A 57,671-nucleotide genomic window follows, 5' to 3' on the forward strand; every position below is an offset into this window, starting at 1 on the left:
GTCGAATACGATTTACTATGCGACAGTGGAAAGCTGCACTCAAATGGTACAGCTCCATAGTTGACGCAGCCTGGGCCGGAGGCATATGAAATTAAATTCGTGGGGATCCCTCAGACTCTGACCCCATATTTATGCTTACGGTAAGTGCTCGGTTGCTAGGTAGTCGTGTGACTGCATTTCCTTTAAGCGGCTAAGACAGCGTCTGAACTCAAAATTAAGTAGCCCCTCGGTGTACAAGCTTTCCAGCGCGACTTCTGCAGATATGATCAGCTTTACATTTCGCTCGTAAAATTCGTCCACCATCGCAATAAAACGACGCGCCACATCGTCATTATGCTGGCCCATTTCCCTAACATTGGCTAAAAGCACTGAGTGATAACAACGGCTTAACTCAATGTAGTCGCTCTGGCTTCTAGGCCCGCCACACAAGGCTTTAAAATCAATCATCAATACCCCGTCAGCGTTTCTAAGCGTCGGTATTTTTCGGTTGTTCACCTCAATATCTTCGCCTTTAGAGCCTTCTTCCGGAGCTAATTGAGAAAAGTAGCTATGCAAGTTTTCGGTGGCTTCGCCATCAAGTGGGTAGTGATAAATTTCGGCTTGCTCTAACGTTCTAAGACGATAATCAATACCGCTATCAACGTTTACTACGCGGGTATTCTGATTGAGTAGATCGATAGCAGGTAAGAACCGCGCACGCTGTAATCCGTTTTTATACAAATCGTCAGGGACTATGTTCGACGTCGCCACCAGCACAATTCCGTGACCAAACAGCTCTTCCATTAACGTGCCTAAAATCATGGCATCGGTTATATCAGACACGAAAAACTCGTCAAAGCATATTACCCGCGCTTCTTTTGCTAACTTAGCCGCTACCAGCTTTAGCGGGTCTTGTGCGTTTTTAAGCTGCTTTAGTTCATCGTGCACACGGTACATAAAGCGGTGAAAATGCACGCGCATTTTCTTTTCGAAAGGCAAACAGTCGTAGAATGTATCTACTAAATAGGTTTTGCCTCGCCCTACACCACCGTAAAAGTAGATGCCCTGGATACCAGGCTTCGCATGGCCTTTCCCAAACGCTGCTTTTAACTTTACCCGCCACGTCGTTTTCTTTTCAGGTTGGGTAAGTTCATCAAACAAACGTTGAAGTTCTTTTACTGCATTTTCTTGCGCCGCGTCGTAATGAAAGTCAGACGACTGAAGATCTAGCTGATATTTTTCCCATGGCGTCATCGCCGAAACCACTCCGTACAAAAGTCAATAGCGGCGCTTGCTGCACCGACCTGCTTGAATTTCTCAATTATGACCTTAATTTTAATGGAAATCACGGTAGAATCTCACATTGAAATTCGACATACACCGAATAAATGTCACGATGTATGCGCTTTTCGGGTTCGACCTTGCTATATTCAGCGTATGGTCGAAAGCAGCTTTTAGATCGTAGAAGTAAAGGTCGGCTGCAAGATGTAGATTGATTCGGAGAATATAATGGAATTGTTAGTATCTCTTGCTTTGTTAGTAGTTGGGTTAATTATTGGCTTTTTCGCAGGTCGCTTTTTTCAACAAAAGCAGGGCGCAGGCAATACTGCACAGACTGAGAAGCAAGTTAAAGAGATCCTCGCACAGCAGGCGCAACACCACATTCATCAAACTCGTCAAAGCTTAGAGAGCATTGAAAGCCAGTGCGAAACCTTAAAGCAACAAATTGAAGAGTATGAATTGCTGCTTGAGCAAGGCAGCGATGATGACAGCAAAGTTCCTTTTTATGGGGAACAAGCAACTACGTATTTACGTAACAACCTAAAAGGGTCTGACAAATCGAGAGTTCAGCGTGTATCTGACACACAGCCAAGAGACTTCGCTAACTCGGGTTCTGGGCTGTTCGTCGGCGGTTCTGATAAGAATACCGCAGAAAAACAGTAACATCGGGAACTTTATCACGACCTCGGACTCTTTTAGTGAAACCATGCTATGTCGCATATAACATGAAGGAGTGTAAGCGAACATGAAAATGTCTTTCCGCCATTGTCTATTGGCGTCTGCCGTTGTTGTAAGTTCATTGGGCTTTACTGCTAGCACACAGGCGGCGTTACCGTTCTTTTCTGATAAGAAAGATGAAGTTCCCTCTTTAGCCCCTATGCTAGAAGAAGCTACCCCAGCGGTAGTGAGCATTGCGGTAGAAGGAACACAAACCTCTACGCAGCGTGTACCCGAGATGTTTCGCTACTTCTTCGGCGCCCCGCAAGAGCAGGTTCAAGAACGTCCTTTCCGAGGTCTTGGTTCTGGTGTCATCATTGATGCCGATAAAGGTTATGTCGTTACCAACAACCACGTTGTTGATAATGCAGATGAAATCACCGTAAAGTTAACTGACGGTCGCGAGTTTAAGGCGAAAAAGCTAGGCTCCGACGAGCAAAGCGATATCGCGTTACTTAAAATAGAACCTGATGATTTAAAAGCGTTACCGCTTGCCGATTCTGACGCGCTGCGCGTAGGTGACTTTGTAGTAGCAATAGGTAATCCGTTTGGTCTTTCTCAAACAGTTACCTCTGGTATTGTGAGCGCTCTGGGCCGCTCTGGCTTGAACATTGGCGGTTATGAAGACTTTATTCAGACCGACGCAGCAATTAACCGAGGTAACTCAGGCGGTGCGTTAGTTAACCTTCACGGTGAACTGGTTGGTATCAACACCGCTATTTTTGGTCCTAACGGCGGCAACGTCGGTATTGGTTTTGCTATTCCTGCCAATATGATGAAAAGCCTAATTGATCAAATTGCAGAATTTGGTGAAGTTCGCCGTGGCCTTCTAGGCATTTTAGGTAGCGATATTGACGCGGGCCTTGCCGAAGCCATGAATGCGGAAGTGAACATTGGTGCGTTCGTGAGCGAAGTGCAGCCAGACTCTGCCGCTGAAAAAGGTGGTCTGCAAGCCGGTGATATTATTACTGCCATTAATGGTCGTAAACTTCATAGCTTCCAAGAACTGCGCGCAAAAATTGCGAGTATGGGCGCGGGCGCTGAAGTTGAGCTCACGGTAATGCGCAAAGGTAAGAAAATGAATGTAGACGTTGTATTAGATGACGCTACTGATACGACAGTGACGGCTGCTCAAATTCACCCAGCCCTAGAAGGAGCAACCCTGTCTAACGGCACTGACGATGCTGGGAATGCTGGTGTAGTGGTTTCTGATATCGAGCGTGGTGCGCCTGCGGCGCGAATTGGCCTTCAATCTGATGATGTGATAATTGGCGTTAACCGCGTACGTACGTCCACGGTTGCAGAGTTTAGAAATGCACTAGACGAAGCCAAAGGCGTTATCGCACTCAATGTAAAACGTGGAAACTCTACGCTTTATTTGGTAATCAGACAGTAGCAATGTAGCTCTTCAATTACATCCTCCGCTCAGACGCGTTGGTGTCCAAGCTGGAAATTAGCATAAAAACGGCGCTTTATAAGCGCCGTTTTTGTTTTCAAATGATAACCGTTGAAAACAGTGTGCTCCTAGCTTCCTAACGGGGCTTCTTTTCGGACTCCTCTGATAAGCCGCATTCTCGAGCTACACCTATGTCCACGTAAATAAGGCTGTATGAACAGCATGAAAGGTTTTGAAGTACATGCTAGTGCAAATTGAGTTGCACAAAATTTGCGTTTCATTACGGTAGTTTATTAAATAAAGTGATATCCTTTGCCGTAAGATGATAATTTAAGAATGTTGCGCTTTAAGATTGTGAAGTAGTGCTGAGTTAACGGCACGTATTAATTAAGTGCGACAGATAACAAAAAGTGTGATTTGTGACTGGCCGCTCAATTTTTAACTTCTTACTAAAATCTGTATTTCTTGGCGTAGCTGTTGCTGCATTACTGTTAGTTTTCCTACCCGATCTACGTCAAGGCAAAGGCCTTGCTCAAGGGTTCTTTAACTCCCCCTCAGTAAGCGCTAGTCGCGAAAGCTATTTTACTGCTCTAAGTCGCTCTGCGCCTGCAGTAGTCAATATCTACAGCGTCAGTATTGAGAACGGTTCAGGCCTATTCAGAAATCAATCTCGTGGGCGCACCAATTTGGGTTCTGGCGTTATCATGACAGAAAATGGCTATTTGCTTACCTGTCACCACGTAGTTGCAGATGCAGATAGCATTTACGTAGCGGTTCAAGATGGACGTATTTTGGAAGCGCAAATTGTGGGCACCGACCCACTGACCGACCTTGCCGTGTTAAAAGTCACCGCTGATAACCTGCACATTATTCCTCAGGTGTCAGAACCTGACACCCATGTGGGTGATGTGGTGATGGCGATTGGTAATCCTTTCGATTTGGGACAAACCATTACTCAAGGCATAGTAAGCAGAGCCGGACGAAATGGTCTATCTAATTATGTTGATTTCATTCAAACCGACGCAGTTTTGAACCAAGGTAATTCTGGTGGTGCGCTGGTAGATAGCAATGGTATTTTGCTGGGTATCACTAACGCCAACTTCCAGGTGCTAGATTCAAATAATCGCGCTCGCAATGTAGACGGCATTAACTTTGCCGTGCCTTACGAATTAGCTAAGCGAGTCATGGATGAAATTATCAGCAATGGACGTGTTGTTCGCGGGCAGCTTGGTTTTGTTGGCGGTGAAAACCGCAACCGACCAGGCATAGACGTTTCAGCAGTAGCTAAAGGCAGCCCTGCCGACATCGCGGGTATCCGCCCTGGCGACATCATAGTAGCCATAGACGGCGTACGTTTAGAAAGCGCATCAAAAACGTTGGATATGATTGCCGAAACCGAGCCCGGTACAGAACTTGAAATTGAGCTCAGCCGCGACGGGCGTTCGATTACTCTTACGGCAACGGTCGCAGAGCTTCGCGCTGGTCAATAAGTATTGTTGGAGCTGGCAGATTAGTTCGGCTTCCCGAGTTTTAAACGTGAAGATTTAATACCAGCCCGCGTAGATAATAGACACAAAAAAAGCGCCAGATAGATATGCTATCTGGCGCTTTTTCGTAGAAGTGCGAAACCTTGAGTTATTCTTTCACTCTTTCAATGATGGCACCCAAGCCACCCAGCTTCTCTTCAATGGCTTCATAACCACGGTCTAAGTGATAAATGCGATTCACGTGAGTCTCACCTTCTGCGATGAGCCCAGCTATCACCAAGCTTGCCGACGCGCGCAGGTCAGTAGCCATTACCGGAGCTCCTTTAAGGCTTGAGCTGCCTTTAGACACTGCTGAGTTCGCTTCTAACGCGATTTCTGCGCCCATACGTTGTAACTCTGGCACGTGCATGAAGCGGTTTTCAAAAATGGTTTCTGTAATTACGCCCGTGCCTTCGGCAACACAGTTCAAGGTAACAAACTGCGCCTGCATATCCGTAGGGAATGCTGGGTGTGGTGCGGTTTTAACTTGCACAGCCTGCGGTTTGCGCCCTTCCATGTCTAGCTCTATCCAGTCATCACCAGTGGTGATTTTAGCTCCGGCCTGCTCTAGCTTATCTAGCACCGCATCTAATGTATCTGGCGCCGCATGAGTACAGCGTATTTTCCCACCTGTCACAGCGGCCGCTACCAAGAAAGTACCGGTTTCTATACGGTCAGGCAGCACTGCATAATCACAACCGTTTAAGGTTTCCACGCCCTCAATGGTTATTTTATCGCTTCCTGCACCGCTAATTTTCGCGCCCATCTGAATAAGACAGTTTGCTAAATCAACGATTTCGGGCTCGCGTGCCGCGTTTTCAAGAATGGTTGTTCCGTCAGCCAGCGCCGCTGCCATCAGTAGGTTTTCAGTGGCACCCACGCTTACCATATCCATGAAAATACGCGCACCTTTCAGACGACCATCGACTTCGGCTCGAATGTAGCCTTCGTCTACTTCAATCTTCGCGCCCATCTTTTCAAGGCCAGTTAAATGAAGATTTACTGGACGCGCACCTATAGCACAGCCACCTGGCAAAGAGACATTCGCTTTACCTTGCTTAGCTAGCAATGGGCCAAGTACTAAGATAGACGCACGCATAGTACGTACTAACTCATAGGACGCTGTAACGCTTTGTAGCGTACTCGCATCGATAACGATATCGTTAGGTGCGGGTAGTGCGACTTCAACACCTAATTCACGCAAAAGTGCCGTCGTAGTATTGATGTCACGAAGACGAGGAACGTTGGTGTAACGACAAGGAGAGTCAGTCAGCAAGCTTGTCATCAACAATGGCAAGGCCGCGTTTTTAGCGCCAGAGATGCGCACGGTACCGTTGAGCGCAGGGCCCTTTTTAATTACGAGTTTATCCACGTGCTACGCCTATTATTGAGGAATATTAAACTGGCGCTCACGCTCCCAGTCTTTTACTGAAAACGTCTTGATGGTAATTGCATGCATGCTGCCGTCTGCAATTTTATCAGCCAAAGGCGCATATACCGCTTGCTGGCGCTTCACACGGCTCATTTCATTAAAAGCATCGCTTACCGCAATAATATTAAAATGCGAACCTTCGCCCTTTACATGGACTTCGTGAAGGTCTAACGCATCTTTCAAGATTTTTTCAATTTCAGACAATTCCATAACTTACTTCTTAATTCGCTAACGGGTGTTTATTCTACGGGTAAAAAGCTATCTGCGTCGCTTATTTTAGCAAGCTTACGTAGCTTCTCTGGCATTTTATATAGGCTCATGCTAACACCATTTTGCTTTGCATCCCTAACGGCATTAATAAGCCAAGCCAAACCTGCACTGTCTGCGCGCTCAACGTCACTTAAATCAACAAGACATCTTTTATTGTTAATCAAGGTACTACGCTCATTTCCGTTCAAACTATCCCAGAAATTCTTCGACAGCGTTTCACGGTCAAGATGACCGTGAACCACTACATTGCCTTTGTCGTTTACCTCGAATAGGCTCACTCAGCCTCTCCTTCGATTTCGATTGGCTCGCCTTGCTTAAGCTCAACTGGCTTACCAATTTTGTCGCGCATTAGTGCGATAACTGCATCGATACCGTCTTGACGAAGGATTGATTCAAATTCGCTACGCTTGCTGTTTAGCATGCTGATGCCTTCAGCAACCATATCGTAGGCTTTCCACTCGTTCGTTTTACTATCTTTACGAACTTTAAAAGCAATTTTGATTTCAGGGCGGTTTGGATCTTGAACCACTGCACGCACTGTTACTGATTTTTTATCATCAAAAGATGATTCAGGCTCAAAGATGACTTCTTGGTTGTCGTAGTAGCCCATTGCCACAGCGTAGGTTGTTACCAAATATTGACGAAATACGCTGATGTACTCGCCCATCTTCTCTTGAGGTACTGACTTAAAGTGTTTACCTAGTACCATAAAAGCAGCGAATTTGTAGTCGATATGAGGTACTAATTCTTCTTCCATAATAGTGCGTAGCATTTCAGGATCAGCTTTAATCGCTGCTTGGTTCGCTTTGATGCGCTCAAACGTGCGGTTTGCTACGTCTTGAACCAATTCATACGGGTTTTGTTCATTAACTTCTTGTGCATTCGCTATGCCCGCTACAGACATCATGAAGATGCCAAGTGCTACCATAAACTTTTTCAAAATTACTCTCCTAACTTAAAACTCTATTTAGCAGACCTGATGGCAATCTAATAAGTTTCATCACGCCGCTGGAATAATTTAACGACCTGGTAATATACGTCTGGCCGTAATACTGCGATTAGTCTTCGTCGCTTCCGCGATTAAATAAGAACTGACCAATGAGATCTTCAAGAACCAAAGCTGACTTAGTATCCTGAAGGTAATCGCCATTCTGTAAATTAGCGACACCGTCGAAAGAGAAGCCAGGTTGGAAACCAACATACTGTTCGCCTAGCAAACCCGAGGTCAAAATAGACACAGAGCTGGTTTCTGGAAAGCCGTTGTATTCATTTAAAATTGACAGCTCAACCACTGGCGTAAAATCTTCTTGGTCTAGCGTAATCGATGACACACGGCCAACCGTTACCCCACCAACCTTTACTGCCGATCTCGGCTTTAAGCCGCCAATATTGTCGAATTTTGCGTATAACGTGTAGGTATCGCCTTCGGTGGCTACCGTTTGGTTTGCTACTTTCAGTGCCAATAACAACAACGCACCGATTGTAAGCATGACAAACACACCAACCATTACTTCCGTTTTATACTTACTCATTCCGATCCCCTATTCGATACCAAACATAAGGGCGGTTAGCACGAAGTCCAGCCCTAATACTGCTAATGATGAATAGACCACCGTTTCGGTAGTCGCTTTGCTGATCCCTTCCGATGTTGGAATAGAATCGTAACCTTTAAATATGGCAATCCACGTCACAACCAAGGCAAACACGAGGCTTTTTATTACGCCGTTTATGACATCCTCGTTCCAATCTACTGTCGATTGCATAACTGACCAGTAGCTGCCTGCATCAACGCCTAACCAATCAACACCCACTAAGTGGCCGCCTAAAATACCAATGGCACTGAAAATAATGGCAAGCATAGGCATCGCTAACATTCCCGCCCAAAAACGCGGTGCGACAATACGTCGTAGCGGGTCTACCGCCATCATCTCTAAACTACTCAGCTGCTCAGTGGCTTTCATTAAGCCTATTTCAGCTGTTAAGGCTGAGCCAGCTCGCCCAGCAAAAAGCAATGCGGTAACTACCGGACCAAGCTCTCTTAACAATGAAAGTGCGACCATGGGGCCTAAGCTACCTTCTGCGCCATAATCAACCAAAATGGTGTAGCCTTGTAGCGCCATTACCATGCCGATGAATAACCCCGACACCATAATAATTAGCAGCGACTGAACGCCCACTACATACAATTGCTTAATCACCAGCGGTACATTTTTAAGCCGAGGAACAGCGATTAACGCACCGAATAACATAAGAGCTGCTCGACCAACCGCAGTGACCTTCCCTATCGTTTTAGCGCCTATTGATTGGAAGAACTTCATTTATCTGCCCCCAAGAAGCTTGCTTTCAAATCAGGTGCAGGATAATGAAATGGTACCGGACCATCTGCTTTTCCTTTCAAGAACTGTTGGACTAATTCAGAGTCACTTTCTTTGATTTGCTGCGCCGTTCCTTCCCCGATAACCCGCTTGTCAGCTAAGATATAAATATAATCGGCAATGGTCAGTACTTCAGTGACATCGTGAGTCACCACAATACTGGTTAGATTAAGTGCGTCGTTTAATTCACGAATAAGCTTAACCAGCACACCCATTGATATAGGATCTTGTCCGGCAAAGGGTTCGTCGTACATGATTAAATCTGGATCTAGTGCAATTGCCCTTGCCAAAGCAGCCCTGCGCGCCATACCACCAGACAATTCACTAGGCATTAATTGAGCTGCACCGCGCAATCCTACTGCCTGTAGCTTTAAAGCGACAATTGTCGCAATAACGTCTTCAGAAAGTTTTGTATGTTCGCGAAGTGGAAACGCCACGTTATCGAACACACTCATATCGGTAAAAAGTGCACCACTTTGAAAAAGCATGCTCATTCTACGACGTGTCTCATATAGCGTTTTTCTCGACATAGAAACAATCGAATCGCCGTCGAATCTAACGTCACCTTCATCTGGCGTTAACTGCCCGCCAATAAGGCGCAGCAGCGTGGTTTTACCTATACCACTTGGCCCCATTACCGCAGTAATTTTGCCTTTGGGTACCTTTAGCGATATCCCATCATAAATGATGCGATCGGCGCGCTTAAAGGTAAGGTTATCTACTTCAACTAAATGATCCATAGTTACTTAAATGTCGACCCCTGACGTTGGATTGAGAGCTTATAAAATAACGCGTTCAATCCACTTAGAAAATTTTAAAATTATAAGAGTAAGTGAGTATTCAATTTCTGTGCCTTCACTTGATCCACTCTTAAGGTTTACTGCACAGTTTACTTTATGAGCGCATAAAATCAAAAAAGTTTACTCTCCAGTGTACTTTTTTGATTTTATATCGCCAGACATTGCTTAGAACACCTTGTCTGGGCGGTGTAATTTAAGGGCATTGTACGCTTTTTCAAGCCCCTCGCCAAAGTCAAAAAGTTACAAGTTATGTTCGATTAAGACGAATTATATACCAGTCCGTATAGATTATTACCCACGCAGCGAGGTTTAAAATGTTCGTAATCGCGGCGTGTTACCGCAGGTATAGTGGTTCTACATCAAGGTGACACAGCAAAGAGTACGGACATTATAAACTCGCCCTTCGGGAAGGTCTGGCAAACTTCCTAGCTTCATTCTGGGAATTTGAAAGGGAACAGCCATTCCTGCATTCCCACGCTTCGCTAGGAAACTTGCCAGCGCCTTCTGAGTGGGCAATTATCTATGCGGACTGGTATTCGGTATCTCACGCCCAAGTGCCCATCTAGTATCCTACAAGCCTCCCAAATCAATCCTAATACCATCCTATTTTGTTGTTTCTTAACTGAAACTGAATATGACGTCTTGTGTGTGTAAGTGCGACCTAATTTGCGTATTCAGCGGAAATTTACGTCAATTGACAGTATTTGGCGAAAATAAAACGCTGCGAGCATAGGCAAATGGCACTCTTTTTGCGACAATCTAGCGAAATACTTTCTATTACAGGTTGTTGTGCTTTTAAACATTGTCATTTTTCTTGTTGGGCTGATTGTACTGAGTTGGAGCGCTGACCGGTTTGTATATGGCGCCTCAGCATTAGCAAAAAACATCGGCATTTCTCCAATGATGATCGGACTAACGATTGTCGCTATGGGATCTTCGGCACCTGAAATTGTGGTTTCCGCCATAGCCTCCGCAAATGGCAATATGAACACCGCCGTGGGTAACGCGCTAGGTTCTAACATCACGAACATCGCGCTAGTTTTAGGTATAACCGCGCTAGTGAAACCATTGCTTGTTTCATCAACAACATTAAAGCGCGAGCTTCCAGCACTCCTTATCATCTCATTGATTGCTATTGGCTTTATGTTTGACGGTGAACTTAAGTCTTATGAAGGCATTATCCTACTAGGCCTGTTCATTTTCGTACTGGCAATGATGGCGTGGTTGTCGCTACAGGTAGATAAAGAAGACCCTCTGGTTGCGGAAACCGCAGATGAAATCCCCAAAGGCGTTTCAAATACGTCAGCCCTCATTTGGATTGGTGTAGGCCTTGTAATACTGCCATTAAGTGCTCACTTTTTGGTGAACTCAGCAGTAGAAATTGCCAGATACATGGGCATTTCGGATTTAGTTATCGGACTAACAATTATTGCATTTGGTACAAGTCTACCTGAACTAGCAGCAAGTGTTGCGGGTGTACTAAAAGGTGAAGACGATTTAGCACTGGGTAATATCATCGGGTCAAATATCTTCAACCTACTTGCCGTTCTTGGCATGCCCGGGTTAATCGCGCCAGGTATCCTGGACCCTGACGTTTACAACCGAGATATGTACGTAATGCTTGGTTTAACATTATTATTGTTCTTGTTCAGCTTCGATTTAATCGGCAAACGTACAATATCAAGAACAAATGGATTCATACTTCTGGCTTGCTTTATCGGCTATCAATTCTGGCTATTCGGATAATCATGAATACACAAACTCAGATGAACTATATCGACTCAGCGAAGCGCGTTATTGAAATTGAAACGCAAGCTATTGCTAATCTGGCAGAGCGCTTAAACAATGAATTTATCGCTGCCTGTAATATTCTCTTTGCCTGCAAGGGTAAAGTTGTCGTGAGTGGTATGGGAAAGTCTGGGCATATCGGAAATAAAATTGCCGCTACGCTTGCCAGTACAGGTACTCCTGCGTTTTTCATGCACCCTGGTGAAGCCAACCATGGCGACTTGGGCATGCTAAGCAAAGGCGATGTCTTACTCGCCATCTCTAATTCTGGCGAGACTAACGAACTCGTTAACTTATTGCCCGTAGTTAAACGCTTAGGCATACAGGTGGTCGCCATGACCAACAGTGCTTCCAGTTCATTAGGGCAACACGCAGATGTCGTGCTTGATATCAGCGTTGAAAAAGAAGCGTGTTCGCTAGGTCTTGCTCCTACGTCAAGCACAACCGCCACACTGGTTATGGGTGATGCGCTTGCGGTAGCACTGCTCGACCAAAAAGGTTTCACCTCAGATGACTTTGCGCTTTCGCACCCAGGCGGCAGTTTAGGCAGAAAACTTCTGCTTAAAGTTAGCGATATCATGCAAAGCGGCAGTGATATCCCCCTTGTCCATGCCAGTGCTTCTGTTGCTGACGCACTGCTGGAAATATCTAAAAAGGGGTTGGGTATGACAGGCGTGATAGCGGCAGACGGTACGCTGACAGGCGTCTTTACGGATGGCGACCTACGACGAATTCTCGATGCCCGCGTAGACGTACACAGTGCGACAGTAGAAGAAGTAATGACTAAAGGCGGCAAGACTACCACCGCAGGTCAGCTGGCTGTAGAAGCCCTGAATTTGATGGAAACCCATAAAATTAGTGCGTTAATGGTTACTGACGATAAGCGCAAACCTGTTGGGGCTTTTAACATGCATATGCTACTAAAAGCAGGAGTGCTTTAAATGACATCCACCTTGTACACGGAAATGAATGACTCGCTTTTCGCAAAACTAGCCAAGATAAAGTTGCTGGTATGCGACGTTGATGGTGTGTTCTCAGATGGCCGAATTTACTTAGGTAACGACGGTGAAGAACTTAAAGCATTCCATACCCGTGATGGATATGGTGTAAAAGCGCTAGTGAGCAATGGAGTGAATGTCGCGGTTATTACTGGACGTCGCTCTGCCATTGTTGAAAATAGAATGAAGGCACTGAATGTTGCACATATAATTCAAGGCGAAGAGAATAAAGCAGACGCGCTTAGCGACCTGATGAAACGCCTTGAGTTAAACACTGACGAAGTGGCTGCGGTAGGTGATGACATGCCAGATACGGGTATGTACAAGCACGTTGCGGTTAAAATTGCGGTTGCCGATGCCCATCCTTACGTAGCAAAACAAGCAAACTGGATTACGACCCTTCCCGGTGGGTTTGGCGCGGTCCGAGAAATATCGGATACCATTTTGCAGGCCAAAGGGGTAACAAATGAGATTTTTGGAGCTAGTGTATGAGCCTGTTTGGCTTTAATCGCTTAGGATTAAGTATATCGGCGCTATTTATTCTGGCGATGCTGATGTACATCCCTACGTGGATGGAAGAGCAGCCTGAAACGCAGGGGAATCGTGAAAACGATGCGCTAAAGCCCGCCTACAAAGCAAAAAATCTAACCACTACGCTGTACAATCAAGACGGTGAGTTAAATCACAAAGTATTTGCAGAGTCGATGGAGCATTACGACCAGCTTGGCTTTGTATTGTTTCAGCAACCTAAATACACCCTTTATACAGAAAACGCGTCATCACCATGGGTGGTAACCGCTGATGAAGGTACACTATACAATAACGAGCTAATCCAGCTGGAAAACCAAGTTAATATTGAGAACCAAACTGGCGATGACTTTGTCAGAAGTATATCGACCGAGTACATTCAAATTAATTTAGAAACCAAGCAAATGACATCTGACCAACCCGTTGAAATACTGGGCACCCAATATGTCATTTTAAGTAATGGGTTTAACGCGAATTTACGCACACAAGAATACGAGCTTTTAGATCATGTACAAACCACTTATTCCCCTAGCAACTAGTTTATTGCTTGCCATCGCTAGCGGTGCGGTACACGCCAGTGAAGATGATTTTTCGCAGCCCATAAAAATAGGCTCGAACACCCAGTTTATCGACGGTAAAAATAAAACTGCGTTGTACAAAGACGACGTACTCATAACTCAAGGCTCTTTGGTTATTGAAGCTGACGAAGTGGAAGTAATTGCCACTGACGGTGGTGGTCGTGAAATATTTATTGCTAGAGGAAAGCCGGCAAGCTATTCCCAGCAATTGGAAGACGGCACGCCCGTTTCGGCAAAAGCAAATGAAATACGCTATGAAGTGGTAAACCGAACGATTTCTCTTGCCGGAAACGCAGAGTTGAAACAAGACACCAGTAAAGTACAGGGTGACAACATCACGTTCGATATGATTACCGAGCAATTGCTAGCGACTGGCGGCGCAGGTAAGGATGGTGAGGGTCGAGTGACCACAGTATTCACACCTGAGACCATTCGCAAAACTTCGTCTAAGAAAGACAAAAAAGACAACGAGGGCAATGAATAGCAATGGCAACTTTGAGCGCTAAAAATCTTGCTAAGGCTTACAAGTCACGACAGGTTGTTCGAGATGTAAGTCTGTCTGTCTCAACGGGTCAAATTGTTGGTCTTCTTGGCCCAAATGGCGCTGGTAAGACCACCACATTCTACATGATTGTTGGTTTAGTGAATCTGGATAAAGGCAAGATTGAAATCGACAACAATGAGCTAACTCATCAGCCCATGCACGAGCGCGCACGCCGCGGAATTGGCTACCTACCGCAGGAAGCCTCTATTTTCAGAAAGCTCACAGTGCATGAAAATATCATGGCCATTTTGCAAACCCGTAAAGATTTAAATTCACAACAGCAAGAAGAAGAAGCAGATGCGCTACTTGATGAATTTAATATTAACCATATACGTAATAGTACGGGGATGAGTTTGTCAGGGGGCGAACGCCGTCGCGTTGAGATTGCCCGCGCTCTGGCAGCAAAACCGCAATTTATTTTGTTAGACGAACCATTTGCTGGTGTTGATCCAATATCAGTTAATGATATAAAGAAGATAATACAACATCTTCGCGATAGGGGTATTGGAATCCTTATCACGGACCATAACGTACGAGAGACATTGGATGTTTGTGAAAAGGCGTACATTGTGAGTCATGGCGAGCTTATTGCGCAAGGAACGGCGGAACAGGTTTTAAGTAATCAAAAAGTAAGGGATGTATACCTAGGCGAACAATTCAGGCTATAGTTAATGTAACCGAATTGTCATTTTTCAGTTTCGCTCTGGTATATTCAATTTAGAGCATTTAAATAAGACGTAGATGAAATCATCTTTACAGCTAAAATTTAGCCAACAACTTACCATGACACCACAGCTTCAGCAGGCCATTAAACTGCTGCAGCTTTCTACACTTGATCTTCAACAAGAGATCCAAGAAGCGCTCGATTCTAATCCGCTATTAGAAGTTGAAGAAGGTAACGACGAGCCGCAACTAGAAAAGAACAATATCGACAACGATGACAGCGGCTCTGAGGCCACTGCTTCTGCATCTAGTGACACACTAGAAGCCGGCGATGCACTTGAGAAAAACGATCTTCCCGATGAGCTGCCAATCGACAGCACATGGGACGAATACTACTCTGCTTCATCTTCGCCAGCTCCAGGTCCATCCAATGACGACGAGCAAATCTTCCAAGGTGAGACTACTGAAGATATTCAAGAGCACCTTCTTTGGCAAATGCGCCTTACCCATTTCTCGGATACCGATCGCGCAATCGCTACAGCAATCATCGACTCTATTGACGAGTCAGGTTATTTAACCGTTACCCTTGATGATATTTTAGAAGCGGTTAACGATGATGATATGGAAGAGCCGATTGAAATGGACGAAATAGAATGTGTGCTAAAGCGCATTCAGATGTTCGACCCTATTGGTTCTGGCTCACGCTCTCCACAAGAATGTTTGATGGTGCAATTGCGTCAATTTTCAGAAGACACACCGTGGCTTGCTGAAGCGAAGCAACTGATTGAAGAGTACTCTGACTTACTGAGCAGCAAAGACTATCGTACGCTTATGCGTAAAAGCCGATTGAAAGAAGATCAGCTACGCGAGGCAATGCGTTTACTGCAAACCTTGAATCCTCGCCCAGGTAGTGCTTTAGTTACTAAAGAGCCTGAGTACGTTATTCCTGATGTCTCAGTAACCAAGAAAAATGGCCGTTGGGTGGTTGAGCTGAACCCCGACAGTCTGCCTAAGTTAAGCGTAAATCAACAATACGCTGCAATGAGTCGCCGTGCCAAGAATAGTAGCGATTCACAATTCATCCGCTCACACATGCAAGAGGCTAAGTGGTTCATAAAGAGCCTTGAATCTCGTAACGAAACCTTAATGAAGGTTGCAAACTGCATTGTGCAGCAGCAAATGGGCTTTTTTGAGCACGGCCCGGAAATGATGAAACCAATGGTGCTAAATGATGTCGCAGAAATGGTAGATATGCACGAATCCACTATTTCGCGAGTGACAACGCAAAAGTACATGCATACGCCACGTGGAATCTTCGAATTGAAGTATTTTTTCTCAAGCCACGTTGCAACAGAGTCTGGTGGTGAATGTTCATCTACAGCGATTCGTGCATTGATCAAGAAATTAGTGGCCGCTGAAAAGCCTAGCAAGCCGCTAAGTGATAGCAAGATTGCTTCATTGTTGGCCGAACAGGGCATTAAAGTTGCCCGGCGAACAATAGCAAAGTACCGGGAATCGTTGTCGATCCCGCCGTCGAACCAACGCAAAAGCCTTATTTAATCGGGCTTAATAATATAAGGAAGACGAAATATGCAAATCAACCTTACTGGTCATCATGTCGAAATCACCGACTCTTTGCGTAATTATGTCGATACGAAGTTCAGCAAACTTGAACGTCACTTTGATCACATTTCTAATGTGCATGTCATCCTGAACGTTGAAAAATTAAATCAAAAAGCCGAAGCGACCGTTCATTTAAGTGGCGCTGAAGTATTCGCATCCTCAGAAAATACCGACATGTATGCGGCGATTGACAGCATGGTTGATAAACTCGACCGGCAGGTAATCAAGCATAAGGAAAAACTGAAAAAACATTAGTAGTTAATTAAGCATGGATATACAAGCCATCGTAAGTCTGGACCGCACCGAGTGTGCGGTTCAGTGTAATAGTAAAAAGCGAATTCTTGAGATCATCGCTGATATCGCTGCCAAGCAAAACGAGAACATTGATCAGGCAACGGTACTCAACAGTTTGATGGCTCGAGAGCGTATGGGTAGTACAGGCATTGGCAATGGTATCGCCCTGCCCCACGGACGCCTGCCGGGCCTCGAGAAAGTGATTGCCATTGTTGTAACCAGCACGCCAGCAATCGACTTCGACGCCCTTGACGAGAAACCCGTAGACATCTTTTTTGCTCTACTCGTTCCTGAGGAACAGACCGAAGGACACCTTCAAACGCTGGCCACCGTGGCTGGTAAACTAAGCGACAAAGAAACGATTAAAGCAATACGTCGCGCAACGACAAGCGACGATATTCTATCTGCATTAAGTTAAACATTAAGCGCCTATTAACCGTTTAGTAGGCGCCTAATTCAACAACGCGTATGTGATAAAACCAGAGTATTAGGGAGAAAGTAGGTGAAGCTGATAATAATCAGTGGTCGTTCGGGGTCTGGTAAGTCTGTCGCACTTCGCGCATTGGAAGATTTAGGTTATTACTGTGTTGATAATATCCCGGTAAACTTACTTCCCACCTTAACCCATACAGTTGTTGACGAGTACGATCAGGTTGCGGTAAGTATCGATGTGAGAAACTTACCTAAAAATCCTGACGATTTGGTAGAAATTCTAGACTACCTGCCTTCTTCGTGGTCGATGACCATTGTTTACATTGACGCGAGCGATGATGTACTGGTTAAGCGTTTTAGCGAAACACGTCGTCTTCACCCTCTCGCCAAGCTTAATAAATCGCTTTCAGAAGCCATTAAAGCCGAGTCTGCCCTACTTGCTCCTATTGCTGAGCGCGCAGATTTATATCTAGATACAGATAAGCTTACCATTCACCAACTGGCAGAGTTAATTCGAGAGCGTATCCTGGGTAAGAAAAGCTCACGCCTTGTGCTTGTGTTTGAGTCGTTTGGCTTTAAGCACGGCATTCCTAAAGATGCGGATTACGTTTTTGATGCCCGCTTTTTACCTAACCCCCACTGGGAGCCCGACCTTAAACATCTGACCGGATTAGACGCACCAGTAGAAGTATTTTTGGGGTCGCAGCCTGTAGTGACCAAGTTCATTTGGCAAATTCAGAATTTAATAACGACATGGCTGCCTCATTTAGAACGCAATAACAGAAGTTACGTAACCGTAGCCATTGGCTGTACTGGCGGGCAACACCGTTCGGTTTATATCGCACAGACCCTGTCGAAAACCTTCAGTGAAATACACCCTGATGTTCAAATTCGCCATAGAGAGCTGAATCAGTAATGACTATTCAAAAAACGCTAACTATCGTCAATAAGTTAGGGTTGCATGCGAGAGCGGCGACCCAACTGGTTAAACTGGCTAATCAATTCGACGCTAAAATCATCTTAAAAAAAGGCGATAAAGAAGCAGACGCAAGCAGTGTATTGGGATTAATGATGCTTGAAAGCCATCAAGGTGAACAGGTAGATGTGATTGTGGACGGCAGTGATGCTGTTGATGCACTTGCAGCTATTGAAGAGCTTATTGAGGGCAGATTTAACGAAGACGAATAGTCTTACTTACCCAATCCATTGACCAATTAATCAACACTTAGCGCAGTTATCTTAAAATCCTGCGCAAAACCTACGCAATTATCATGACAGACTCATCATAATTGCGATATTCTACGCCCACTTAGGCTCTATGGCCTGCATTGTTCATCTTTTAGCTTGTAGGAATAACGCCTTATGGCAGAAGCGCTTGTTTCTAAATACGTACAAACTCAGTTACGCGCACTCAACGCTGCGTTGACCAACGGTCAATTCGTATCTGTACGTAAGCTTCTGCTTGAATTACCGCCTTCAGACGTCGCCCACATTCTTGAATCTAGCCCTAGCAGAACCCGTGACGAATTATGGGAGCTCATTGATGGTGACTTTCACGGCGACATTTTAGAAGAACTGTCTGACGATGTTCGAAACGGTATCATTACAAAAATGCTTCCCGCTAATGTGGTTGACGCACTTGAAGAGATGGATACCGATGACTTAGCAGAGACGCTAAGCAGCCTTCCCGAGCCAGTATTGGCCGATATTCTAGATTCGATGGATGCACAAGATCGCGTGCGCGCAGAGCAAGCGCTGTCTTACGGTGAGGAAACCGCTGGTTTCATCATGAACACCGACACCATCACTTTACGTCCAGATGTGACCATTGACGTGGTTCTGCGCTATATCCGCTTAAAAGGTGAGCTACCTGAGAATACGGATACGTTTTACGTGGTAAACCGAACTGACAACCTTGTTGGTATTGTTCCGGTTACCCGTTTACTCACCGCAGATACCGACGATAAAGTGTCTGACGTTATGGATGAGGAATCTGAAGCGATTCCTGTGAATATGCCAGACGATGAAGTCGCAAGCCTGTTCGAGCGATACAATTGGCTTTCAGCACCTGTTGTAGATGAAAACCATCGCTTAGTGGGCCGAATTACCATTGATGACGTGGTTGATATTATTCGTGAGGACGCCGAGCACTCGATGATGAGTATGGCGGGTCTTGATGATGACGAAGATACCTTTGCACCCGTTATGCAAAGTACCAAACGACGCTCGGTGTGGCTGGCGGTAAACTTAGTGACGGCGCTAATGGCTGCGATGGTGAGTGATCTATTTGAAGCAACGCTGAGCCAACTGGCTGTGTTAGCTATTTTAAATACCATTGTCCCTAGTATGGGCGGTGTAGCGGGTAATCAGACGCTAACGCTAGTTATTCGCGGTATGGCATTAGGCCATGTTAACGCGAGTAACTCACGATGGCTTATCAGTAAAGAAATATCCATCGGCTTTTTAAACGGTGCCATTTGGGCGGTGCTTATTGCCTCTGTCATCGCGTTATGGAAACAAGATTACATGCTGGGCGTAATTATTGCCTTTGCCATGATGGTAAACATGATTGCGGCTGCTTTAGCGGGTGCAACCTTACCTATGATCATGAAGCGTCTTAAGATAGACCCTGCCCTAGCTGGCAGTGTTATCTTAACTACGATAACCGATGTAGTGGGTATTTTTGCTTTCTTAGGTACTGCGACGCTGTTTCTAATTTAAGTTAATTTTGAACTCTCATGCCTGATAGGGCATGGTGAGCTAAAAAATACTCATGCAATAAGCGCTTTCGCTATATATCCATTGACGTTCAACTTGTAACCCACACCCCAGACGGTTTCTACTAGCTGTCCACCATTTTCAATACTGTTGATTTTATCAAGCTTAGTGCGTAAACGATTTATATGGGTATTCACCGTGTGCTCGTAGCCTTCGTGGTTATAGCCCCACACCTCACTGAGCAATTGATTGCGAGAAAAAACTTGGTTTGGATTACGACAATGATTCAAATACGTGGCACCGTTTTGGCGGACTTCTTGCGCCGAAAGCTACGTTAAGCTATCCCTTCGATACTATGGACAAGCCATATCTTTCGCTACTTTCCATGCTAATACCTACTAACGACGCTTTTGTTGGTATGGACAGTATTGAAATTCCAACCGAGCCGGGTACCTACACTTATTACCTTAATGCATACGACGCCGGTACTGAGCTTATCGATGAATTAAATAGTGCCCGTACAGATGTTGTTGAAGCTGGGACCGGAAACGCGCTGGGTGGATATGGCGTACCGGGTGTTGCCGGTGGCGGTGGTGAAGCAGCGGGTTATGATGTGGTGAGGGATGATCTTGCCGATGCAGTAAGACTTCACCAAGGTGTAGTTACTAGTGCAAACGCTGACGATCCAAGCCGTGAGGGTCTATCCACATCGGTACTAACCGAGGCCCATCGCTTTGATTACCCAACGAGCCGCGCGGTGATAACCCGAACCCGTTAAATGGTTAAACACAGTACCACGTGAAAGCGCCCTATTACGCAGGTAATGGGGTGTTTTTACTTTTGTGCGAAGGGGAACCGGAGATAAAACTTAACGGGAATAAGAAAGATAAGCGCTGGCTTTGCTGAGTAGATAAACTTCACAAAACCAGGCTAATACGTTATTTGATAAGCTATTTAATAAACTATTTAATAACTTTGAGGGTAGGCTTACCCTTTTTAGGTGGAACAGGTGCGTCTTTCACGTCGCTTGCATCAGCATCTTCCAGCGACGTCGGTCCGCTAGGTTGAGAAACATCTTCAGATGTTTCTGGGCGCTCTTGCTGCGCACGAGCCACATCTTCTTCAGTGGCGAATACCGTACCTGCACCATTTTCTCTTGCGTAAATAGCCATTACCGCTTCACAAGGCATACTTAATCTTCTAGGTTGCCCAGAAAAGCGTGCTTGAAACGATAAGCCATCTAAATCAAGAGAAAAGTTAACACACGCACTAGGCGATACGTTTAAAACGATCTGACCGTCTTTAACGAACTCCTGCGGCACTTCAACCAACTCGTTGGTTGCATCTACCACAATGTACGGCGTTAAGTCGTTATCAACAATCCACTCATAAAAAGCCCTAAGCAAATAGGGCTGGTTTGACGTCATAGATGTCATAGCGGGTTGTGGATCTCACGCTCTTGGTCAGTCAAAGACGCTTTAAATGAGCTACGAGAGAAAATACGGTTCATGTAAGCGTTAATTTCTTTGCTGCCAGCACCGTTTAGTTCAATACCTAGTGCAGGTAAACGCCATAATAGCGGAGCAAGGTAGCAATCAACTAAGCTGAACTCTTCGCTCATAAAGTAAGGCATTTCACCAAATACAGGCGCAAGAGATAGCAAAGCTTCACGCAGCTCATTACGTGCTGCTTCTACATCACCTTCGCCACGGAAAATACGGGCAGCAAGCGAGTACCAGTCTTGCTCGATGCGGTGCATCATAAGGCGGCTCTGACCACGTGATACTGGGTAAACCGGCATAAGTGGTGGATGAGGGAAACGCTCATCAAGGTATTCCATGATGATGTGCGACTTGTAAAGTACAAGCTCGCGATCAACTAGAGTTGGAACAGTACCGTAAGGGTTAAGCTCCAACAGATCTTCAGACAGGTTGCTAGGATCTGTGTAGCTGATTTCAACACCCACACCTTTTTCTGCCAACACAATACGCACCTGGTGGCTATAAATATCAATTGTGTCAGAGAACAACGTCATAATAGAACGTTTATTCGCGGCTACGGCCATTCAATTTCCTCCGTCGAGAAACAAGTTTACGCTTACAAACGGTAAGCTTATTACGTTAACTCGTGCTACCTGAACACCCTATACAAAAGGGTTTTCAGGTAGCACGAGTAAATACCAAAAAAAGGGGGCGAGAAGCCCCCTTTTCATATTATACATAAATCTGTGCGATTAGTGCACTTCTCGCCAGTATTCTTTCTTCAATAAGTAAACAAATACGAACAATACTGCGATAAAGATAAGCACCCACTTACCGATTTTGTGAGATTCAAGTTTCGCAGGCTCACCTGTGTACTCCAAGAAGTTCACGATATCGGCAACGGCTTGGTCGTACTCGTCAGGAGACATTGCGCCAGTACCATCTGACTTAATGCCTACATAACGCTTGACCATCTCACCATCAACCATTTGCTCTTCATAAGTGCGCGTTGGCGTACCTTGAAGTGGCTGAAGCACGTGTGGCATACCCACTTCTGGGAACACTGTGTTATTAACACCAAACGGGCGGCTTTCGTCAACATAGAAAGAGCGCAGGTAAGTGTAAATCCAGTCTTCACCACGAACACGAGCCACTAGCGTTAGATCTGGTGGAGCAGCACCAAACCACCCTGCTGCTGCCTCTTCAGGCATTGCACGAGTGATATAGTCAGACACCTTGTCACCCGTGAACTGCAAATACTCTTGGCCTAGTTCATCAGGAATACCCAAATCTTGGAATGAACGCTGATAGCGCTGATACTTCATTGAGTGACAGCCCAAACAGTAGTTCATGAACAACTGTGCACCGCGTTGTAAAGACGCCTTATCAGTCAAATCGATAGGCGCTTCATCTAGGTGTACGTTCCCGCCTGCCGCAAACGCGACGCCAGGTAGGAAGAAGGCTAAAAAGCACATCATTTTTTTCATTTAGAAATCCTCTCTGGCACTGGTTTAGTATTTTCGTTTTTGCTGTATAGGAACAGTGCAATGAAGAAACCGAAGTACATTACTGTTGCGATTTGCGAGGCAATGATTTTCCAGTTTTCTTGCGGCGTACCACCTAGGTAACCAAGGAAAACAAACACGATAGCGAACACAATTAGGTTTACTTTGTGTAGGCCACAGCGATAGCGCCATGATTTAACGCGACCACGGTCAACCCAAGGCAGAGCAAATAGCGCAGCAATAGCACCGAACATTGCTAATACACCGAATAGCTTATCAGGTACCGCTTTTAGTACCGCGTAGAACGGTGTGAAGTACCAAACAGGGAAGATATGCTCTGGTGTTTTAAGTGGGTTAGCAATTTCAAAGTTAGGGTGCTCTAGGAATTTACCGCCCATTTCAGGGGCAAAGAACAGCACGTAAGTGAACAATGCTAAGAATACACAGAACGCCACAAGGTCTTTAAGTACGATGTGTGGGAAGAACGGCAATACGTCATCAGCAATGTCGTACTTGCTTGTGTAGTATTCATGAATTTCATACTTCGTCTTTTCAGACTCAGGTAGTGAACCTTTCTTGTGCTTGATAGCGATACCATCAGGGTTGTTAGAACCCACTTCGTGAAGTGCAATAATGTGAAGGAACACAAGAATAACGATAACCAACGGCAACGCAATAACGTGTAATGCGAAGAAGCGGTTTAGTGTTGCGCCAGAGATAACGTAGTCACCTTGTAGCCAGATAACAAGGTCAGGACCAACAACAGGAATAGCACCAAATAGTGATACGATTACCTGCGCACCCCAGTAAGACATTTGTCCCCAAGGTAGAACGTAACCCATGAAAGCTTCTGCCATAAGCGCTAGGTAAATAAACATACCAAACACCCATAGAAGCTCACGAGGCTTCTGGTAAGAGCCGTAAATCATGCCACGGAACATGTGTAGATATACCACAATAAAGAACGCTGATGCGCCAGTACTGTGCATGTAACGAATGATCCAACCGTAGTCGATCTCACGCATGATGTATTCAACAGAAGCAAATGCGCCTTCTGAAGATGGAACGAAGTTCATGGTCAACCAAATACCAGTAACAATCTGGTTTACCAAAACAATAGTTGCTAGAAAACCGAACACATACCAGAAGTTCATGTTCTTTGGAGCAGGATATTGAAGAGCGTGCATATTCGCAACGCGCATCATTGGGATGCGTTCTTCAATCCAACCTAGGAAAGCATTCATATTACACGGCCTCCGCTTCTGAACCGATGATGATGTTATTGTCATCAACGAATTGATATGGCGGTACAACCAGGTTCAACGGTGCAGGAACGTTTTGGAATACACGTCCAGCCATGTCGAATTTCGAACCGTGGCACGGGCAGAAGAATCCATCTGGAACGCCTTCAACCACTTCTTCAAATGCACCGTCTTTAAGATGCTGTGGAGAACAACCCAGGTGAGTACAGATACCAACAAGGATAAGGTACTCTTCCTTCATTGAACGGAAACGGTTTTGAGCAAACGCAGGCTGCTGCTCAGCTTCAGAGTTAGGATCTTTCAGCTTATCTTCGTGCGCGCCTAGTTCTTCAAGAATTTCAGGCGTACGACGTACAATCCACACAGGCTTGCTTCGCCACATCACACGTACTAACTGTCCAGGCTCAATCCCGCTGATATCTACTTCAACGTCAGCACCGGCGGCTTTCGCTTTGGCGCTTGGATTCCAGGACGCAATAAAAGGCACAGCAGCACCAACGACACCTACACCACCAACTACCGACGTGGCAACGGTCAAGAACCGACGACGAGTGTTGTTTTCTGGCTGGTTTTCATTGTGTGCAGACTCTGTTGCATCTACAGATACATTGCTCATCCACATTTCTCCAGGTTTGGATAATTATGATGTGTAACCCAAGCTTATACTGGTTTTATCACGCTTGCGTCATGCATCATATGGCTTGTCATGACAGCGACGTAACAGTAAAAATTTACTGGTTTACGAGGTCACGAAAGTTTTCAAAATTTTCGACCGCAAATGATAAAAGAAAAGCCCTTATAAACACAAGGTTTTACTGATATTTAAGCGATAATTTAATTCAAAAGGTGTGTTTAGGTTTAGTGAGGGAAAGGCCTAAAATCAAGGTTTTGAAGAATATTTGGTTAGATAACACCAGCAAATTAAACCTTTGTTATGAATTGTAGAGGCTTGAAGACTTTACTGAATGTGGGACGCAGGCAACTTGTAATAGAAAAAAAGCAATAAAAAACCCGGCATAAGCCGGGTTTTTGAAAATACAAAAAACGTAAAAATTAACGCTTTGAGAATTGTGGACGCTTACGCGCTTTGTGTAGACCAACTTTCTTACGTTCAACGCGACGTGCGTCACGAGTAACGAAGCCAGCTTTACGAAGTGCTGGACGTAGTGCTTCATCATACTCCATAAGAGCACGAGTAAGACCGTGACGGATTGCACCCGCTTGACCGTTAGAACCACCACCTTTAACAGTGATGTATACGTCAAACTTTTCAGTCATTTCAACAAGTTCAAGTGGCTGACGAACAACCATGCACTCTGTTTCACGACCAAAGTACTCGTCAAGAGCGCGTTGGTTTACTTTAATGCTACCTGTGCCTGGACGTAGGAACACACGAGCAGTAGAACTTTTGCGGCGGCCTGTGCCGTAGTATTGAGTATCTGCCATGTTAATAGCTCCTTAAATGTCCAAAACTTGTGGTTGCTGTGCGGTGTGCTTGTGCTCTGCACCTGCGTAAACTTTCATTTTACGGAACATTGCGCGACCTAGAGGGCCTTTTGGCAACATGCCTTTAACTGCTTTTTCAATAACCATTTCTGGCTTGTGAGCAATTAGTTTTTCAAAGTTTGTCTCTTTAAGACCACCTGGGTAACCAGAGTGCGCATAGTACATTTTGTCTTGCGCTTTACGGCCTGTTACCGCAACTTTTTCAGCATTGATTACTACGATGTAATCACCAGTGTCCACGTGAGGTGTGTACTCTGGCTTGTGCTTACCACGAAGGCGTAGTGCGATTTCAGAAGCCAAACGGCCTAGAGTTTTGTCTGTGGCGTCTACCACATACCAGTCACGTTGTACCGTTTCTGGCTTAGCAACAAAAGTTTTCATTTTCAAATTCACCCGAATAATATCGTCGTTACTGATTTCTGAACACCAGAAATCACCTTAAAATCAACACAATGACCCCTTCGAGCCGGCTGATTCTTCCACCTTCCCAAAGGTGGGCGTAACTGGGCAGGGCGCGAATTATACAGGAATTGAAGGAAATGCGAACCCCTAAGAACAAAAAATATGGATAAAATTCCATCATCTGCCGATGACATAGAAACCGATTTGAGGTAACGTCAAAACGTTATATTTGGAACCGTTATAAAAACAAAATGAAAATGTCTCGCTTCGTAGCTTCAATGATGATGCTACACACGCTACTTATGGCCAGTGTTAATGCTGAGGAGTTAGTATATACACGTGCGTTTGCCGATGATGATTATGGAAGTTATCACGTAGCTGTACTCAGTGCAGTTATCGCAGCAACACCGGAATACGGTGATGTTGCTTTAACCCCTCACCCCCATCCTATGAGTCAGAGTCGTCAGCTTGTTACTTTGCTAAAAGGCGATGCGGATGTAATGTGGAGTGTCACCAACAGTAACCGAGAGCAGCGTCTTCTGCCCATTAAGTTACCACTGCTGAAAGGTTATTCAGGTTATCGCGTATTGGTGATTAACCCTTCTGAGCAGTCCAGTTTTGCCCAACAAACCGGCGAAGCATTAAAGCAATCAACCATGGTTCAAGGCGCAGACTGGCCAGATTTAAGTGTACTTAAAGCAAATGGCTATAACGTAAGTGGTGAAGATTGGAGCCTTTGGTTCCATTCTATGTACTCGATGGTAGATAGGGGGCTAGTTGACGCTTTCCCCAGAAATATCATTGAAGTACACCGCGATTTAGAACGCCACAAAGATAAGCATGTCTCTTTAGAGCAGTTCCACCTATTAAAATACCCCAACTATGAGTACTTTTTTGTTAGCCCAGATAACCCTGCCCTCGCGAATAGATTGAGATTAGGTCTTGTCAGGATTCTAGATGATGGAGAACTCGAACGTATCTTCGATAGCTTCGAAGGGCACAGAAAAGCAGAAATGCTTGCCGATGCTGAAAGTAGAAAAATTCACGAGCTCGGCAACCCAACAATACCTTACAAACTAGATTATGCGCGGTGGGACAAATACAAAGATTTAGCAATACGCGCGCTCGAAAAAGAGATGTCAGAGTAAAACACTAAGCACTTAAGGTTTTCTTAAGGTCTCTCGTTTAGTGTTTTGATTTGTTTTTTTATCAATGAGTTTTTTATGCGTGTACTGCTTGTAGAGGACGATAGGCCGTTGTCTGACGCCCTCGCCCTTTCACTAAAGAATGCCAACTTCACGGTAGACTGTGTTTATTCAGGCGCAGATGCTCTTGCAACACTTAGAGCGGGCCAAAGTGACATTGTCATTCTTGACTTGGGTTTACCCGACACTGATGGCCTCGACGTACTAAAATCTATTCGAAAGAAAAACGCAACGCTTCCTGTGTTGATATTAACTGCACGGGATAAAACACTAGACAAAATCTCTGGCTTAGATGCAGGCGCCGACGACTACTTACCTAAACCATTTGAAATAGAAGAACTGTTAGCTAGGATTAGAGTACTTGAGCGTCGTCTGAGCACAGCATCTCACACCATTGTTAGTGTTAAGAATGTCAGCCTTGATACTGCCCATCATACGCTTACTATCGACAATCAAAACGTTCACTTACCTCGACGTGAACTCATGCTACTAAAAGCGCTTATTGAAAACGCAGGGCGCATACTGAGTAAAGATCAGCTGGAAAATAAACTTTATGAGTGGGGAGAGGAAGTGTCAAGCAACACAATAGAAGTACACGTGAGTAATTTGCGTAAGAAAATGCCTCCTGAGTTTATTAAGACTATTCGAGGCGTCGGTTATTGCATTTCAAAATCGGGGGAGTGAATTGTCTTCAATTCGCCGCTTTCTAATTCTTACACTGATCAGCGCGCTTGTTTTAGTGATATTTAGTGCAGCACTTAAAGGCTACCGCGCAACGCTGGGTATATCGAATACCTTGTTAGATAACGAGTTAGTTGAGCTATCCCGCGCAATCTCATATGTAGATAGCGGCACCCGCACACAGCAACAGACACTTTTCTTCCAAGTATGGAGACAAGGTAAGCTGGCCAGCTCATCTACTGATGCGTTAAGCACGCCATTAACCAGCTTCTCCGAGGGCTTTTCTGAAGTAAACGCACTGGGTACACGCTGGCGGGTACATACCCGGTTTAACCCGAATAATGATAGCTGGTATATGGTGGCTCAACCCGTAAGTAGTCGCTTTACTTTAACTGACTCGCTAACTGTAGCCGCCATCACCCCTTTTATAATTAGTGTGCCTATTCTTGCACTCATTCTCTTTTTTGGCATTACTTGGGGACTATCGCCGTTAAAACACCTATCAAAACTCCTTGCCAGCCGACAGGGTAATGATTTTTCTACCATTGCGTTGTCCCGAGAGCCCAGTGAACTTAGCCCTGTTGTTACTACATTAAACACTATGTTCACGCGACTAAATTCAGCGTTCGAACGAGAGCAGCAATTCGCATCAAACGCAGCGCATGAGCTGAGAACTCCGCTCAGCGTGATGAAAATAAACATTCACAATATAGCGAACGAGTTAGGTGAAAAAGGCCACGTGTTAGCTCCCCTTAAAGCAGACACTGACAGAATGATACACGCGGTAAATCAATTCCTTTTGCTTACTCGCACCAGCCCAGAAACGTTTGCAGAACAGCGAGAACCTGTAAATGTGCACGTGGTCGCGCAAGAGGTAATTAGTGACCTATACGGCGCTATTGAAAATAAAAGCCAAGAAATAGCACTGGAAGGAGAAGAAGCTTGGTTGCTAAGTTCTCAATTTGTCCTTTACACCTTGCTTCAGAACTTAGTGAGCAATGCGAGTAAATTCTCTCCTAGCGGTGCACAAATAATAATTAGGATTGAACGACGGAAAGACGAGCTTATTTTAAGCGTCTGCGATTCTGGGCCAGGCATCCCTGCTGACCAGCGCGCTGTCGTGCTGAACCGGTTCAAAAGAGCATCTAACAGCTCGCCTCATTCGGGAAGCGGCTTGGGGCTAGCCATTGTAGAACAAATCGTTGTATTAAACGGAGCTGAGCTCTCTTTAGATGAAAGTTCGCTCGGGGGATTAGAAGTTAGGGTGGCATTTTCCAATGACTACATACTCTAAGATTTCTTTATTCTGCTTTTCAGCCCTTTGTGCTTTTTATACGCCCCTTGCGTTCGCTTTACCTGAAGTGGTGGTGGAAATTAAAGAGCACTTATTCTTTCCTCAGGAAGTGATTGTGCCTGCAGGGCAAAAAGTAAAGCTAACCTTTGTCAATTTCGATGATACTCCCGAAGAAATAGATAGCTTCTCTTTGAACAGAGAAAAAGTGATATTTGCGAAAAGCCGAGGGACCATCTTTATTGGCCCATTAAAAGCCGGTGAGTATCCTTTTTTTGGCGAGTTTCATCCTAATAGCGCAGTAGGAAAGGTAGTAGTTAAAAGCAAAGAGGACACGCTGGATGCTAATTAATACTGTCGTTCTCTTCTTGCGTGACACCTTGCCCATATTCCTGCTCATTAGTGTATTACTGGCGCTGCCGCGTGTGTCTACGCTTGCCGTTGCGTGGCGGGTGTTGCTGCTGGTATTGCTCGCTGTATTTACCTACCCCCAGCTAGGACTGGTATCGCGGCTATCAGAAGGTGCCGGATTTGAGTATCTCAAATCAATACTGTTTTTTATTGCGTGGTTGGGTATGTGCCTTGTTGTACTTTTGCCGTCACGTATCTCAAATAAGTTCAGTCTAGGCCTCACCCTGCTAGTAATAGGTATTGGCTTACCCAATTCGCTACACTTTTTAGTTTATTTTGTTTCCGAGTTATCACGTAATAGTGATAGTACGTTATTGCTCTTGGGCACTATCATTGGTCTGGGTATAAGTATTAGCATCGCTATTCTACTTAATATTTTGCTCACCCATTTTGTTAGCAAGCGAGGAACATACTTTTTTGCAACCACATTTTTGGCAGCTCAAACCGCTAATATCGCATTACTATTGGAACAAACTGACACCTTCCCATCGCCAAGGCAGCTATGGGATAGCAGCACAATAATTAGTGACAATAGCGAATATGGTCATCTTCTGAATTCTCTCGTTGGCTATGAGGCTACGCCCTCGATGAGCTATTTATTGGTGTTTTTCTTCGCACTTATCGTGCCTAATTTGATTGCTTTCTTTTCTTCAAAAAAGAGATTCTCTGATGAAATTCAGGAGGTCGCACAGTGAGACGTTTTCTCCTTACCGCTATCGCATTATGCGCCGTGTTTTCAAGTAACGGTTATGCAGATAATTTTACCGTAGATAAGGTTTATCACCCTTATGTATTACCCTTTGAACGTGAGTTTGAGTGGCGACTTACCTCAAGACAAAATGACGATGGCAATGTTTTAATGCAACGCTTCTCATTCGGCCATGCACTTTCAGAGTTTATGATCCTAGAGACATACCTTGTCGGTGCGCGGGATGAAAATCAAGATTTTGGCTTAGAAAGCTACGAAGTAGAGTTACGCTGGATGATGACTGAACAAGGGCGATACTGGGCTGACTGGGCAACGCTGTTTGAGCTGGAAAAGCAGCACAATACCGATGACTGGGCAGTTAAAGCGGGGATATTAACAGAAAAAGAGTTTGGCCAATTCAGTTTAACAACTAACATTAGCTTGGTGTACGAGTGGGGTCAAACTGTTGAGAATGAATGGGAAAGCGAATTTAAAGCCAAGTTTAGGTATCGCTGGATCCCTGAAGTACAACCTGGATTGGAAGTGTATGTAGCAGAGGATTTTATCGGGGTTGGTCCAGCATTCATGGGTATAAAACGCTTTGACCGACAGCAGCAGTTAAAATGGGAACTGGGCTTTATTGCCGGACTAAATGGTGACAGTAAAGATCACACACTTCGCATGTCGTTGGAATACGAATTTTAATGCAAGTTTGCACTTTAGCGCCTAACTTAAGCTTTCCTTAAGGTTCAACATTTAAAGTGCACGTCATTCGATGATTTACCAAATATTCTTATGCACCAGTTTGACGTCAGTGTTGTTTTACCTGCTAAAAATGAAGCCAAAAACCTTTCTGCTTTGTTACGAGAAATTGCAGAGGTGGTTCCAAATACAACAACAGAAATTATTGTTGTTAATGACGGTAGCAGCGACGACTCCCTATCCTTGCTGCATAACCTTTCAAGTACCTTGCCGGTAAGTTGTCGTGTCATCGTCCACCCTATAAGCTGCGGTCAAAGCACTTCGGTTTTTCACGGCGTTTTACAGGCAAAAGGCAAGTGGATCATCACCCTTGATGCTGATGGGCAAAACGATCCTGCTGATATACCGCGACTGATTCGCGCAGCTAAAGAGACTAATGTTGCGCACTTCTGCGTTATAGGACATCGTAAAAAGCGAAAAGATACCCCGTGGAAGCGATTTCAGTCTAAAGTTGCCAATCGTGTTCGCCAGTGGATCCTACAAGACGACACACCAGACACGGGCTGTGGCTTGAAACTCCTCCCAAGAAGTACCTTTTTACTTTTGCCCTACTTCGACCATATGCACCGATATATTCCCGCTTTAACTAAAAGGCTTGGGGGAGAAGTGGTATGTGTATCGGTTAATCATCGCGCGCGCTTAGAAGGTAAATCAAATTACACAGCGTGGAATCGTGGCTGGGCAGGGATCATCGATATGCTTGGCGTCAGATGGCTAATGTACAGAAATAAGCTTAATCACATTGCCAGCGGAATTGGTCATGAAGACTAATCTTCGCCGCCTCAAGAGCTTCATACAGTTTTTCATCGGGGCAGCAAGCATCGCGCTTATCTGCTATGTGTCGCTTGAAGTCACTGGTGAAGTATGGAAGCACGGTGATGATACAGATTGGTTGAATGCCTATATTTCAAATTTAAATTGGCAATCGCTGTGCATGATACTGAGTGGTTGTGTTGTACTTTTAACCATGGGCTTTCCCCGTCAGGCTGTCAGTTTTTTTTGCGGAGTGGGCTTTGGCGCATTGCAGGGAGGGTTAATTGCTTTGTTGCTAACGGTATTGTCTGCATGTATCGCCTATGCATTAGCAAATGGCCCTCTGCGCTCACTTGCCGTCCGTCTTTTAGGTACAAAATTAAAGCCTGTTGAAAACAAACTGGCCAAGCGAAGTTTTCGCAATGTGCTAATTATTCGTTTATTCCCTGTTGGCTCTAACTTAATCACAAACGCCGTCGCAGGTGTGCTAAGCGTTCCGTTTGTCCCGTTTATTGTTGCAAGTGCAATCGGTTTTGCGCCTCAAACTTTTTTGTTTACCTTGCTTGGAAGCGGTTCTCGATTTGTCAGCTCCCTCGAACAGCCTTTACAATTTGGTGGCTTAATCATTAGCTTTCTTCTACTTCTATCCCTATCAGGCATTTCTCGTAGGAGTGAGCCGTCGTGAGGCTTATGCTTAATTCAAATAGCCATGCATCTACCCTGTTCTTTTTTGCCTGTGCTCTGATATTTGTTGGTCTGGGTTTCAGAGATGCTTGGCCCCCCGATGAGCCTCGATTCGCATTGGTCGCAAAAGAGATGGTGAACAGCGGACAGTGGCTTGTGCCCATGCGCGGTGGCGAAATTTATCCAGACAAGCCCCCTGTGTTTATGTGGTGTATTGCCTTCTTTTACCTTATAACGGGTAGCCTGAAGGTGGCTATGCTCCTGCCTAACGCTATCGCAAGCCTTGTCACTTTGGGGTTAACCTACAAGCTATCGCTAAGACTTGCCAATGAAAAAGCAGCAATGTTGAGTATGCTCGTACTCCTACTGAGCCCTCAGTTTCTTATTCAAGCCAAATTTGCTCAAATAGATGCCCTTGTCGCCTGCTTTATCTGGATTGGCGTCTACGGACTCATTCAGCACTTTTATGTACATGTTAATTGGCGGTGGTACTTTGCAGCATGGTTCTTTATGGGGCTTGGGATCATAACCAAAGGCGTTGGCTTTTTACCTGTTCTTTTATTTATCCCCATTGCATTTTTCGCATTTACCAGCGGCTCACATCGCGGCAAGTGGTCATTGCGCATGTTGTTTGGCCCCTTAATCATGCTATCAGTTGTGGCGATGTGGCTTGCACCTCTGCTTTATCTTGGTTTGATAAAACAAGAGCCTCAAATACAACAATACTTGTCGAACATTTTGTTTAAACAAACGGCTGAGCGATATGCCAAGGCCTGGCACCACATAGAGCCCTGGTATTACTATATTGTTGAAGTTATTCCTGTATTTTGGATAACTCCAATTGCCATACTTGTATCAAAAGCTAAGTCGTTAAAAAATGTACTTACTCACAACCCCGCTTACTCATCGCTGTTGATATGGGTAATATTGGTTGTCATTTTCTTTAGTATCAGCCCAGGTAAACGTGGTGTTTATGTTCTACCGGCACTGCCTGCGTTGAGTATGGTTGCAGGTCTGGTACTTGCGAATTCAACTGTATCAAGAGGGTTGGTGCTTTTTGCGCGCGCAGTTACCTCGTTAATCTCTGCCGTTTTATTGATTGCTGGCTTAGCACTGCTATTTCACGAGCCCACCGCTGTTAAGCTGATGACGCGCTTTGACAGCGACAGCGAAACCCTTGTTCGTTTAAGCATAGTATTACTTGTACTCGGTTTCGCTAGCCTTTGTACTCATATTGTCTACTATGTTTACAATAAAAAGCGCAACGCAGGGGATGGAGAATTACTCGCCCGCCAATTACTGGCATGGCTTTTCATTTTCACTGTAATTCCTTCCACATTCGGTGCATGGCTGCTAAATGACTACCGAACTCCCCGTACAGTCCTTCAAAATGCAGAAAGCCAAATAAGTAATATGTTGACGAAGGATTCAACTGCCTTCGAGGTAGGGATAGTCAGCTTTAAAGAACAGTATTTGCTTTATTCACCCTTTGAAATGGCTCATTTTGGTTACCATACCCCTAAAGAAGTAGAAAACGGTACAGCGTGGGCTTGGTTGACCGATACTTCCGAGCCTTTCCGCGAGCAGACAAAGATTTCAGACCAGCGGCTTAGACCGCTAACACGTCAACGCTTTTTGTTAGTTCCAAGTGACTACAAATTTCAATGTGTAGACTTATCACAAGCCACTTCACTGGGTGTAGCTCACCGTGACGAATGGTTATTGCTTCCTGACACTGCTGCGAACGCTACCTGTGATTTACCGGCTAACGGCCCAGTTTTTAATAGCTATGACGGCTCAAGCGATTAATTAGCTTGGGCGTTCTTAACATTTTGGGCTGACATTTATAAAAGTTTTTCCCACTTAAGGTTCTCTTAAGGTCTCGCGTAAATACTCATAACATCGCAAAACCAATGAGCATGTTTATGAGTCACGTTTTAGCTTCTGTTCCAACCCAGGTTGCTAGTCAGCAATCTGCGATTGTCTCAAAGGAAAAGCCCGCTATAACCTTTATCGCGGCAAAACATGGACATAATGCCCGCCGCCGTATTGAAGCGTTTATAGCGAGTGGTTTTAAAGCTCGCTACAACGCACGAGTGACTTCCTTTATGCCTATGCTGTTTGCTCTTGACGCTAAGGGAGTTAAAGCCGCCGCAGGCGCAAGATTTGCCGCATATGATGGTCAGTATAATTCTCTTTTTATAGAGCAATACCTTAACACTTCGGTAGAAACTGCCCTCACCTTACAAGGGATAACCGTAAACAGAGCGCATATTGCTGAAGTTGGTAACCTTTTTAGCAGTGCATCGCGCTATACCCTCCCCTTGTTATTTGCCCTGTTCTTCGTTTTAAAACGATGTGGTAGCAAATATCTGGTTTTCAGTGCGACCTCACAGCTCACCTCTTTACTCATGGGCGCGGGTATTCAACTCCTCCCCCTTGTTAAAGCCGATGCGTCAAAACTTAAAGGGAATAGCGATGATTGGGGCACCTATTATGACACCGCTCCTCAGGTTACTGCCCTGTCGCTAAATCACGTAACCCAACACATAATTGGCTGCCCTGAACTTAATGCTCATTTCCAACGTGCAATTGAGCTTATTTCCGCAAATGTGGATGCGTTAACGCAAAATATCTGCACAAAAAAGGAAACAGCGTATGTTGCTTAATCAGTATATAAACGGGCACGACGATGACGTTGCGCTGAAATGCAAAGACGGTTCAATGACTTACCGCGCCCTTTTGAGCGCCGTCGAGAACCTCGCAAGCTGGATAACAAACCACAATGCCGAGAGGGTGGGCATTGCCTTTGACAATAGCTTTGCATGGGTGATTGCTGATTTAGCCTGCCAACAGGCTAACGTTTGCTGTGTCCCCGTTCCGCTATTTTTTAGCGCTTCCCAACAAGAACATGTATTAAATGAGAGCCAGTGTCACTTTTTATTAACCAATTGCGGTGGTGAACTAAGTGAATGGAGTGAGTCACCGACTGTTATTGATAGCGAATACGACATTGTCGCTCATCCACTCAAACATGACTCTCGTGTATACACACCTGTAGGTACTAACAAAATAACCTTTACTTCTGGCTCTACGGGCTCACCGAAAGGCGTGTGCCTGTCTACTGAATCGCAATGGAAAGTTGCCCATTCTATTGAGCGCGCTGTTCAACCAGAAATAGTGAACCACCTATGTTTACTGCCATTGTCTACCCTACTTGAAAATATTGCAGGTGTTTACGCCCCTCTGCACCACGGCGGCACGGTTTATTTAGCCACGGCATCTGAGCGCGGATTTCAAGGAAGCAAACTCGTCAACCCAAACGCACTGCTGTCACTGATAGACCGCGTTCAACCAACGTCTGTGATTTTGGTGCCCGACTTGCTAATGGTGCTAGTAGAGGCATGTAATCAGGGCTGGACACCACCTTCATCACTAATGTTCATTGCTGTTGGCGGTGCACATGTAGCGCCCACTTTGCTGGCGCAAGCTCAAGCGAAGGGACTACCAGTATTTGAAGGTTATGGCTTATCTGAGGCGGTATCAGTATCAACATTGAACACGCCCAATTGCAATACGATGGGCAGTGCCGGAAAAACGCTTGGTCATAATCAACTGCACATCGAAGAGGGTGAAATTGTAGTTACAGGCAACCACTTTCTGGGCTATCTGAATCAACCTTCCTCATTTTATCCGAACCAGGTCAGAACCGGCGATTTAGGCTTTTTTTCTGACAACACACTTACGCTGAATGGGCGTATAAAAAACATAATGGTGAACAGCTTTGGCAGAAATGTATCGCCAGAGTGGATTGAATCTTTACTGCTGGGAACAGGACTGTTTAGGCAGGCTTTGGTGTATTGCGAAGCTAAACCCTACTGTGTCGCGCTCCTCGTACCCGCTTCCAATACTATTTCTAATACACAGATTCAAAGCACCGTGGCGCTTATCAATAAGCAGTTACCTGACTATGCGCAAGTTGTTAATTTCGCCACCATCGATCTTTGTACGCCAGAAAACCAACTGCTTACCCCAACGGGAAAACTGAAGCGTGACGCAATAATTGCCCGCTACGCGACTGATTTAGACATGCTCTACCAGAGCCAAGACCAACACCAGTACAGCGTTCAAGGCACAACAGCGTTTTCTTCTCAATTTGTTATCAAGGAATAATTTATGAATTTCTATCAGCAACTTCAAAGCAACACCGAACATGCCAGACAGTCATTCTTACAGGCGCCGATTATACAACGCTGCTTTAACGGTGATTTTAACCTAAACGACTATATTGCCTTTCTTCAACAGGCTTATCATCACGTTAAGTTTACTGTACCCCTGCTTATGGCTACAGGTGCCAAACTCAACGAAGATAAGGAATGGCTAAGAGAAGCAATTGGTGAATACATTGAAGAAGAAATGGGTCACCAAGAGTGGATCCTTAACGACCTTGCAGCCTGTGGCGTTGATAAAGAACAGGCGAGAATAAGTCAGCCTGCACCCGCCACCGAATTAATGGTTGCCTATGCTTTTGATGCAATAGCACGCAAAAGCCCACTGTATTTTTTTGGCATGGTATTCGTTTTAGAGGGCACAAGTATTGCGCTTGCCGACGCGGCTGCAAAACAAATCAAAGACAAGTTATCTCTGCCTAAATCAGCGTTTAAATACCTTACCTCCCACGGTGCGCTAGACCAAGAGCACATTGTTTTCTTTGAAGGGCTTATGAACAAAATTACTGACCCCAAAGAGCAGCAAATGATCATTCACAGCGCGAACATGTTTTATCGCTTATACGGAGATATCTTTCGCGAATTAACACCTGAACACGGCTTGGAACAGGTTGCTTGAATTCAAGGGTTTACCTCTGGTGCTTATCCCCCGAGGTAAATTAATAACACGTTAAGGTAAATACAATGAATATTCAGTGGCGTAATCAAGTGGTACTTCTTACAGGTGCAACTGGCGGTATTGGTCAAGCAATAGCCAAGGCGCTTGATGAAAAAGGCGCGCACACTATCCTAACTGGCAGAAGTAAGGCGAAGCTCGAACAGCTGCAACAAAATTTAACCCTTCATCATACTGCTATTGTGGCTGACATTACGTCAGATGAAGGCAGAGATAGAGTAGTAAGTGCCTGCCAACGACGTCCTTTAAGTATTCTGGTTAACAATGCTGGCATTACCTATATGGGCGAGTTTGAGGGCACCCCAATCGAGTCAATTGTGTCGACAAATATGCTGGCTCCGATGCTACTAACCCAACGCCTACTGCCGTTACTCGAACGTAGACCGTCTGCGCATGTCGTGAATGTAGGCTCAGCTTTTGGAAGCATAGGTTTTGCTGCGCACGGAACCTACTGCGCAACTAAATTCGCTTTGAAAGGCTGGACGGAAGCGATGCACAGAGAATTCAGCGATAGCAAAATTAAATTTCACTATCTAGCGCCACGCGCAACGCGTACCGACATAAATGACGAACGCGCTAATGCGCTAAATGAGGCATTGGGCAACCAGACAGACGAGCCTGATGCAGTAGCGCAAGCATTCATTAAACAGTTAGAAAACAATTTGCCAAGGGTCGCGCTAGGACGTACTGAACGCTTTTTTGCCAAGCTTAACGCGCTAGTTCCCAGTGTTGTTGACAATGCGTTGGCAAAGAAACTTCCAACAATTAAACGCTATGCCTTTCAAAAAACGCAATCACAAGACAAACCTACCAGCGCTCAAAACGATACCCGCCTGGGTAACAAACTGGTTTAACACGAGGACATTATTATGAAGAAATTAACCATGCTTAGCACCACGGTAATTCTGGGACTCGGTCTGGCATTAAGTCACACTGCTATGGCTCAAGCTGACGAAGTCACAGAAAGTACAGCGCCGACATCAGCCTTAAGCGAAACAGCAACCAGCCCTTTAAAGACACTTCAGCATCAGTGGGCACATATTAACTATGAACTTGATGATGCAGAAAAGGAAAAAGCATTCGTCGCCCTTATTAATACCGCCAAATCTTTCGTAAAGGCAGAACCCAATAACCCTGAGCTATTGATTTGGCAAGGCATAATTCAATCCAGTACAGCCGGTGCCAAGGCGGGACTTGGTGCTCTGGACTACGCAAAGGATGCTCGTAAGAGTTTCGAACAGGCAATGCGATTAGATGAAAATGCACTCTCGGGCTCAGCGATGACCAGTCTAGGCGTGCTGTACCATAAGCTTCCGGGTTGGCCTATTAGCTTTGGTAACGACAAAAAAGCTGAGAAATTGCTGAAGCATGCACTTGAAATAAACCCTGACGGGATAGACCCCAACTATTTCTACGCCGAGTACTTGTTCGATAATGGAAAATACGAGCAAGCGCTCAAGTTTGCCAAGAAAGCGCTCGACGCCCCAGCGCGCGCTGATCGTCCTATTGCAGATTCAGGTCGCAAAAGAGAGATCGCTTTATTGGAAGCGAAAATAGCGAGAAAAAGTTAGTCACCCTAAAGGTATACAGGGAAAGGCAATGCTCTTATTGCCTTTCCATTTTCAACAAGTATTAGATTTTCACTGCAAATACCGTTAGATTAGCCGCCGATTCAACGATAATTCATGAAATTACTAACAATTTCGTCGAGTTATCTCGTTTATTCCTAACTACCTCTATCTTATAAAGGCGACTTTTCATGCAGAAAAAGAATTTCTTCTCTCCTTTTCTATTCATCCTTATTACTACGTTGTCGATATCTACGGTTCATGCAAGCAACCCTGATTTACTACCGTTACAACACGCGTGGGCAAAAGCGAACTATGAGCTTGAAGGTGAAGCCCAATTAGAGGCATTTTCTACATTGATAGCGCAGGCGAAAGTGTTAGTCGAGCAATCAGAAAATAGCGCTAAAGCACTGACCTGGCTAGCTATCTCTCAATCAAGTACAGCAAGTGCGAAAGGCGGTTTAGGTGCCCTGGACTTTGCTGAAAGTGCGAAGGAAAATTTAGAACGTGCCATTGAAAAAGAGGAAGCGGTATTAGAGGGGACGGCACTCACTGTATTAGCGGCACTTTATCATAAAGTACCAGGCTGGCCAGTTAGCTTTGGAAGCGATAAGAAGGCAAAACAATTATTTAAGCGTGCATTAGAAATTAACCCAGAAGGTATGGACCAAAACTTCTTTTATGCTGAGTTTCTTTTCGACGATGGTGAATACGAAGAAGCCCAAGGGTTTTTAATCCGTGCTCAAAACGCGCCTGAAAAAGCCAACCGCCCTCTAGCCGATAAAAAACGCAGAGAAGAGATTGCTATACTTCAGGCAAAATTGGATAAAAAAGCATAGTATCATTTGCTTTATGCGGGGCTATCGCGTGTCGCTTATGAGTTCGAAATAAGCAACATCCCCGCTTTTTGCGTGTAGAAAGGTGAATTTAACGCCTTTCTACATAAACAGCACATACATAGGTGGCACTTATCCTCATGTATAAATTGTAAACAGTTCTCATTCGGTATCTGCACTCCTATTATGAGAGAAAAAAGGAGTGGCCCAATGCCTAAAATCCCACGTTCCTCAGACAACGACTATACTCAAGAGATGAGCCGAACACGCCGCGAGTTTATTGCGCGCGAAACCGGCACTCAGCTAAATCACTTAGGACACTATTCTATCCCGCCTGAAACATTGTCGGGAAACATAGAAAACTTCGCCGGTGTTGCACAAGTGCCTATTGGCTTCGCAGGGCCAATGCTAGTGAATGGAGAGCACGCCAAAGGTGAGTTCTACGTTCCAATGGCAACAACAGAGGGCACCTTGACCGCCAGCTACAGTAGAGGCATGCGCTTAACAAGAGAGGCTGGAGGCATAACTACCACAGTCATTGACGATGCCATGCAGCGAGCGCCTATGTTCGCGTTTTCTAACGCAAGAGAAGCCCTCGAATTTGGCAAATGGGTCGAGCAAAACTTTGAAGCCATCAAACGCGCCAGTGATAACACCACCAGCGTGGGCAAACTAAGGGATATCGAGCAGTACGCTGCGTCTAAGCTTCGCTGGCTAAGATTCAATTTCACCTGCGGCGATGCGGCAGGTCAGAACATGGTAAGTAAAGCCACTAAGGCGGGTTGTGAGTGGATACAAGCGAACTACCCACGTCCTATTGAGCACTTTGTACTAGCCGCTAACCTTGATACCGATAAAAAGCACTCTCACTTAAACTCTCTGCATACCCGCGGAAAGCGCGTTGTAGCAGAAATAACCCTGCCAAAACAACTTATGACGGAGATTATGCATTGCCCGCCAGAAGCATTATTCAAACAGCGCCAGTATTCAAATATGGGCGCACTAATGGCAGGTAGTGTTAATAACGGTGCCCACTTCGCTAACGGCATCACCGCTATGTTTATCGCTTGCGGGCAAGATGTCGCTAATGTGGCGGAGTCGTCGGCGGGGTTTACCTACGCTGAAATTACGCCAAATGGAGACTACTACTTCTCTGTGACTATTCCTTCGTTAATCGTTGCTACATACGGTGGAGGAACCGGTTTAGCTACACAAAACGAGTGTTTAAACGTACTTGGCTGCACAGAAAGGGGCAGTGTAAATAAGTTTGCGGAAATTGTCGCTGCGACCGTATTGTGTGGCGATCTGTCGCTGGGTTCTGCAGTCGTCGCAGACGAATGGGTAAGCAGTCACGAGCGACTGGGTAGAAACCGTTAAAGGTTTTTAAATCTGTCACCTAACGCTTAGCAATGCAGTTCGAATAAACTGTGCGCTACTGCCGAAGGTAACTAAATTCTGTATAGAGAAATTATACAGCAGGTATGCTGGGGCGCGTAACAACAAAGTACGCGCCTATTCCCATAAATAGACCTATGCCAATGTAAGCTGGAATAGGCATTGATGCGAACAGGCAAACCAGAATAAAGCTCACCAACATACTGCAACACGCTATGCATTTCACTTTTTTCGAAATTGCACCATGTTTTCGCCACGCAACAAGACTGGGGCCATATTTAGGGTGTTGAAGTAACCAGTTTTCAAGGCGCGGTGAAGATTGAGTAAAACAAAAAAGCGCACCTATCAAAAAAACAGTTGTTGGCATTACCGGCAAGAATGCGCCAATAATACCTAGAAGGGTAAAAAACAACCCGAGTGATAAATACAGTACTTTTTTCATGAAATACCAACGCCCAATGCTAGCCGATTCCTTGGTAGGTGCTGTGACCACACACCCGCTGAACACTTTTCCGAAGTGCTAAATTTATACAGTCATTTTAGATAGTATGGATCTATGTAGCCTTGTCGTAAATCAAACCTACCTTTTAACCCAACGCCAAAATAACTAGGTTTCCACCTTCATTGGTCTAAATTTGTAGTACTAACATGTGCCCGGTCAAAAGTGATGAGCAAATCCGAGACCTCACTATCTGGCTGATTTTCAAACTTAATAGTGAAGTTGTAGCAGGATAAACTACTTCCTATCGGACGACTGTTTAACCTGCTGCCACAGCGCTTCCATTTCATCAAGCGTCAATGTGTCGAGCTTCTCGCCCTGCTCTGCCGCCAAGCGCTCTACACCTTTAAACCGGTTAGCAAACTTGTTACTGGCGTTTCTAAGTGCGGTATCAGCATCTACCTTGCAATGTCTTGCCAAATTAACCATGGCAAAAAGTGCATCACCAATTTCTTCTTCAATAGCTTGTTGGTTGTCGGGCACGCCACTTTTTAAAGGAGCAACACCCGCATTCAGTGCCCCCTGTGCTCGCTGCTTGAAGTCTAGCTCTTGCTGAATCTCTTCCACCTCTTCGCGCACTTTATCTATGACTGGAGCGGCATTAGGCCAATCAAAGCCTACCTTTGCACAGGCTTTCTGCAGCTTTTGCGCATACATAAGTGCCGGCATACCTTTGGGGACGCTATCTAAAATACTGGGCTCCATTGCTTCGTCGTCTTGCTTCAAACGCTGCTTTTTAAGCTGCTTTTCTTGGGCTTTGATAGCATCCCACTGCGCGTTTAAAGCACTGTCGTTCAATTGGGTACGTTTTAGCGTGAGGTTTTTATTTGTATCCCCTGCTCCCTCAGATGCGAGCGGGTTAGCAAAAACATGAGGGTGACGACGCACGAGCTTATCACTAATGCTTTGCGCCACATCGTCAAAAGTAAATGCGCTAGATTCACTGGCTATCTGTGCGTAGAACACCACTTGAAACAGCAAATCACCCAACTCATCTTTAATGTCATGCATATCACCAGTGGCAATAGCATCAGCCACTTCGTAGGCTTCTTCTATGGTGTAGCGAGTTAGGCTTTCCATGGTTTGTTTTACATCCCACGGGCATCCAGATTGCGGGTCGCGCAGCTGCGCCATAATGTCAAGCAGCCGCTGCGTTTCACTAAGCTTAGCTTTGTTTGCGTTTTGCATCAGTCACGCCTTTAAGCTGTCGCAATCGGGTTAACACTTTTGATACGGTGTCGAGATCGTGCACCTCTATCGAAATGGTGATAAGCGCCGTCTGTCTGTTTTTATCACTTAGGCTATTAACCCCCAAAAGCGGCACGTTTTCATTCGCCAGCACCGTGGTGATATCGCGCAACAGGCCGGTTCTATCGTGACAGAATATATCTATGCCTGTCTCAAAGCCCACTTTAAGCTCTTGTGACCAATTCACTTCTATTTGACGCTCAGGATGTTGTGACAATAAGTGCTGCAGCTGGTCGCAGCTTTCTTTATGAACGCTTACACCACGGCCTTGTGTGATATAGCCTAAAATTGCTTCGCCTGGTACTGGCTTACAGCAATTCGCCAGCTGGCTCATTAAGTGGCCCACGCCCTGCACCACCACTGCATCTTTTTTGCCCGTCCCGGCAGCAGTTTTGCGCGTTTTAACCTTAGGACTAATTTCGGGTTCTGGGGCTGGAGGCTCCTGCAAGTGATGAATAAAGTTAATCACCTGCATAACGCGCACATCACCGGCACCTACCGCAGTGTACAAGTCATCGAGGGTTTGTAAGTTAAACTTCTCAAATGCCTCATTGGGTACTTTGGCAGGTAAGTGGGCACGCTGAAGTTCGCGTTCTAGCAGCTCTTTACCGGCAGCCAGGTTTTTGTCCCTGTCCTGCTTTTTAAAGAAGGAATGGATAGTGGCACGCGCCCGTGATGAATGCACATAGCCAAGGCCCGGGTGCATCCAGTCGCGACTTGGGTTTGGCTCTTTTCCGGTGAGTACTTCTATCTGATCGCCACTTTGCAGTAAATAAGTGAAAGGCACTATTCGCCCATTCACTTTTGCGCCAATGCAGCGATGTCCCACATTGCTGTGAATATAGTAAGCAAAATCAAGTGGTGTAGCGCCTTGGGGAAGGTCAATAACATCGCCTTTGGGTGTGAACACGTACACCCTATCATCAAACACCTGACTGCGAAGTTCTTCAACCAAATCGCCAGATTCGGCCACTTCCTCTTGCCACGCTAGTATGCGGCGAAGCCAGTTTATGCGCTCGTCATAGCCAGACTGCTTGCCCGTACTGCCCTCTTTATATTTCCAGTGAGCAGCCACACCCAGCTCTGCATCCTGATGCATTTTCTGCGTGCGAATTTGAATCTCAACCGACTTCCCTTCAGGCCCCACGATAACCGTGTGAATAGACTGGTAACCGTTAGGTTTAGGGGTTGCGATATAGTCGTCGAACTCGTTAGGTAAGTGCTTATAGCTGGCGTGAACCGTACCAAGCGCGGCGTAACAGTCTTGAAGTCGCTCGGCAATAATACGCACCGCACGAATATCAAAAAGCTGCTCAAACGTAAGGCGCTTTTTCTGCATTTTTTTCCAAATGCTGAATATGTGCTTAGGACGGCCGTAAACCTCTGCGCGAATTTCTTCGCTATCAAGCAAGCCCTGCAAGTCGCCTACTATGGTTTCTATGTACTCGGCGCGCTCTCTGCGCTTGCCGTCAAGCTGATGAGCTATTTGTTTGTAGGTGATGGGATGTAGATAGCGAAACGCAAGGTCTTCAAGCTCCCACTTTAACTGACCAATGCCCAAACGGTTTGCCAGTGGCGCATAGATGCTAGCGCATTCGCGGGCCACCATAACGCGGGTTTCTTCGTCGGCTTTTTTAACCTGTTGCAATGCACAAATGCGTTCTGCCATTTTGATCACAACGGCACGCACGTCTTCTACCATCGCCAGCAGCATACGACGAATACTGTCTATGTGCTGTTCGTCCGACTTTTCTGCAAAGCCAGAGCCTTTTACTTTACGCGCATGTAGCGACTTAATGGCATCCATTCGGCGCACGCCAACGATCAGGTCGCGTATTTCCCCGCCGAATTCTTCATAAATATCGTCTTCACTCAAGGCGTGCTGTTCGCAATATGGAAAAACCAAGGCTGCCTGAAGCGTTGCGTCATCCATATTGAGCTGACACAAAATCTCAACCATTTCCTGACCAACCAACAGTCGCTCGGGAATAGATGACACTGCACTTAGTTTTTCTTTTGTTTCTGCACTTAACTCAAGGCTATCTAACCACGCTTCAAAGGGTGGTCGGTCGGCTTGGTGGACCTTTCTTGTCGATACCATATCCTTTACTCGTTACTGCTGCTTTCGCGTAAACAAGGCCATCATTTCCATGTGATGGGTGAAGGGGAACATTTCTGCTACGCCCGCTTTTTCCATTTCATAACCTCCGTCTATCAACACCTTCGCGTCTCTAGAAAACGTACTTGGGTTGCAAGAAACATACACTATCGTTTTTGGTAGTGCTTTTACAAGCGCATGACAAACGGTCAACGCCCCTTCTCTTGAGGGGTCTAGTAGTACCTTATCAAAGCCCAGCTGTAATGAAGCCTCGACGTTGGTCTTATCAGCCAAATCTAAATGCAGCCACTCTACATTTTCAATGCCCTGTTGCTGTGCATTGTCTTTGGCGCGGCGCACCATCTCTGCCACACCTTCTACCGCCTGAACCTTTGCACCTAACTTAGCAATAGGTAAAGTAAAATTGCCCAGCCCGCTAAACCAATCAGCGATACGTTCGCTGGGCTTTGGGTTTAGCCAACCTATTGCCTGATTAACCATTTTTTCGTTAACCACTTTATTAATTTGAATAAAGTCGTTAGCACTAGGTGAAATTGAGCAGCCATTTACCGTGTTCATCACCATATCAGTACCACGGCCCACACTGCGAATGTGCCCCTGCTTATTTTCAAGCTTTAATTCAATACCGTAGACACCAACTGATGAACTCGTGTTCACCAATTCGCTCACTGCATCAATAAGCTCAGCTTCAAGGGCTTTGGTGTGTTTAATAACAAGATGCGAGGTGTTGTCGCCTGCAATAAGGCTGATATGTCCAATATGACGCGCTGACTCGAACCCTGTAAGCGCTTCTCGTAAAGGGCCAATAAGTTTAGATAGCGGGTCGACCAGTATTGGGCAGGTTTCTACATTGATAACGTTACTGCTATTTGCTTCACGAAAGCCTAACTTAATTTGATTGGGGTTGCGGGCATCTATAGCCAGTCTTGCTTTCCTGCGATATTGAGGGCGCGGCCCTGCTAAAGGTGCTTGCCAAACATTTGGCTTCATTGCAAGGTGACGTTCCATCATCACTTTAAGAGCACGGTCACGTTGCTCAAGGGCAGCGTCAGGCTTTATGTGCTGTAGCTGACACCCACCACATGCATCAAACACAGGGCAAAAAGGCGCTTGTCTTTCATCACTTGGCGAATGAATGTTTGTCGCCCTGGCGTTAATGACTTTCTTTTTGCTAGATAGCACCTCTATGTCGCAGGTTTCTCCTACAAGGGCACCTTCAACAAATACCATCGGATTGCCGCGCACTACGCCATTGCCCATCCAGTCCAAATCTTCAATGGTGACCGTGTTAGGCTTTTGACTTTCACTGGTATCCGCTGCTTTTTTCCTTTTCCCAAATCGAAGTCCTGCGACCTGCGCGTTGGCTCTGGCATTCCCTTTTTTTGAAGCGCCACGCTCAGTAAGCGACGTTTTGCCTTTTTGCTTGCTACGAGATTGTTTAAAAAGGTTTGCCAAGTGTGACTCCGGTTACTTGCTTTACGTCGTTTGATGTTAGTAGAGGTTTTTGCGCGCGCTCACCAAATAGAAGTCGCCCACGTGGGTTAGGGACAGTTGCTCTATTCAGACTCTAGTATAACGGTGGCGACAGCATAATGCTGCTCATCTGAAATACTGACCACGCTTCGCGTAATACCTCGGTTTTTGCACATTGCAGCAAACTCGCCAGAAAAATGAAGCTCTGGCGCACCTAAATCGTTATTGCGCACTTCTATATGCTGCCAGCTGATCCCGTTTCCAATCCCTGTACCAAGGGCCTTCACTGCCGCTTCCTTGGCGGCAAAACGTTTGGCTAAGAAGCGGACTGGCGTACCGTGTTCGCTGAACTGCTGCCACTCGGCAGGCGTAAGTACTCGCTTCGCTAAGCGTTCATTAGCGCCATCGCCTTTACCAAGTCGCGCTATCTCTACAATGTCAGTACCTAGCCCTGCAATCGCCACGTTATCTACACCCTTTTGAATCTAAGGTTAAATGCCCGCTCGCGCTTCAAGCATTAGCTTGCGCATATCAGCAACAGCCGTGTGAAGGCCGTCAAACGCGGCGCGAGCAATGATAGCGTGGCCAATATTAAGTTCGATTAACTGAGGTATAGCCGCAATAGGCTTAACATTGTGATAGTGCAAGCCATGACCGGCATTCACTTTAAGCCCTAAGCTATCGGCGTACTCGATACCTTCAACTAAACGCGCTAGCTCTTTATGCTGCTCTTCTTCGCTGGTGGCTTCTGCATATTGGCCTGTATGAATTTCGATGTAAGGAGCGTTACATGCTGCTGCCGCGTCAATTTGCGCTTTGTCGGCATCAATGAACAACGACACCAAAATGTTCGCATTAGCGAGTCGCTCGCACGCCGCTTTGATGTTTTCAAAATTCCCTGCTACATCAAGACCACCTTCGGTAGTCAGCTCTTCGCGCTTTTCTGGTACTAAGCAACAAAAAACAGGCTTCACTTCTTCGGCAATTGCCAGCATTTCATCAGTTACTGCCATTTCCAGATTGAGTCGAGTATTGATCGTCTGCGCTAAAATGCGCACATCGCGGTCTTTAATATGGCGGCGGTCTTCACGTAAATGAACCGTTATGCCGTCTGCACCTGCACGCTCTGCAATATCCGCTGCATGTACTGGATCTGGATAATGTGTACCGCGCGCATTGCGTAGCGTTGCGATATGGTCGATGTTAACGCCTAATAAAATCGTGCTCATTTCACCACCTAACCTGTAAGAGCGATAGAAGAGACCAGCTCTTCCTGTTTAATACGTTGCTTTAAGGGTAAAAATACCCTCTTAAGGAAAGTCGCAATTGTAGCAAATTTTTTTGTAGAACGTGCTTATTAAGCGTTTGAGTTAAGAGAAAATAATTTAATGCTATTACCGCGGCCTGGGCATAAAAAGCTCGCGGCTTTTAAGTGGCTTGTCACCAATTAGCGGTTTCAGCAAGTCCCGGCAAAGCACCTTAGCCACCTTTTTACTGAGCGGCGTAAATTCCCCCTGTGACAAGCTAAGCAGCGCTTGTCCGGGAAAGCCTCGCATTCCGCGGGTTCCCGCCATATCGTCAGGCAGGCGCACAAAGCCCGCGTCTATCTGAAAGTGGTAGCTACCACTTTCTTCTATAGGCATTTCGTATTCGACGTCGGTAGTAAAATCGGGCAACAGCCCCATTTCATCAAGTAGTGCAAATTCGAACTGTCGCAAGGTCACTTCTATATCGCTATTATCACGAAGGGACAGCAGCGCATTTTCATAAGCGTTGTGAACGCCATCGCTGGCAAGTCCTGCTGGCATAACGCGATTAGTTAGCTCGTTAACGTACATTGCGCAAAATAACGCCGTGCCCACAAGGTTGATGGAAGGCGAAACGCTTTCAACGTGACGTAAGTTTTTTAACTCTGACTTTCCGCTTAACTGTAAACGAAGATGCTGAAAAGGTTGAAGCAGGCTTTTCTTATCTGATTTGCTGTTTTTTACCCCTTTCGCTACCGCACTAACACGCCCTTCTTCTAGGGTAAAAAAGTCAACAATATAGCTGGTCTCCCTGTAAGGGCGTCTATGCAGTACATAGGCATTTAACCATTCATTATTCATTGTTGCTCACTGTGTGTTAATTGTTGTGAAGTGGTGCCTGTGGCAACGTTAATATCAGCTGCGCTTAATTCGTACCACTTTCATGGTTTCAAACTCAATGCCAGCCACCTCTTCAACGTGGCGATAGTAGGTGACGTTCACTCGCGCGCCTTTTAAGCTTTGGTATTGCTGTTTACGCCGATAGATAAAAGGGACATCAATACCTTCTAGCATAATGGTGTGGCGAATCCAGTCGCTGTCTTTCTCTTCTCGCTGAACGTGGGAAATCACTTTTGCATTGTCGGTTTGATTCAGCTGACTATGCTTATCCACCAGCTTTTGTCTTTCGCTTTTCACCTTTGTCCCTTCTTTCCACAACTTTACGCTTATTGCTCGTTAGGCTGACTGGCCACCCGTCTGCGTGTGAACTCGCTCCCGCTAACGCGCTTCTATTTGCTCGACAATAAGTTGCACGGTTTCCTGACCGCGAAATACGTTGATATCAAGTCGATAGGCAATATGCACGCGTTTGACCATGGCATTCGGCCATGATTTTAAATCAACGTTAAACGCAATAGCATCGACCTCGTTAGCACCGTCACTTTTTAACACCATTTTTAAGTGCTTTTGGCCAACTAAGCGCTGGTCAAGTAGTGCAAATTCACCATCGAATAGCGGTGATTCAAAGCCCTGTCCAAACGGACCTGCTTGACGCAGTAAATGCGCAAAGGGTAAACACAGCTCTTTCGATGACAAGTCACCGTCGGAAAGTAAAGCATGATTTCCATCAAGCTTTGCCATGTGCGCTCGCGCAATATCAACAAAAGCCTGCTCGAAGTCTTGAAGCTTAGCTACGGGCAAGCTTAATCCAGCGGCCATGGCATGCCCGCCAAATTTTTCGATAACGCCAGGATAGCGCGTATTAACTTCATCAAGTACATCGCGAATGTGCACGCCAGGAATTGAGCGTGCCGAACCTTTAATGATCTCGTCGTCTTGATGGGCAAAAGCGATAACAGGCTTAAGATACTTCTCTTTCAAACGCCCTGCCACAATACCAATAACCCCTTGGTGAAAGTCTTCGCGATAAACCACCAGTGCGCTTGGCATATCGCCTTCATCCAGCGCCATTTGCTCTAGTACGATTTCCGCTTGTGCTTTCATACCGGTCTCAATTTCACGGCGTTCTTTATTAAGCGCATCGAGTTCCGCAGCGATCATTCGCGCTTGAATGGTTTCATCTTCTAATAAGCACGCAATACCTTGAGACATGTCGTCTAATCGACCCGCGGCATTAAGCCTTGGCCCAACCACGAAGCCTAAATCAGTTGAGGTTAAGTGAGCGCAATCTCGGTTTGCCACTTCAACCAAGGCTTTGATGCCAGGTCGACACTTACCCGCCCGAATGCGCTGAAGGCCTTGATGAACTAAAATTCGGTTATTTTTATCCAGTACCACCACATCGGCCACGGTGCCAACCGCAACAATATCAAGTAGCGACGCTAGGTTTGGTGGCGCTAACCCCGCTCTTTCAAAATGCCCTTGCTGCTGTAACTCGGCTTTAAGTGCTAGCATGATGTAAAAGGCAACGCCAACCCCAGCCAAATTTTTAGAAGGGAATTCACAGCCAGGTTGGTTAGGATTTACTATCGCATCAGCAGGAGGTAGAACATCGCCTGGCAAATGGTGATCGGTAACAACAACCTGCATTCCCAACGACTTTGCATGGGTTACACCGTCAATACAGGAAATGCCATTGTCCACTGTGACAATAACCTCTGCCCTCTGTTTGGCAGCTTCATCCACGATAGGCACGCTAAGTCCGTAACCAAAGTCAAAACGATTAGGTACAAGAAAATCAACGTTTTGATAGCCCATGGCTCGAAGCGCCAATATACATACCGATGTACTGGTTGCTCCGTCGGCATCAAAATCGCCCACAATAATAATACGCTTATTTTGCACAACAGCATTGGCGAGAATTTGCGCGGCCTGCGGCATCCCCTTCAAGACATTGAAGTGTGTTAGCCCTTTTAGACCATTCTCCAAGTCATCTAAATTCGCAATATTACGACCGCGATAAATTCTATCGATAACAGGATGTAAGTCGGAACTAAGCGAGGCGCCGGTAACCTCACGGCGAACAATAGGCAAAATCATGAAATACCACTAACCAATACTGTAAATGCAGTTGTCGATGCCAGTTCAAATAGGCTTTAAATAAAAAGACTGGAGTCGGGACACTTGATAATTAGTGCAGATTCCAAGTAAACGCCCGAGTGAACTGCAAAGCAAAACTGTACGAAAAAACGCTAGAAAATATGAGGACGAATCATACCGCAGAAAACAAAAAAACGCACAAAGCGTGCGTTTTTATCATATTTAAGGTTAAGGACTGAATGGCTATTCAGCTTCCTCCAATGCTTTAGCAAGCAACGCAGCTGGCTGATAACCAGGAATCAATGAACCGTCTGGCAGTACGATATTTGGCGTGCCATTCACGCCTAATTTTTGACCCAACATGTACTGCTCTGCCACTTTATTTTTACAGCTTGCGCTAGCTACGTCGTTACCCGCTTTAGCTTTAGTTAACGCTTTTTGCGGGTCTTTCGCACACCACACCGACACCATATCGTTGTAGTTTTCACTGTTTAACCCAGAACGTGGAAACGCAAGGTAGTGTACGGTGATGCCCGCATCGTTGAGTTCATCAATCTCGTTGTGAAATTTACGGCAATAGCCACACGTAATATCAGTAAATACGCTTATTTCATGCTTTTCGTTTTTGGCCTTAAACGTAATAGACGATGATTCCATCTCTTTTACGCCTTCTTTGCGCAGCCCAGAAAGTGCCAGCTCTGTTTCGTTACGCATCTCTTCATCAATGTTAAAAACACGAGCCTGAAGCAGATACTGCCCGTTTTCACTTACGTAAAATAAACCGCGGTTTGTTGATACCTGAACCAGCCCTGATACTGGAGAGTCAGCAATAGTTTCTACATCTAACCCTAGCATTGAGGTTAATTTATCACGGATAGCCGCTTCATCAGCCGCTTGCGCACTAAGCCCTAATAGAGAACCTGCCGCAACTACACTGGCTAACAATACTTTCTTTACTGCTTTCACTAAATACTCTCCATTTTGCCATTTAAGTTCGCTTGTACTTACTGGCTTAACATACAATTGCTTGAATCGGTATCTTTCCATTTAAAGCAATTGCTAAAAATTTTTACATTCATAACGTTCAGACCGTAAAACTTAGCAAAAAATTGCACGTTAAACGCTAATTTTCTTTTAACCTCAGTACATTTAACGTCAACATTTAAACTCACTCGCGTTACAGCACTAACGGAAAATGTATGTTCTAAACGTTTTGCATGGCTCGTATCCTACCATAGACCTTTTTATTTTATATACGTCGTCACTGAGCCTCGTCGTATACAGCCCCCAATTTATAGCATTCTTTATTTGAATATTTAGCCACGTGGGTGATGACTGTGGATTAAAGTTTGAAGTCGCTCTGTTGCTACATGGGTGTATATTTGAGTCGTTGACAAATCGCTGTGCCCCAACAGCATTTGTACAACACGCAAATCAGCACCGTGATTCAAAAGGTGTGTCGCAAAGGCATGACGCAACGTGTGGGGAGAAAGGTGCTGCTCAATTCCCGCTTTCACCGCATAGTATTTAATGCGATGCCAAAATGTTTGGCGCGTCATTTTCTGTCCACGCTTGCTTAGAAAAACCATATCAGAAGCTTTACTGGCGAGTATCGGTCTTGCTGTTTTAATATAGGTCAGTAGCCATTCTATTGCATCTTCACCAAGGGGCACTAAGCGCTCTTTATTCCCTTTACCCACAACCCTAACTACGCCTTGCTGAAGGCTTATTTGATCCATTGTTAACCCAATAAGCTCACTTACACGAAGGCCGGTCGCGTAAAGCACTTCAAGCATGCTCTTGTCCCGACATTCAATAGGGTCGTCGGTAAGGGGGGCATTTAGCAAATCTTCAACTTGTTGCTCACTGAGTGAAGAAGGCAAAGCTTTGGGTGTTTTCGGATTAGACAGCGCTGAAACTGGGCTGTCTACACGTACCTGCTTACTAATTAGGAATACGAAAAACGCCCGGATAGCGCTAAGCGCACGTTGGGTGCTGCGTGTGGACAGCCCCTTGTCGTGTCGATAGGCTAAATAATCCTGAAGCTGCTCAGTGGTCAGCACAGCGATATCTTTTACGCCTTGATTGTTGCTGAAGATAGCAAGCTTAGTAAGGTCGGTGCGATAGCTCTGCTGAGTATGATCAGACAGTCCTTTCTCAAGCCAAAGCATCTCGATAAAACCATCGATATGCGCCTGACTCGCTGCAGGCACATAAGTTAACTCACGTTGAGTTTTTGCCATCTAAAAGCCACGCTTTTGCTTAATCAGCTCGTAGGCTGATTGAATATCTTGCGCTTTCTTTTTCGCAATTTCCATTGCCTGTTCAGGTAGCCCTTTAGACACCAGCTTATCGGGGTGATGCTCAGACATGCGCTTCCTGTAGGCACGCTTTATTGTCTTTTCATCGTCGGATGCCGCCACACCTAATATGCGGTAGGCATCATCTAAACTTTGCTGCTCTGAATAGGCTGATTGGCTGTGCTGACGTTGACCTGAATGAGTTCGTTGCCCTGAGCCAGAGTTAGACCGCTGCCTAAAGCGTATTTCAGCTTCATACATTGAAATTAGATAATCTAAATCACGACGCCTAAAGCCTAGTGGCTTCGCTACTTTTTCAAGTACGTTGTATTCTTCCTGTGAAAGCTGACCGTCGGCGAAAGCGGCTTGAATAAGAATCTCTAAGAATACTTGAAGAATATCCCGTCTACCATGGCTGGCGTCGTAAAAACCTTTCAACGTATCGACTAAAGGAAAGTCTCGCGCTTTGCCTTCTCTAAATGCATCCTGAGCTTCACGACGGGCATCCCCAGTTAAACGCATCTCGTCCATTAATGCTGTGGCGATTTGAATTTCTCTGTCCGTTACTTTGCCGTCAGACTTAGCAAGATGGCCTAACGCACTAAACAAACTATGAAAGAAAATAGCTTGCTGCTTCAGATTGTCCTGATCGGTAAAAAAGCGCCCAAAGCCACCTAGCTGATTGAAGTCTTGGCGATAGGCTTTATCAAAAAAGTGCCCGACTAACAGCCCTAAGATCGCCCCAGGTATTTTAAGAAACATAAAGCCGAACAAGGCGCCGAGGATTTTTCCCCAAATTGACATCGCGTCATACTCCGTTGGTGCACTGTTTAGAAAGTTGATGTTACTGTAGTGAAATCACGCCGTGCAGAGCGCGTTATACCAATCATCATATCAAATACATAAGTTAATTAACTAGGGCTTGTGCAGCTTGAAATCAAGCTTACTGCCACTAATTGCCTCCGTCTTTGATGTGTTGTGCATATAAAAGTGCATTTTTTTGTCTGAATGGTTGGTAATTACGACAGAAGTGCTTAGAATTGAGCGCTTATATAAATAGTAATAGCGAGTGAAAGCTACATTAACTCTTTGCCAAGAAGTAATGTGCATTATCACTGTTTTTTTAAACGTTATGTCGAACTAACCGAGACGGACGTCGTCTTACTTGGGTTTAAAAGCAACATACAACAAAACAGGCCGCCCATTAACGCATGAAAAACACCTGCGCCATGCTTGTTTCCGCGACTCTTTTGCCTACAGTCGCGTTTGCACAGGAAACGACAGCTTCAAATTCTAAACCAACGTCAGATGCAGCCCCTCTTGCATTCTGCTCAGTCGAACCTGTTACTTTCAGTAGCCAAGCATTAATGCCCAAAGGCCACGTTAAAGTTGAAGCTAACCGTACTGAAATTATCCAAGATACCGTAGCGCTGTTTTCTGGTAATGTTGATATCACGTCAGATACTGCGGTAATTAGTGCATCTCAAGCACAAATTAACGGAAGTGGCAGAGACCTTATTGCGAAAGGCGACGTAACGTATCAAGACTCGCAGCTAAAAGTAGAAAGTGATGCTGTGACCCTTCGTTCTGAAGAAGAGCGCTTAGAAATGCAAAATACCCGCTATCAGCTGACGGGTTTTGTGGGTCAAGGAGCCGCAAAAGATATTGTATTAGATACAGACACGGGAATTGTGCTCAAAGAAGTTAGCTTCACTACGTGTCCTGAAGGCGATGAAGACTGGCTAATACGCGCCAGTGAAATTAGTTTGGAAAAAGGGACCGTATGGGGCCAAGCCAAACACACACGCTTCTACATTGCCGATGTTCCAGTGTTTTATTTACCGTATTTTGCGTTCCCTGTTAGCAACGAGCGCCAAACGGGCTTATTGTTTCCAGAGTTAACCAGTTCAAGTAGAACGGGCGTCGACTATACGCAGCCTTTTTACTGGAATATTGCCCCCAACTATGACATGACCATCTCACCGCGATTGATGACCCTTCGCGGTCTTCAGCTGAATACTGAGTTCCGTTATCTAACGGAGCGTAGCCAAGGCAAAGCGTACGTGGAGTACTTGCCGAGCGACTCAGATATTAGTGGGAACCCTGACCGATATTTTTATCGCTTGGAGCATCAAGGGCTTATAGCTGACAACTGGTTACTAAACGTTGATTTCAACGGATTAAGTGACGACAACTATTTAGTTGACCTTGGTTCAGATTATTATAGTCGCGCTGACACCCACTTATATCGTAGCGTTGGATTAAGTTACTACTCGCAAAATCTATCCGTAAATATGCAGATAAAAGATTTTGAAGTACTGGGTAATACTGCAGATAGCTATCGCGCCGTACCTGAGATCAAAATCAACTACAACAAAGCGTTAGGTGAATATCTAGAGTTCAACCTAGACTCAGAAGTCGCACACTTTGACAATACTCTCGATACCGCTCCAACGGCTACTCGTTTTCACGTTGCACCTACTTTAGCGGTGCCGCTTCGCGCAGCATGGGGTGAACTTGTCGCAGAAACCACGCTTTTTCAAACGGTTTATCAACAAGACAATGTTGAAGGAACTGACTTAAAAGAAGATGTCGAACGCACACTAGGACAAGCTCGCCTTTATGGCGCGTTATATTTTGAAAGGGATACATCGTGGTTCAGCGACGATATGTCGATGACTTTAGAGCCAAAGATTCAATATCTTTATACATCGTATGAAGACCAAACTGCGATTGGTTTCTATGACTCAACGCCGCTGTTAACCGACGTTGAAGGATTGTTTAGAGGTCAGGAATTTACTGGCCTTGATAGAATAAGCGATAACAACCAAATCACCCTTGGCGCGACCACACGCATGTTGGATAAAAACAATCGGGAACAATTTGTTCTTAGTGTGGGTCAGATATTCTACCTTGAAGATAACAAAGTCATTGCGGCAACCAAGAATCAAGATCGTTCAGCGCTCGCCGCTGAAGTGGATTGGCGCTTTAATAAAAACTGGTTCTTCCATTCTGATGTGCAAGTGACCACTGACACAGACAAAGTTGACTTAAGCAGCGTGGGTATTGAATACCGCAAAGATGATTCGCGCTTTATTCAATTAAGTCATCGCTATGTTCGCGATCTCAGTGGTGAAACCATAGATCAAATTGGTATTTCGGCAAGCTGGCCTATTTCTGAAAATTGGCAGTGGGTTGGCCGTACTTACCGAGATCTTGAACGCAATAGAAGTGTAGAAACCTATGCAGGTATCCAGTATGAATCATGCTGTTGGGCGGTGCGATTAGTTGCGCAGCGCAGTCTGAACAACCGTTACAATGCTAGCGGCGAACAGACAACAGACGATTTTGATTCTGGAATATCGCTACAATTTATTTTCAAAGGCATCGGGTCATCTGGTACCCAAAGAAGCATGCTTCAAGACGGTATGTTTGGCTATCGTCAGCCTTATAGTTTAAATTAACCCGCAGTTGAGCGCTTACAGCGCTTAAATGCAATCAACCAATAATAAAAGAGTGTGTATGAAGTTCATTATCCGTGCATTGATGTTAGGTGCCCTACTCTCGTTTAACAGTGTTGCGCAAGAGGTCATGCTTGACCGCGTGGCCGTAATTGTTGACCAAGGTGTTGTGCTTGAAAGCGAAATTGATGCCCTTGTACAAGACGTTAAACGCAACGCAGAAGCTAATAATCAACAGCTACCGTCAGATCGTGCGCTTCGTACACAGGCCATTGAGCGTTTAATCACTAAGAGCCTTCAGCTTCAAATGGCAGAGCGTATGGGTATTCGCATTAGCGATCCACAGTTAGAGCAAACCATTAGCAACATTGCAGCGAATCAAAATGCAACGATTGAAGAACTTCGTGCCCAATTAGCGGCAGAAGGTATTGCATACGATGATTACCGCGAAGACATTCGCGAAGAAGTTATCATGGGTGAAGTTCGCCGTGCTAACGTACGTCGCCGTGTTTATATTACACCTCAAGAAATTGAAACCTTAATTGACCTGATGGAACAGCAAGGCGCTACTCAAGCTGAATATCGCTTAGGTCACATTCTTATTGGTTTCCCGCCAGAGCCTACAGATGAAGATATTCAATCGGCACGTGAGCGTGCAGACAAAGTCATTTCACTATTAGAGTCAGGCTCTGATTTTGCTAAAATCGCCATTGCGTCATCATCAGGTAACGAAGCGCTCGAAGGCGGTGACATGGGCTGGCTTAACATTAACGCCATGCCGACGCTTTTTGCTGAAGCTATTCAAAACAAAGACAAAGATGCTCTTGTTGGACCTATTCGAAGCGGTGCAGGCTTTCATATCCTAAAAGTATTAGATACGCGCGGTATTGAGAAAGTCACGGTAGAAGAAGTAAACTCTCGCCACATTCTTGTTAAGCCGTCAATCATTCTTAGCGAAGACAAAGCTAAAGCCATGCTAAACCGCTTCAAGGAAGAGGTGAAAAATGGTGAAGCTGATTTTGCAGAGCTAGCTAAAGAGCATTCAGA

General features: G+C 45.4%; 60 protein-coding genes and 2 pseudogenes (1 of these 62 running past the window's edge). 34 read left to right on the forward strand and 28 right to left on the reverse strand.

Features of this window, described 5'->3' with window-relative positions; all coding sequences use genetic code 11:
* Positions 1-135 precede the first annotated feature (135 nt).
* Positions 136-1,233: a cell division protein ZapE gene (gene zapE / locus MHM87_RS16555; protein WP_014948359.1), complete on the reverse strand. Its 1,098-nt coding sequence runs from the start codon at positions 1,231-1,233 to the stop codon at positions 136-138.
* Positions 1,234-1,488: 255 nt separating this feature from the next.
* On the opposite strand from zapE, the gene MHM87_RS16560 reads away from it, so the two are divergent.
* The 3 genes from MHM87_RS16560 (at position 1,489) to MHM87_RS16570 (ending at position 4,863) form a co-directional block, all read left to right on the forward strand.
* Positions 1,489-1,923, forward strand: a complete 435-nt coding sequence (locus MHM87_RS16560) for a DUF1043 family protein (RefSeq protein WP_014948358.1) — start codon at positions 1,489-1,491, stop codon at positions 1,921-1,923.
* 88 nt (positions 1,924-2,011) lie between these two features.
* Complete coding sequence (locus tag MHM87_RS16565; protein WP_014948357.1) at positions 2,012-3,373, forward strand: DegQ family serine endoprotease; 1,362 nt, start codon at positions 2,012-2,014, stop codon at positions 3,371-3,373.
* Between the two features lie 419 nt (positions 3,374-3,792).
* A complete protein-coding gene (locus tag MHM87_RS16570) occupies positions 3,793-4,863 on the forward strand; it encodes a trypsin-like peptidase domain-containing protein (RefSeq protein WP_014948356.1) in 1,071 nt (356 codons plus the stop codon).
* Positions 4,864-5,008: 145 nt separating this feature from the next.
* Here MHM87_RS16570 and murA read toward each other — a convergent pair whose 3' ends face one another.
* From murA to mlaF, 7 genes are all read right to left on the reverse strand, one after another.
* Complete coding sequence (gene murA, locus MHM87_RS16575) at positions 5,009-6,271, reverse strand: UDP-N-acetylglucosamine 1-carboxyvinyltransferase (protein WP_239260274.1); 1,263 nt, start codon at positions 6,269-6,271, stop codon at positions 5,009-5,011.
* A 12-nt stretch (positions 6,272-6,283) separates the two neighbouring features.
* A complete protein-coding gene (locus tag MHM87_RS16580) occupies positions 6,284-6,541 on the reverse strand; it encodes a BolA family protein (protein ID WP_012517351.1) in 258 nt (85 codons plus the stop codon).
* A 29-nt stretch (positions 6,542-6,570) separates the two neighbouring features.
* Positions 6,571-6,879: an STAS domain-containing protein gene (locus MHM87_RS16585; protein ID WP_014978399.1), complete on the reverse strand. Its 309-nt coding sequence runs from the start codon at positions 6,877-6,879 to the stop codon at positions 6,571-6,573.
* Entirely contained in the window at positions 6,876-7,541 is a 666-nt protein-coding gene (locus MHM87_RS16590) for an ABC transporter substrate-binding protein (protein WP_014948352.1), read from the reverse strand. Before MHM87_RS16590 ends, MHM87_RS16585 begins: the two co-directional genes overlap by 4 nt.
* A gap of 118 nt (positions 7,542-7,659) precedes the next feature.
* On the reverse strand, positions 7,660-8,133 hold the full coding sequence (mlaD, locus tag MHM87_RS16595; RefSeq protein WP_014948351.1) for an outer membrane lipid asymmetry maintenance protein MlaD: 474 nt from the start codon (positions 8,131-8,133) through the stop codon (positions 7,660-7,662).
* Between the two features lie 9 nt (positions 8,134-8,142).
* Complete coding sequence (gene mlaE, locus MHM87_RS16600) at positions 8,143-8,919, reverse strand: lipid asymmetry maintenance ABC transporter permease subunit MlaE (RefSeq protein WP_239260276.1); 777 nt, start codon at positions 8,917-8,919, stop codon at positions 8,143-8,145.
* Complete coding sequence (mlaF, locus tag MHM87_RS16605) at positions 8,916-9,716, reverse strand: phospholipid ABC transporter ATP-binding protein MlaF (RefSeq protein ID WP_014948349.1); 801 nt, start codon at positions 9,714-9,716, stop codon at positions 8,916-8,918. The genes mlaE and mlaF overlap by 4 nt, the downstream gene beginning before the upstream one ends.
* Before the next feature lie 849 nt (positions 9,717-10,565).
* Here mlaF and MHM87_RS16610 point away from each other — a divergent pair.
* The 12 genes from MHM87_RS16610 (at position 10,566) to mgtE (ending at position 19,945) form a co-directional block, all read left to right on the forward strand.
* Positions 10,566-11,522 carry a calcium/sodium antiporter gene (locus MHM87_RS16610; protein ID WP_014948348.1) on the forward strand — a complete coding sequence of 319 codons (957 nt, stop codon included), beginning with the start codon at positions 10,566-10,568 and terminating at the stop codon, positions 11,520-11,522.
* A 2-nt stretch (positions 11,523-11,524) separates the two neighbouring features.
* Positions 11,525-12,505, forward strand: a complete 981-nt coding sequence (locus tag MHM87_RS16615) for a KpsF/GutQ family sugar-phosphate isomerase (RefSeq protein WP_061094262.1) — start codon at positions 11,525-11,527, stop codon at positions 12,503-12,505.
* The gene (gene kdsC, locus MHM87_RS16620) at positions 12,506-13,054 is read left to right on the forward strand and encodes a 3-deoxy-manno-octulosonate-8-phosphatase KdsC (protein WP_239218699.1); all 549 of its coding nucleotides are present in this window, start codon (positions 12,506-12,508) and stop codon (positions 13,052-13,054) included.
* Positions 13,051-13,629: an LPS export ABC transporter periplasmic protein LptC gene (lptC, locus tag MHM87_RS16625; RefSeq protein WP_014948345.1), complete on the forward strand. Its 579-nt coding sequence runs from the start codon at positions 13,051-13,053 to the stop codon at positions 13,627-13,629. The genes kdsC and lptC overlap by 4 nt, the downstream gene beginning before the upstream one ends.
* Entirely contained in the window at positions 13,598-14,152 is a 555-nt protein-coding gene (gene lptA, locus MHM87_RS16630; RefSeq protein WP_014948344.1) for a lipopolysaccharide transport periplasmic protein LptA, read from the forward strand. The genes lptC and lptA overlap by 32 nt, the downstream gene beginning before the upstream one ends.
* A gap of 2 nt (positions 14,153-14,154) precedes the next feature.
* Positions 14,155-14,880 (forward strand): LPS export ABC transporter ATP-binding protein, encoded by a 726-nt coding sequence (lptB, locus tag MHM87_RS16635; RefSeq protein WP_168462917.1) that lies wholly within the window; start codon positions 14,155-14,157, stop codon positions 14,878-14,880.
* Positions 14,881-14,953: 73 nt separating this feature from the next.
* A complete protein-coding gene (locus MHM87_RS16640; RefSeq protein ID WP_239260279.1) occupies positions 14,954-16,435 on the forward strand; it encodes an RNA polymerase factor sigma-54 in 1,482 nt (493 codons plus the stop codon).
* Positions 16,436-16,465: 30 nt separating this feature from the next.
* Complete coding sequence (hpf, locus tag MHM87_RS16645; RefSeq protein WP_012517338.1) at positions 16,466-16,753, forward strand: ribosome hibernation promoting factor; 288 nt, start codon at positions 16,466-16,468, stop codon at positions 16,751-16,753.
* A 13-nt stretch (positions 16,754-16,766) separates the two neighbouring features.
* On the forward strand, positions 16,767-17,210 hold the full coding sequence (gene ptsN / locus MHM87_RS16650) for a PTS IIA-like nitrogen regulatory protein PtsN (RefSeq protein WP_014975727.1): 444 nt from the start codon (positions 16,767-16,769) through the stop codon (positions 17,208-17,210).
* 84 nt (positions 17,211-17,294) lie between these two features.
* Positions 17,295-18,140 (forward strand): RNase adapter RapZ, encoded by an 846-nt coding sequence (gene rapZ / locus MHM87_RS16655; RefSeq protein ID WP_014948340.1) that lies wholly within the window; start codon positions 17,295-17,297, stop codon positions 18,138-18,140.
* Positions 18,140-18,412 (forward strand): HPr family phosphocarrier protein, encoded by a 273-nt coding sequence (locus tag MHM87_RS16660; RefSeq protein ID WP_014948339.1) that lies wholly within the window; start codon positions 18,140-18,142, stop codon positions 18,410-18,412. The genes rapZ and MHM87_RS16660 overlap by 1 nt, the downstream gene beginning before the upstream one ends.
* Before the next feature lie 174 nt (positions 18,413-18,586).
* Positions 18,587-19,945, forward strand: coding sequence for a magnesium transporter (mgtE, locus tag MHM87_RS16665; RefSeq protein ID WP_014948338.1), 1,359 nt, complete (start codon positions 18,587-18,589; stop codon positions 19,943-19,945).
* Between the two features lie 50 nt (positions 19,946-19,995).
* Here the strand turns inward: mgtE and MHM87_RS16670 are convergent.
* Positions 19,996-20,223, reverse strand: a pseudogene (locus MHM87_RS16670) (winged helix-turn-helix domain-containing protein); the annotation flags it as partial.
* Here MHM87_RS16670 and MHM87_RS16675 point away from each other — a divergent pair.
* Positions 20,220-20,720, forward strand: a pseudogene (locus MHM87_RS16675) (spondin domain-containing protein); the annotation flags it as partial. The pseudogenes MHM87_RS16670 and MHM87_RS16675 sit on opposite strands and share 4 nt — an antisense overlap.
* Positions 20,721-20,904: 184 nt before the next feature.
* Here the strand turns inward: MHM87_RS16675 and MHM87_RS16680 are convergent.
* From MHM87_RS16680 to rplM, 7 genes are all read right to left on the reverse strand, one after another.
* Positions 20,905-21,378, reverse strand: a complete 474-nt coding sequence (locus MHM87_RS16680; protein ID WP_014948334.1) for a ClpXP protease specificity-enhancing factor — start codon at positions 21,376-21,378, stop codon at positions 20,905-20,907.
* On the reverse strand, positions 21,375-22,007 hold the full coding sequence (sspA, locus tag MHM87_RS16685) for a stringent starvation protein SspA (RefSeq protein WP_012517332.1): 633 nt from the start codon (positions 22,005-22,007) through the stop codon (positions 21,375-21,377). Before sspA ends, MHM87_RS16680 begins: the two co-directional genes overlap by 4 nt.
* A gap of 168 nt (positions 22,008-22,175) precedes the next feature.
* Positions 22,176-22,910 carry a cytochrome c1 gene (locus MHM87_RS16690; RefSeq protein WP_015066276.1) on the reverse strand — a complete coding sequence of 245 codons (735 nt, stop codon included), beginning with the start codon at positions 22,908-22,910 and terminating at the stop codon, positions 22,176-22,178.
* A complete protein-coding gene (locus tag MHM87_RS16695; protein WP_239260281.1) occupies positions 22,907-24,172 on the reverse strand; it encodes a cytochrome bc complex cytochrome b subunit in 1,266 nt (421 codons plus the stop codon). The genes MHM87_RS16690 and MHM87_RS16695 overlap by 4 nt, the downstream gene beginning before the upstream one ends.
* Before the next feature lies 1 nt (position 24,173).
* A complete protein-coding gene (gene petA / locus MHM87_RS16700) occupies positions 24,174-24,806 on the reverse strand; it encodes a ubiquinol-cytochrome c reductase iron-sulfur subunit (RefSeq protein ID WP_014948331.1) in 633 nt (210 codons plus the stop codon).
* 437 nt (positions 24,807-25,243) lie between these two features.
* Positions 25,244-25,636, reverse strand: coding sequence for a 30S ribosomal protein S9 (gene rpsI, locus MHM87_RS16705; protein ID WP_014948330.1), 393 nt, complete (start codon positions 25,634-25,636; stop codon positions 25,244-25,246).
* A 12-nt stretch (positions 25,637-25,648) separates the two neighbouring features.
* A complete protein-coding gene (gene rplM, locus MHM87_RS16710) occupies positions 25,649-26,077 on the reverse strand; it encodes a 50S ribosomal protein L13 (protein WP_014948329.1) in 429 nt (142 codons plus the stop codon).
* A gap of 272 nt (positions 26,078-26,349) precedes the next feature.
* Between rplM and MHM87_RS16715 the strand changes: the two genes are divergently transcribed.
* The 16 genes from MHM87_RS16715 (at position 26,350) to MHM87_RS16790 (ending at position 41,259) form a co-directional block, all read left to right on the forward strand.
* Positions 26,350-27,246, forward strand: coding sequence for a hypothetical protein (locus tag MHM87_RS16715; RefSeq protein WP_342339910.1), 897 nt, complete (start codon positions 26,350-26,352; stop codon positions 27,244-27,246).
* Positions 27,247-27,321: 75 nt separating this feature from the next.
* The gene (locus tag MHM87_RS16720) at positions 27,322-27,987 is read left to right on the forward strand and encodes a response regulator transcription factor (RefSeq protein WP_239218707.1); all 666 of its coding nucleotides are present in this window, start codon (positions 27,322-27,324) and stop codon (positions 27,985-27,987) included.
* 1 nt (position 27,988) lies between these two features.
* Positions 27,989-29,278 carry an ATP-binding protein gene (locus MHM87_RS16725; RefSeq protein ID WP_239218709.1) on the forward strand — a complete coding sequence of 430 codons (1,290 nt, stop codon included), beginning with the start codon at positions 27,989-27,991 and terminating at the stop codon, positions 29,276-29,278.
* Complete coding sequence (locus tag MHM87_RS16730) at positions 29,262-29,627, forward strand: cupredoxin domain-containing protein (protein ID WP_014975719.1); 366 nt, start codon at positions 29,262-29,264, stop codon at positions 29,625-29,627. The genes MHM87_RS16725 and MHM87_RS16730 overlap by 17 nt, the downstream gene beginning before the upstream one ends.
* Positions 29,617-30,381: an FTR1 family iron permease gene (locus MHM87_RS16735; protein ID WP_239218711.1), complete on the forward strand. Its 765-nt coding sequence runs from the start codon at positions 29,617-29,619 to the stop codon at positions 30,379-30,381. The genes MHM87_RS16730 and MHM87_RS16735 overlap by 11 nt, the downstream gene beginning before the upstream one ends.
* Positions 30,378-31,079 carry a hypothetical protein gene (locus MHM87_RS16740; RefSeq protein ID WP_061094253.1) on the forward strand — a complete coding sequence of 234 codons (702 nt, stop codon included), beginning with the start codon at positions 30,378-30,380 and terminating at the stop codon, positions 31,077-31,079. The genes MHM87_RS16735 and MHM87_RS16740 overlap by 4 nt, the downstream gene beginning before the upstream one ends.
* Before the next feature lie 90 nt (positions 31,080-31,169).
* Positions 31,170-31,907 carry a glycosyltransferase family 2 protein gene (locus MHM87_RS16745; protein ID WP_239260283.1) on the forward strand — a complete coding sequence of 246 codons (738 nt, stop codon included), beginning with the start codon at positions 31,170-31,172 and terminating at the stop codon, positions 31,905-31,907.
* Positions 31,897-32,574 (forward strand): VTT domain-containing protein, encoded by a 678-nt coding sequence (locus MHM87_RS16750; protein WP_015066266.1) that lies wholly within the window; start codon positions 31,897-31,899, stop codon positions 32,572-32,574. The genes MHM87_RS16745 and MHM87_RS16750 overlap by 11 nt, the downstream gene beginning before the upstream one ends.
* Before the next feature lie 5 nt (positions 32,575-32,579).
* The gene (locus MHM87_RS16755; protein ID WP_239218714.1) at positions 32,580-34,382 is read left to right on the forward strand and encodes a glycosyltransferase family 39 protein; all 1,803 of its coding nucleotides are present in this window, start codon (positions 32,580-32,582) and stop codon (positions 34,380-34,382) included.
* Between the two features lie 116 nt (positions 34,383-34,498).
* Positions 34,499-35,242 carry a thermostable hemolysin gene (locus MHM87_RS16760; protein ID WP_015066264.1) on the forward strand — a complete coding sequence of 248 codons (744 nt, stop codon included), beginning with the start codon at positions 34,499-34,501 and terminating at the stop codon, positions 35,240-35,242.
* Positions 35,232-36,746, forward strand: a complete 1,515-nt coding sequence (locus MHM87_RS16765; protein ID WP_239260285.1) for an AMP-binding protein — start codon at positions 35,232-35,234, stop codon at positions 36,744-36,746. Before MHM87_RS16760 ends, MHM87_RS16765 begins: the two co-directional genes overlap by 11 nt.
* Before the next feature lie 3 nt (positions 36,747-36,749).
* Positions 36,750-37,421, forward strand: a complete 672-nt coding sequence (locus MHM87_RS16770; protein ID WP_014975712.1) for an iron-containing redox enzyme family protein — start codon at positions 36,750-36,752, stop codon at positions 37,419-37,421.
* Between the two features lie 65 nt (positions 37,422-37,486).
* The gene (locus tag MHM87_RS16775; protein ID WP_239218726.1) at positions 37,487-38,332 is read left to right on the forward strand and encodes an SDR family oxidoreductase; all 846 of its coding nucleotides are present in this window, start codon (positions 37,487-37,489) and stop codon (positions 38,330-38,332) included.
* Positions 38,333-38,347: 15 nt separating this feature from the next.
* Positions 38,348-39,049: a tetratricopeptide repeat protein gene (locus MHM87_RS16780; protein ID WP_239260287.1), complete on the forward strand. Its 702-nt coding sequence runs from the start codon at positions 38,348-38,350 to the stop codon at positions 39,047-39,049.
* A 188-nt stretch (positions 39,050-39,237) separates the two neighbouring features.
* Positions 39,238-39,885 (forward strand): hypothetical protein, encoded by a 648-nt coding sequence (locus tag MHM87_RS16785; RefSeq protein ID WP_187447190.1) that lies wholly within the window; start codon positions 39,238-39,240, stop codon positions 39,883-39,885.
* Positions 39,886-40,092: 207 nt separating this feature from the next.
* Positions 40,093-41,259 carry a hydroxymethylglutaryl-CoA reductase gene (locus MHM87_RS16790; RefSeq protein ID WP_187447191.1) on the forward strand — a complete coding sequence of 389 codons (1,167 nt, stop codon included), beginning with the start codon at positions 40,093-40,095 and terminating at the stop codon, positions 41,257-41,259.
* 91 nt (positions 41,260-41,350) lie between these two features.
* Here MHM87_RS16790 and MHM87_RS16795 read toward each other — a convergent pair whose 3' ends face one another.
* From MHM87_RS16795 to djlA, 12 genes are all read right to left on the reverse strand, one after another.
* Positions 41,351-41,719, reverse strand: a complete 369-nt coding sequence (locus tag MHM87_RS16795) for a YbaN family protein (RefSeq protein WP_039235872.1) — start codon at positions 41,717-41,719, stop codon at positions 41,351-41,353.
* Between the two features lie 294 nt (positions 41,720-42,013).
* A complete protein-coding gene (gene mazG / locus MHM87_RS16800) occupies positions 42,014-42,964 on the reverse strand; it encodes a nucleoside triphosphate pyrophosphohydrolase (RefSeq protein WP_187447192.1) in 951 nt (316 codons plus the stop codon).
* Positions 42,942-45,125, reverse strand: a complete 2,184-nt coding sequence (relA, locus tag MHM87_RS16805) for a GTP diphosphokinase (RefSeq protein ID WP_110288478.1) — start codon at positions 45,123-45,125, stop codon at positions 42,942-42,944. The genes mazG and relA overlap by 23 nt, the downstream gene beginning before the upstream one ends.
* Positions 45,126-45,137: 12 nt before the next feature.
* Entirely contained in the window at positions 45,138-46,598 is a 1,461-nt protein-coding gene (rlmD, locus tag MHM87_RS16810; protein WP_239218730.1) for a 23S rRNA (uracil(1939)-C(5))-methyltransferase RlmD, read from the reverse strand.
* A 101-nt stretch (positions 46,599-46,699) separates the two neighbouring features.
* A complete protein-coding gene (acpS, locus tag MHM87_RS16815) occupies positions 46,700-47,080 on the reverse strand; it encodes a holo-ACP synthase (protein WP_014948318.1) in 381 nt (126 codons plus the stop codon).
* Positions 47,081-47,107: 27 nt separating this feature from the next.
* Positions 47,108-47,845 (reverse strand): pyridoxine 5'-phosphate synthase, encoded by a 738-nt coding sequence (gene pdxJ, locus MHM87_RS16820; RefSeq protein ID WP_014975702.1) that lies wholly within the window; start codon positions 47,843-47,845, stop codon positions 47,108-47,110.
* Positions 47,846-48,010: 165 nt separating this feature from the next.
* Positions 48,011-48,724: a DNA repair protein RecO gene (gene recO / locus MHM87_RS16825; RefSeq protein WP_239240122.1), complete on the reverse strand. Its 714-nt coding sequence runs from the start codon at positions 48,722-48,724 to the stop codon at positions 48,011-48,013.
* A 54-nt stretch (positions 48,725-48,778) separates the two neighbouring features.
* Complete coding sequence (locus tag MHM87_RS16830) at positions 48,779-49,060, reverse strand: hypothetical protein (protein WP_014975700.1); 282 nt, start codon at positions 49,058-49,060, stop codon at positions 48,779-48,781.
* A gap of 81 nt (positions 49,061-49,141) precedes the next feature.
* A complete protein-coding gene (recJ, locus tag MHM87_RS16835; protein WP_156085949.1) occupies positions 49,142-50,863 on the reverse strand; it encodes a single-stranded-DNA-specific exonuclease RecJ in 1,722 nt (573 codons plus the stop codon).
* Positions 50,864-51,106: 243 nt separating this feature from the next.
* Positions 51,107-51,910: a bifunctional protein-disulfide isomerase/oxidoreductase DsbC gene (dsbC, locus tag MHM87_RS16840; protein ID WP_039235846.1), complete on the reverse strand. Its 804-nt coding sequence runs from the start codon at positions 51,908-51,910 to the stop codon at positions 51,107-51,109.
* A gap of 269 nt (positions 51,911-52,179) precedes the next feature.
* Positions 52,180-53,106 (reverse strand): site-specific tyrosine recombinase XerD, encoded by a 927-nt coding sequence (xerD, locus tag MHM87_RS16845; RefSeq protein WP_061094239.1) that lies wholly within the window; start codon positions 53,104-53,106, stop codon positions 52,180-52,182.
* The gene (gene djlA / locus MHM87_RS16850) at positions 53,107-53,967 is read right to left on the reverse strand and encodes a co-chaperone DjlA (protein WP_239260290.1); all 861 of its coding nucleotides are present in this window, start codon (positions 53,965-53,967) and stop codon (positions 53,107-53,109) included.
* Between the two features lie 407 nt (positions 53,968-54,374).
* On the opposite strand from djlA, the gene lptD reads away from it, so the two are divergent.
* Both lptD and surA read left to right on the forward strand, forming a co-directional pair.
* Positions 54,375-56,627: an LPS assembly protein LptD gene (gene lptD / locus MHM87_RS16855; RefSeq protein ID WP_014978356.1), complete on the forward strand. Its 2,253-nt coding sequence runs from the start codon at positions 54,375-54,377 to the stop codon at positions 56,625-56,627.
* Positions 56,628-56,655: 28 nt separating this feature from the next.
* Positions 56,656-57,671: the 5' portion of a peptidylprolyl isomerase SurA gene (gene surA / locus MHM87_RS16860; protein ID WP_258312597.1), read on the forward strand. 298 nt of this gene lie beyond the right edge of the window; only the first 1,016 of its 1,314 coding nucleotides appear in the window; the start codon lies at positions 56,656-56,658; its stop codon lies off the right edge, out of view.

The organism is Alteromonas sp. Cnat3-28, assembly GCF_022348265.1.
Taxonomy (GTDB): domain Bacteria; phylum Pseudomonadota; class Gammaproteobacteria; order Enterobacterales; family Alteromonadaceae; genus Alteromonas; species Alteromonas macleodii.

Coding starts and splice junctions, on each gene's coding strand:
- dsbC (WP_039235846.1), bottom strand. CDS start 51,910: ATGGAAAGATACCGATTCAAGCAATTGTATGTTAAGCCAGTAAGTACA.
- ptsN (WP_014975727.1), top strand. CDS start 16,767: ATGGATATACAAGCCATCGTAAGTCTGGACCGCACCGAGTGTGCGGTT.
- MHM87_RS16715 (WP_342339910.1), top strand. CDS start 26,350: ATGAAAATGTCTCGCTTCGTAGCTTCAATGATGATGCTACACACGCTA.
- MHM87_RS16615 (WP_061094262.1), top strand. CDS start 11,525: ATGAATACACAAACTCAGATGAACTATATCGACTCAGCGAAGCGCGTT.
- MHM87_RS16680 (WP_014948334.1), bottom strand. CDS start 21,378: ATGACATCTATGACGTCAAACCAGCCCTATTTGCTTAGGGCTTTTTAT.
- xerD (WP_061094239.1), bottom strand. CDS start 53,106: ATGGCAAAAACTCAACGTGAGTTAACTTATGTGCCTGCAGCGAGTCAG.
- MHM87_RS16760 (WP_015066264.1), top strand. CDS start 34,499: ATGAGTCACGTTTTAGCTTCTGTTCCAACCCAGGTTGCTAGTCAGCAA.
- MHM87_RS16730 (WP_014975719.1), top strand. CDS start 29,262: ATGACTACATACTCTAAGATTTCTTTATTCTGCTTTTCAGCCCTTTGT.
- MHM87_RS16745 (WP_239260283.1), top strand. CDS start 31,170: ATGCACCAGTTTGACGTCAGTGTTGTTTTACCTGCTAAAAATGAAGCC.
- mazG (WP_187447192.1), bottom strand. CDS start 42,964: ATGCAAAACGCAAACAAAGCTAAGCTTAGTGAAACGCAGCGGCTGCTT.
- relA (WP_110288478.1), bottom strand. CDS start 45,125: ATGGTATCGACAAGAAAGGTCCACCAAGCCGACCGACCACCCTTTGAA.
- lptA (WP_014948344.1), top strand. CDS start 13,598: ATGTACAAACCACTTATTCCCCTAGCAACTAGTTTATTGCTTGCCATC.
- mlaD (WP_014948351.1), bottom strand. CDS start 8,133: ATGAGTAAGTATAAAACGGAAGTAATGGTTGGTGTGTTTGTCATGCTT.
- mlaE (WP_239260276.1), bottom strand. CDS start 8,919: ATGAAGTTCTTCCAATCAATAGGCGCTAAAACGATAGGGAAGGTCACT.
- MHM87_RS16565 (WP_014948357.1), top strand. CDS start 2,012: ATGTCTTTCCGCCATTGTCTATTGGCGTCTGCCGTTGTTGTAAGTTCA.
- MHM87_RS16640 (WP_239260279.1), top strand. CDS start 14,954: ATGAAATCATCTTTACAGCTAAAATTTAGCCAACAACTTACCATGACA.
- MHM87_RS16775 (WP_239218726.1), top strand. CDS start 37,487: ATGAATATTCAGTGGCGTAATCAAGTGGTACTTCTTACAGGTGCAACT.
- recO (WP_239240122.1), bottom strand. CDS start 48,724: ATGAATAATGAATGGTTAAATGCCTATGTACTGCATAGACGCCCTTAC.
- MHM87_RS16735 (WP_239218711.1), top strand. CDS start 29,617: ATGCTAATTAATACTGTCGTTCTCTTCTTGCGTGACACCTTGCCCATA.
- rplM (WP_014948329.1), bottom strand. CDS start 26,077: ATGAAAACTTTTGTTGCTAAGCCAGAAACGGTACAACGTGACTGGTAT.
- MHM87_RS16720 (WP_239218707.1), top strand. CDS start 27,322: ATGCGTGTACTGCTTGTAGAGGACGATAGGCCGTTGTCTGACGCCCTC.
- lptB (WP_168462917.1), top strand. CDS start 14,155: ATGGCAACTTTGAGCGCTAAAAATCTTGCTAAGGCTTACAAGTCACGA.
- recJ (WP_156085949.1), bottom strand. CDS start 50,863: ATGATTTTGCCTATTGTTCGCCGTGAGGTTACCGGCGCCTCGCTTAGT.
- zapE (WP_014948359.1), bottom strand. CDS start 1,233: ATGACGCCATGGGAAAAATATCAGCTAGATCTTCAGTCGTCTGACTTT.
- rpsI (WP_014948330.1), bottom strand. CDS start 25,636: ATGGCAGATACTCAATACTACGGCACAGGCCGCCGCAAAAGTTCTACT.
- petA (WP_014948331.1), bottom strand. CDS start 24,806: ATGAGCAATGTATCTGTAGATGCAACAGAGTCTGCACACAATGAAAAC.
- lptD (WP_014978356.1), top strand. CDS start 54,375: ATGAAAAACACCTGCGCCATGCTTGTTTCCGCGACTCTTTTGCCTACA.
- mlaF (WP_014948349.1), bottom strand. CDS start 9,716: ATGGATCATTTAGTTGAAGTAGATAACCTTACCTTTAAGCGCGCCGAT.
- mgtE (WP_014948338.1), top strand. CDS start 18,587: ATGGCAGAAGCGCTTGTTTCTAAATACGTACAAACTCAGTTACGCGCA.
- MHM87_RS16795 (WP_039235872.1), bottom strand. CDS start 41,719: ATGAAAAAAGTACTGTATTTATCACTCGGGTTGTTTTTTACCCTTCTA.
- MHM87_RS16695 (WP_239260281.1), bottom strand. CDS start 24,172: ATGAATGCTTTCCTAGGTTGGATTGAAGAACGCATCCCAATGATGCGC.
- MHM87_RS16690 (WP_015066276.1), bottom strand. CDS start 22,910: ATGAAAAAAATGATGTGCTTTTTAGCCTTCTTCCTACCTGGCGTCGCG.
- MHM87_RS16660 (WP_014948339.1), top strand. CDS start 18,140: ATGACTATTCAAAAAACGCTAACTATCGTCAATAAGTTAGGGTTGCAT.
- MHM87_RS16785 (WP_187447190.1), top strand. CDS start 39,238: ATGCAGAAAAAGAATTTCTTCTCTCCTTTTCTATTCATCCTTATTACT.
- MHM87_RS16755 (WP_239218714.1), top strand. CDS start 32,580: ATGCTTAATTCAAATAGCCATGCATCTACCCTGTTCTTTTTTGCCTGT.
- MHM87_RS16580 (WP_012517351.1), bottom strand. CDS start 6,541: ATGGAATTGTCTGAAATTGAAAAAATCTTGAAAGATGCGTTAGACCTT.
- hpf (WP_012517338.1), top strand. CDS start 16,466: ATGCAAATCAACCTTACTGGTCATCATGTCGAAATCACCGACTCTTTG.
- MHM87_RS16560 (WP_014948358.1), top strand. CDS start 1,489: ATGGAATTGTTAGTATCTCTTGCTTTGTTAGTAGTTGGGTTAATTATT.
- sspA (WP_012517332.1), bottom strand. CDS start 22,007: ATGGCCGTAGCCGCGAATAAACGTTCTATTATGACGTTGTTCTCTGAC.
- djlA (WP_239260290.1), bottom strand. CDS start 53,967: ATGTCAATTTGGGGAAAAATCCTCGGCGCCTTGTTCGGCTTTATGTTT.
- lptC (WP_014948345.1), top strand. CDS start 13,051: ATGAGCCTGTTTGGCTTTAATCGCTTAGGATTAAGTATATCGGCGCTA.
- MHM87_RS16780 (WP_239260287.1), top strand. CDS start 38,348: ATGAAGAAATTAACCATGCTTAGCACCACGGTAATTCTGGGACTCGGT.
- MHM87_RS16765 (WP_239260285.1), top strand. CDS start 35,232: ATGTTGCTTAATCAGTATATAAACGGGCACGACGATGACGTTGCGCTG.
- MHM87_RS16790 (WP_187447191.1), top strand. CDS start 40,093: ATGCCTAAAATCCCACGTTCCTCAGACAACGACTATACTCAAGAGATG.
- MHM87_RS16770 (WP_014975712.1), top strand. CDS start 36,750: ATGAATTTCTATCAGCAACTTCAAAGCAACACCGAACATGCCAGACAG.
- MHM87_RS16750 (WP_015066266.1), top strand. CDS start 31,897: ATGAAGACTAATCTTCGCCGCCTCAAGAGCTTCATACAGTTTTTCATC.
- pdxJ (WP_014975702.1), bottom strand. CDS start 47,845: ATGAGCACGATTTTATTAGGCGTTAACATCGACCATATCGCAACGCTA.
- kdsC (WP_239218699.1), top strand. CDS start 12,506: ATGACATCCACCTTGTACACGGAAATGAATGACTCGCTTTTCGCAAAA.